Here is a 57,187-nt window from a genome sequence, read left to right as displayed (position 1 = left end):
GTGCCGAAGAATTGGCCGATCGCTTTGGGCCGAAGGTGCATGCCCACGCCATGGCGGACCTGAACGAGGTGATGCGGAAGGCGGACTTCTTCGTCAACACCACGTCGCTTGGCATGAGCGGGGAGCCCGCGCCGCAACTGCCGTTCGACACCCTGGCCCCAGGCGCCGTGGTCACCGACATCGTCTATGTGCCGCTCAAGACCTCCTTCCTCGAGCAGGCGGAGAGGGCAGGACTGCCGACGGTCGACGGGCTCGGCATGCTTCTGCACCAGGCCGTGCCCGGATTCGAAAGGTGGTTCGGAAAACGCCCAGTGGTCGACGATGCCCTGCGTGCGCTGATCATCGCCGACATGGAGGCGCATGCATGATCGTGCTTGGCCTCACCGGATCGATCGGAATGGGCAAGTCGACGACAGCGGGACTGTTTGCCGAGCAAGGCATTCCGGTCAACGATGCGGACCGGGTCGTCCACGAGCTCTATCGCGGCGAGGCCGTCGCGCCGATTAGAGCGGCATTTCCGGACGCCGTGCGTGATGGCATTGTCGATCGCGCGGTGCTTGCCGAGAATCTGGCGAAGAATCCGGCTAAGTTCAAAGAGCTGGAGGCAATCGTCCATCCTCTGGTCCGTGAGCGAGAGCGCCAGTTCCTCGAGGCGCAACGCGCCGCCGGCGCCGATATGGTGGTGCTCGACATTCCCCTGCTGTTCGAAACCGGCGGCCAGGACCGGGTCGACCGGATCGTCGTCGTCAGCTGCGATGCGGACATTCAGCGCCGGCGCGTGCTCGAAAGACCGGGGATGACGCCGGAGAAGTTCGAAATGATCTTGTCGCGGCAGCTTCCGGATGCTGAAAAGAGGGCGAGGGCCGACTACGTCATCGACACGGGCCATGGCGTCGAAGCGGCGAGGGACCGGGTCACTGACATCATCGCCGAACTAAGGGCCGAAACAGGGAGTGAGCGGGATGCGTGAAATCATCTTCGATACGGAAACCACCGGCCTCGAATTCAAGAACGACCGTGTCATCGAAATCGGCGGCATCGAACTCCTCAACCACTTTCCCACCGGCCGCAGCTTCCATGTCTACATCAATCCCGGCGACCGGCGCGTCCATCCGGATGCGCTCGCCGTCCACGGGATCACCGACGACTTCCTGAAGGACAAGCCGACCTTCGACCGGATCGTCGACGAGTTGCTGGAATTCTTCGACGGCGCACGCTGGGTGGCGCACAATGCCAGCTTCGACATGACCTTCATCAATGCGGAGTTCGAGCGGCTCGGCCGTCCGCCGGTGCCGGGCGAACTGGTGATCGATACGCTGGCGCTGGCTCGTCGCAAGCATCCGATGGGACCGAATTCGCTCGATGCGCTCTGCCGTCGTTACGGCATCGACAATTCTCACCGCACAAAGCACGGCGCGCTCCTCGACTCCGAACTGCTGGCCGAGGTCTATATCGAGATGCTCGGCGGCCGCCAGGCGGCTTTCGGCCTGATGCCCACCGATCAGGGGCGCAGCCGCGCCGGGGCCGGGGCGGAAAGCGAGGTGGTCGAGATCAGCTACGAGCGTCCGCGTCCGCTGCCGCCGCGGATTTCCGCGGCGGAGATCGACGCCCATGCCGGGCTGGTTGCCCGGCTGGGCCAGAAGGCGATCTGGGCCAAATACGACGCGCAATAAAAGAAAGGCCCGGATCGACCGGGCCTTCTGCATTTTCTCAGGGATCGGACGCGATCAGTTCGGTACGGCCTGGACCTTGGCGCGGGTCTGCTCTTCGGCGACGCGCTGGGCGAACATCTGGGCAAAGTCGATCGGATCGATCAGCAGCGGCGGGAAGCCGCCATTGCGGGTCGCGTCGGCGATGATCTGGCGGGCGAACGGGAAGAGCAGGCGCGGGCACTCGATGAAGAGAACCGGCAGCATGTGTTCCTGCGGGAAGCCGGTGACGCGGAAGACGCCGCCATACACGAGCTCGGCCGCGAACAGGATCTTGTCGCCTTCCTTGGCTTCGGCATTGAGCGCCAGCACGACGTCGAAATCGGTTTCCGACAGCGGATTGGCGTTGACGTTCACATTGATGTTGATCGCCGGGGCCTTGTCGCGCGACTGCAGCGAACGCGGCGCGCCCGGATTTTCAAAGGAAAGATCCTTGATGTACTGAGCAAGAATATTGAGGGAGGGGCTTGCAGTTCCCTGATCGTCGTTGGCCATAGGGCGTTCCTCGCGGCTGGAATTGGTGAGGCCATCTAACATTTCACCACCGGCCTTACAACCCTCGCACAGGAGCGTCGATGCGGGTGTCTCAGTCCTTTCGCCCGTCATCGACAGACCACGGAGATTGCCGTTTCTGATCGTGGTGGTAGTCGTCCTCGTCGAGATCGATCACGGTGGCGCGCGGCGCGGCGGGACCCTTCGAAGACGAACGATAGGAGAAGCGGCTCTCGCGCATGACCGTCACATGCGGCTTCATCAGCGACCAGGCAAAATCGCGGACGAACGGGACGAACAGCAGGATGCCGACGATGTCGGTGATGAACCCCGGAATGATCAGCAGGAAGGCGGCGATGACGATCATCGCGCCGTGCACGATCTCGCGCGCCGGATCGGTGCCGTTCTGGCTTTCCGTCTGCAGCCGGCGCAGCACGCCCGCGCCCTGCACGCGCAAGAGGACGAGGCCGGCCATGCTGGCCAGCACCGTCAGGCCGAGGGTTGCGAGAACGCCGACATATTTACCGACGACGACGAAGGCGGCGATCTCCGCGAGCGGCAAAAGCAGCAGAATCGCCAGCGGCATGCGCATGTAAGTACTCCGGTCAGAAGTCGCGCCTGCGGCGCAGACACGAGGAAAGGATGAATCGGCTTATCAAAGAAAGCCGAATGGCCATTTGAATGATCAGCATTCGCGGACTATATGGGTGACACGACCGAGAATTTAAATAAGGCCGACCGATTGCCATGGGATCCAACGATTTTGTCACTCTCTTCTTTCTTGTCGCGGCTGTCTTGATCTTCCTGCAGCTGCGCAGCGTGCTGGGTCGGCGGACGGGCAATGAGAAGCCGCCGTTCGATCCCTACAGCCCGCGGGATCTGGCGAAGGGTCCAGGCAGCGATGACGGCAAGGTCGTGACCCTGCCGAAGCGCGACGAGGCCGGCGGCGAGGAACGCTTCGCCGCGATCGACGCCTTTGCCAAGCCGGGAACGCCGCTGAACACCTCGCTGCGCGAACTCATCCAGCATGATCCGGGTTTCAATCCGAAGGAATTCCTCAACGGCGCGCGCATGGCCTACGAGATGATCGTCATGGCTTTTGCCGACGGCGACCGCAAGACGCTGAAGAGCCTGCTGTCGCGCGACGTGCTGGAAGGGTTCGAGACCGTGATCGCCGACCGCGAATCGCGCGGCGAAGTGGTGAAATCCACCTTCGTCGGCATCGAGAGGGCCGAGATTACCCAGGCCGTGGTGCGCGACAACGAGGAACAGATCACCGTTCGCATCATCTGCCAGCTGATCACCGCCACCTATGACAAGGCCGGTACGCTGATCGACGGCGACGCCGAGCAGGTCACGGAAGTCAACGATCTCTGGACCTTTGCCCGCGACGTTCGCTCGCGCGATCCGAACTGGAAACTGGTTGCGACCGAAGCCGACGCGTGAGGGTGGAGATCATGGGTTTTCGTCTCCGGCCGGCCGGCTTCGATGCTTTGCCCGGCTGGGACGAGGATGATCCAACCCCGCTCTTCCCGGCGCTCGCCCGATGCCGCGAGCACATCATCAGCGTAAAACCCTATCGCACCGGTGAAAGCGGTTTGTCCTCCGACGATCTGATGCCCTTGCTGGATGCCGCGGCGCTGGTGAAGCCGACGAGTGCCGCGGAGGCCCGCGCCTTCTTCGAGGCCGAGTGTCGGCCCTTCCTGATCGAACCGGATCAAGGCGCGCGTGGCTTCGTCACCGCCTTTTACGAACCGGAGGTCGAGGTCGCAGCCGAACGCGACGCGGTCTTTCGTTTTCCCTTCTATCGGCGGCCGGACGATCTGGTTGATCTCGATGACGCCAACCGACCGGCGGATCTCGATGGCAGCTACCTCTTCGGCCGCCGGACTGCGGACGGGATTGTCGCCTATCCCGACCGCCGGGCCATCGATCAGGGTTATCTCGAAGGGCGAGACCTTGAAATCGCCTGGGCGAAGTCGAAGGTCGACGTCTTCTTCACCCATGTTCAGGGTGCGGCCAGGCTGCGGTTTCCGGACGGCCGGTTGAACCGCATCACCTATGCGGCAAAGGCCGGCCATCCGTTCACGGCCATCGGCAAACTGCTGGTCGATCGCGGCGAAATCCCGATGGCGGAGATTTCCATGCAGGCGATCCGCGCCTGGCTGGCCGCCCATCCGAATGAGGCCGACGATCTGTTCTGGCAGAACCGGTCCTATATCTTCTTCCGCGAGGCGGAGGTCGAGGATACGAGCCTCGGGCCGATTGCCGCCGCGAAGGTGCCGCTGGTCGCGGGCCGTTCGCTGGCCGTCGACCGGCTGATCCATGGTTTCGGCTATCCCTTTTTCATTCACGCCGAGAGCCTGACCAGGCTGGACGAGGGAAAGCCCTTCGCGCGGCTGATGCTGGCGCTGGAGACCGGCTCGGCCATTGTCGGCCCGGCCCGGGGTGACATCTTCACCGGCTCCGGCGACGAGGCCGGCGAGTTGGCGGGTGCGGTTCGCAATGCGGCCGATTTCTATATACTCGTCCCGAAGCAGGCGGCATCGAGGTTCGGCTAGTGGCGGGTAGGGGCAAACTCAACGCGGAAGATCGCATCCTGTGGGGCAAGGTCGCACGCTCGACCCGACCCATGCCTGGTCGCCTCGAGGACCTGCTGGAGTTCGAGGACGAACTCGCAGAGCCGGTCATGTCGACCGGCGCGCAGCCGCCGGCCGTGAACCCAGCCGGGCAGGCCGCTGCACCCGAGCCGCAGAAAAAGCCGGGTGGCGTGCATCACCCGCTGGAGAAGCCGGTGAAGCGCAAGCTCTCGCGCGGCCACCTGGCGCTGGAAGCCCGCATCGATTTGCACGGTCTCATCCAGAGCGAGGCGCACGGCATCCTCCTCGACTTCCTGATCCGAGCGCATGAGCGCGGTTTGCGCCATGTGCTGGTGATCACCGGCAAGGGAAGTTCACTCGGCAGCGACGGTGCCCTCAAGCGGGCTGTTCCTCTGTGGTTCGCCAAGACCGAGTTTCGCTATCTCATCTCCTCCTATGAGACGGCGGCACGGCAACATGGCGGCGAGGGGGCGCTCTACGTCCGTCTGTCGCGCAGCGCGGAAGACCGCCGATGACCCCGTTCGGCGAGGCCTTGCGCCGTCTTCGGGAGAGGAAGGGCGTGTCGCAGAAGGAGATGGCGGCGGCGCTCGGCGTTTCGCCGGCCTATCTCTCGGCGCTGGAACACGGCCGACGGGGGAGGCCGAATTTCGATTTCCTGCAACGCGTGGCCGGCTACTTCAACATCATCTGGGACGAGGCCGAAGAGCTGTTCATGGTGGCCGATGCCTCCGATCCGCGCGTGGTGGTCGACACGGCCGGAATGCCGGCCGAATACACCGCGCTGGCGAATGATCTGGCCCGGAAGATTCGCGTCCTCACGCCGGATGTGGTAAGGGAATTGAGAAACCTGCTCAAGGGGGCGGGAAAACCTGCCTGACGGCCCGAGAAGGGCCGCATATCCACGGGATTTCCGGATCCCGCATTTGGAACTTGCCTCAAACCTCTTATAGTCCATTCGCCCGAACCCGCTGATTCGTGGATCAGGCCCGTTGAATATATGACTGGAAAGATTGCTGAATGACCGACACACCGATCGCCGAAAACGCCGCGTCAGCCGAATATGGTGCGGATTCGATCAAGGTGCTGAAGGGCCTGGACGCCGTCCGCAAGCGCCCCGGCATGTATATCGGTGATACCGACGATGGTTCCGGCCTGCATCACATGGTCTACGAAGTCGTCGACAACGCGATCGACGAAGCGCTGGCCGGCCATGCCGATATCGTCACGGTGACGCTGAATGCCGACGGCTCTGTCACGGTCACCGACAACGGCCGCGGCATTCCGACGGACATCCACACCGGCGAGGGCGTCTCGGCCGCCGAAGTCATCATGACCCAGCTGCATGCCGGCGGCAAGTTCGACCAGAATTCCTACAAGGTCTCGGGCGGTCTGCATGGCGTTGGCGTCTCGGTCGTCAATGCGCTTTCGGTCAAGCTCAAGCTGAAGATCCGCCGCGCCGGCAAGATCTGCGAAATGAGCTTCACCCACGGCGTGCCGGATGCGCCGCTGGCGGTAACCGGTGAATATGAGGGTCGCTCGGGCACGGAGGTCACCTTCCTGCCGAGCCCCGAGACCTTCACCAATATTGATTTCGACTACGGCACGCTGGAGCATCGCTTGCGCGAGCTCGCTTTCCTCAATTCCGGCGTCCGCATCCTTCTGACCGATAAGCGGCATTCCGACATCCGCCAGGAAGAGATGGTCTATGACGGCGGCCTCGAGGCTTTCGTCGTCTACCTCGACCGGGCGAAGAAACCGCTCGTGGAAAAGCCGGTGGCGATCCGCAGCGAGAAGGACGGCATTTCCGTCGAAGTCGCTATGTGGTGGAACGACAGCTACCACGAGAACATGCTGTGCTTCACCAACAACATTCCTCAGCGCGACGGCGGTACCCACCTGGCCGGCTTCCGTGCTGCGCTGACTCGCCAGATCACGTCGTATGCCGACAGCTCCGGCGTGATGAAGAAGGAAAAGGTCAGCCTGACCGGCGACGACTGCCGCGAAGGTCTGACCGCCGTGCTCTCGGTCAAGGTGCCGGATCCAAAATTCTCGTCGCAGACCAAGGACAAGCTGGTCTCCTCCGAAGTCCGCCCGGTGGTCGAAAGCCTGGTGAGCGAAGCGCTCAGCACCTGGCTGGAGGAGCATCCGGCGGAAGCGAAGATCCTCGTCGGCAAGGTGGTGGAAGCCGCTGCCGCACGCGAGGCCGCACGGCGCGCCCGCGAGTTGACGCGCCGCAAGGGCGTCCTCGACATCGCCTCGCTTCCCGGCAAGCTCGCCGACTGTTCCGAACGCGATCCGTCGAAATCCGAACTCTTTCTCGTCGAGGGTGACTCCGCAGGCGGCTCGGCCAAGCAGGGCCGCTCGCGCGAGAGCCAGGCCATCCTGCCGCTGCGCGGCAAGATCCTCAACGTCGAGCGAGCCCGCTTCGACCGCATGCTGTCGAGTCAGGAAATCGGCACGCTGATCACCGCGCTCGGCACCTCGATCGGTAAGGACGAGTTCAACGCCGACAAGCTGCGCTACCACAAGATCATCATCATGACGGACGCAGACGTCGACGGCGCGCATATTCGCACCCTGCTTTTGACCTTCTTCTTCCGCCAGATGCCGGAACTGATCGAGCGTGGGCACATCTACATTGCCCAGCCGCCGCTCTATAAGGTGGCGCGCGGCAAATCGGTCCAATACCTGAAGAACGAGCAGGCCCTGGAAGACTATCTGATCTCCATGGGTCTCGAGGACACGACGCTCACGCTCGGCAATGGCGAAGTTCGCGCCGGCCACGATCTGCGCGAAGTCATCCAGGACGCCTTGCGCCTGCGCACGCTGATCGAAAACCTGCATTCGCGCTACAACCGCAACGTCATCGAGCAGGCGGCGATCTCCGGCGCGCTCAATCCGGAACTGACCGACAACCGCGCACGGGCGGAAGCGACGGCCGCCGACGTGGCCAAGCGCCTCGACCTGATCGCCGAAGAGACGGAGCGCGGCTGGAGTGGCCACGTGACGGAAGAGGGTGGCCTGCGCTTCGAGCGTATGGTGCGCGGCGTCAAGGAGACGGCCAATCTCGATGTCGCCCTGATCGGCTCGGCCGATGCGCGCCATATCGACCAGCTCTACACGCGGCTTCACGACATATACGGCGCTCCGCCGATCCTCACGCGCAAGGAAGAAAAGAACGAGATCTCCGGTCCGCGCGCCTTGCTCTCGTCGATCTTCGCCGTCGGCCGCAAGGGTCTCACGATGCAGCGCTACAAAGGTCTCGGCGAGATGAACGCCGAGCAGCTCTGGGAAACGACGCTCGATCCGAACGTACGCTCGCTGCTGCAGGTGAGGGTCAACGACGCGACCGATGCCGACAGCCTGTTCGCACGGCTCATGGGTGACGAAGTCGAACCGCGCCGCGAGTTCATCCAGGAGAACGCCCTGAGCGTTGCCAACCTCGACATCTAAAAAATTCACGTGAATCCGGCTAAAGGGTGATTCACGTGAAACAATTGGTTAATGCGCGGCCGATCAGTCGCGCGGGAACGTGCCGGCGAAGGCGACTTCGGAGAGATCCTTGCGGCGGTTCGGCACTTCGCGTGCCTTGAGGTGATCCGGCAGGTCGGCCGGGTTGGCGCGCTTGCCGATGGCGACCGCGGCTTCGGCTCGGATCCGTCATCCCTGCGGCTCAAGCTGTCCGAAAACAGGAAGACCAGCGCCGATGCTGACCTGGCCCAAACCTGGTTCGATTCGTTCAGCAACCCGATGAAGCGGTCCCAGTCGGGCTCGGTGTTCAAGGTGTAGATGAAGCGCCAGGGCTGGTAGTTGCTGGCGGATGGCGCCCAATGCGCTGCCTCGAGAATGGTCAACAGCACCGTCTTGTCCATCGCCTCGCCGGTAAAGGCACGGGGCGACCAGCGATCGAGAAACATCGGATCGATGTCGAATTCGGACGTGCGGCTGTTGCTTGTAGTCATGGTGTTGAGAACTCCGGATGGAAGGCGAGGGACAGGCCTGCGATTCGCGACGGCGACAAGGGTTAGATATGAGCCGAGGCCGCGCTTGCAAGGCGCTATGTGAAGACTGGCGCCCGACAGGGTGAGGCAAGGCAGGGGTGTTAACCAGCTTCGCCGGTGGAACTTTAACGCCTCCGTGCAATTCTCAGTTCAAAACGTATCGTGATCCATCCCTAAGATTAGGGGGTCGGGTTTGAACAAAGATGTTACTAATTAACCAAACTCTGCTAGTTTTGAAGATCGACTGGCAAATCACGACACAGCAGAAACGAAAAGGCGGCGAAGTTTCATGTTCTACCAGCTCTATGAAATGAACCACGCGGTCATGGCTCCCTTCCGGGCCACGGCCGATGCTATGCGGATCGCCTACCGCAACCCGCTCAATCCCCTGTCCCACACGGTCGTCGGGCGGACGATGGCAGCGGGACTGGAAGTATTCGAACGGGTGACGCGTCGCTACGGCAAGCCGGAATTCGGCCTGGCCACCACGACGGTGAACGGCCAGACCGTCGCCGTGCGCGAAGAAGTCGTCTGGCAGAAGCCGTTCTGCAACCTGATCCATTTTCACCGCGACCTGCCTGCCGGTACGGCTCCTGGCCCGCGCATCCTGGTCGTCGCGCCGATGTCTGGCCACTATGCCACGCTGCTGCGCGGCACCGTCGAAGCGCTGATGCAAAACGCCGACGTCTACATCACCGACTGGCTCGATGCCCGCATGGTCCCGGTCACGGATGGCGGCTTTGATCTCGACGACTACATCGACTACGTCATCGAGATGGTTCGTCATCTCGGAACCGACACGCATCTGGTGGCCGTCTGCCAGCCCTCGGTCCCGGTGCTTGCGGCGGTGGCGGTGATGGAGGCCAAGGGCGATCCGCTCGCGCCGGCCTCAATGACGCTGATGGGAGGCCCGATCGATACCCGCATCAACCCGACCGCGGTCAACGAGCTCGCCCAGAACAAGCCGCTCGACTGGTTCAGGGACAATGTCATCATGAACGTGCCCTGGCCGCAGCCGGGCTTCATGCGCGCCGTCTATCCGGGCTTCCTGCAATTGTCGGGATTCATGTCGATGAACCTCGACCGGCACATGATCGCACACAAGGACTTCTACATGCACCTCGTCAAGAATGACGGGGATTCGGCCGAGAAGCACCGCGATTTCTACGACGAATACCTGGCCGTGATGGACCTGACCGCCGAATTCTACCTGCAGACGGTCGATACAGTTTTCATCAAGCACGCGCTGCCGAAGGGCGAGATGCTGCATCGTGGAAAGCTGGTCGATACCAAGGCGATCCGCAATGTCGGGCTGCTCACCGTCGAAGGCGAGAATGACGACATTTCCGGCGTCGGCCAGACCCGCGCGGCGCAGACGATCTGCCCGAACATTCCCGATGACAAGCGCATGCACTATCTGCAGCCGGATGTCGGACACTATGGCGTGTTCAACGGGTCGCGGTTCCGCAAGGAAATCGCCCCGCGCATCATCGCCTTTGCGACGCAGCAGAGCCGCGGCGTGAAGCAGAGCCCGGTCAAGCGGGTCATCAAGGGCGGCAAGTCCGCCTGACGACTCACGTTTTTCGTGAGGGTTTCAGTACATTAGCCGATTGCGAAAACGCTCTCCTTGAACCCAAGGGGGGCGTTTCCCACATCGATTTCATCGGATGGCATAGCGCCGCCGACGAAAGCGAGGGTAATCGATGATGAACCAGTCAGCATTGCTTCGGCCGGATTGGACGCCGGCGACCGTTGCCTTGATGGTGCTCGGCTTCGTGGTGTTCTGGCCGCTCGGCCTGGCCATGTTGGCCTATATTGTCTTTGGCGATCGGTTCCGCTCCTTCAAGCAGAGCGCCAACCAGACGGCCGACGGCCTGTTCAGCAAATGCCGCAGCGGCGGATTCCGCGGCGCGCATTTCACGACCGGCAATGTGGCCTTCGACGATTGGCGCAAGGCCGAACTCGACCGCCTGGAAGAGGAACGCCGCAAGCTCGATGAGATGCGCGCCGACTTCGACCGGTATGCACGTGAGCTGCGCCGCGCCAAGGATCAGGAAGAATTCGACCGCTTCATGCGCGATCGGGCCGCCGAACGTCGCAACGGCGACGTGACCTCCGGCGCCTCGGGCGTCTGATCCTTCCGGAAAGCGATGGCCGGCGCCCCAAGGTGCCGGCCTTTTTCATGCGCGCGATCGGCGAATCGGCTAAGACGAGACCCATGTTTTCCTTCCTGCAGAAGACGGCCCGGGCAAAGGCGCCGGCAAGTTCGAGCCGCGTTCTCGCGGTGAGCGGCCGCGAAATGCCGTTGGTGATCCGCAGCAACCCGCGGGCCACGCGCATCACGCTGCGCATCGAGCCGGGCGGCCGGGGTCTGAAGATGACCGTTCCGCCGGGTCTCAGGGAACGCGAGATCGCCGACTTTCTCGAACGCCACCGCGGTTGGCTCGAAGTAAAACTTGCGAAGTTTTCGTCCGACACGCGCCTGTCCGACGGCGGCGAAATCCTGCTGCGCGGCGTGCCCCACCGCATCATTCATTCCGGCCGGCTGCGCGGTCTGACCGAAGCCATCGATTCCGACATCGGCCCGGTTCTGAGCGTCAGCGGGATGGAGGAGCATCTCGGGCGCAGGATCGGCGATTTCTTCAAGAAGGAAGCGCGGCGCGACCTGGAGGTTCTGGTCGCCGGCCATGCCAAGGCCGTCGGGCGTCCGTACAAATCGCTGACGATGAAGGACACCCGTAGCCGCTGGGGTTCCTGTTCCTGGGATGGAGCGCTCAGTTTTTCCTGGCGCATCGTCATGGCACCGCCGCCGGTGATCGATTACCTGGCCGCCCATGAGGTCGCCCATCTGAGGGAGATGAACCACGGGCCGGCCTTCTGGTCGCTGTGCCGCGATCTCTGCCCGCACATGGAGACCGCCAAGACCTGGCTGAAGCGGCACGGCACGAAGCTCCACGCCATCGACTTCGATTGAAGTCGCCAGGCTGAACCGCCACCGTCGCAAATTGGCTCGACTCTTTTGCGTTTTCGTGCGACTTCCGCTGCCATGAGACCCGATATCAAGATCTGCGGATTGAAGACGCCGGAGGCGGTGGATCGTGCCGTCGAACGGGGCGCGACGCATGTCGGCTTCATTTTCTTCGGCAAGAGCCCGCGCAACATCGAGCCGGACCTCGCCGGCGTGCTGGCCGATCGGGCGAGGGGACGGGCCAAGATCGTCGCCGTCACCGTCGATGCCGACAATGACGATCTCGACGAGATCATCGCGCTCGTGCGGCCGGACATCCTGCAGTTCCATGGCGAGGAAAGCCCGCAGCGGGTGCTGACCATCAAGGCCGTCACCGGTCTTCCGGTGATGAAGGCATTTTCCATCCGCGAGCCCGATGACCTGAAGCGGATCGAGCCCTATATCGGTATTGCCGATCGGTTCCTGTTCGACGCCAAGCCGCCGGCGGGGTCTGATCTGCCGGGCGGCAACGGCGTGTCGTTCGACTGGCGCGTCCTGCGAACGCTTGACGCCGATGTCGATTACATGCTTTCCGGTGGGCTCAACAAGGACAACATTGCCGATGCGCTGCGGGAAACAGGCGCGCGCGGCATTGATGTGTCGTCCGGGGTGGAGAGTGCACCGGGCGTCAAGGATCTGGACAAGATGGACGAGTTTTTCGCGGCAGTCGAACGGGCTTCGGTTCGCGAGCCGGCTTCAGGGAGCGCACAGTGAACGAGACACCGAGACCCAATTCCTTCCGTGAAGGACCCGACGAGGACGGCCTGTTCGGCATCTTCGGCGGCCGCTTCGTCGCCGAAACCCTGATGCCGCTGATCCTCGACCTGCAGGCCGAGTGGGAAAAGGCGAAGACCGATGCGGAATTCCAGGCCGAGCTCGCACACCTCAACACGCATTATACCGGTCGTCCGAGCCCGCTCTATTTCGCCGAGCGGCTGACGGAAGAGCTGGGCGGCGCGAAGATCTACTTCAAGCGCGACGAGCTGAACCACACCGGCAGCCACAAGATCAACAACTGCCTTGGCCAGATCCTGCTCGCCAAGCGCATGGGCAAGACCCGCATCATCGCCGAGACCGGTGCCGGCCAGCACGGGGTCGCCTCGGCGACCGTTGCCGCGCGTTTCGGCATCCCCTGCGTCGTCTACATGGGCGCGACCGACGTGGAGCGCCAGGCGCCGAACGTCTTCCGCATGAAGCTTCTCGGCGCCGAAGTGCGGCCCGTCACCTCCGGCCACGGCACGCTGAAGGACGCGATGAACGAGGCGCTGCGCGACTGGGTCACCAATGTCGACGACACCTATTACATGATCGGCACCGCCGCCGGTCCGCACCCCTATCCGGAAATGGTCCGTGACTTCCAGTCCGTCATCGGCCGCGAAACCCGCGAACAGATGATGGCGGCCGAAGGCCGGCTGCCGGACATGCTGGTGGCTGCCGTCGGCGGCGGGTCCAACGCCATCGGCCTGTTCCATCCTTTCCTCGACGACGCCTCGGTCAAGATCGTCGGCGTCGAAGCCGGCGGCAAGGGCCTCGACGGCGAAGAACATTGCGCCTCGCTGACCGCCGGTTCGCCGGGCGTTCTGCATGGCAACCGCACCTATCTGCTGCAGGACGGCGACGGCCAGATCAAGGAAGGCCATTCGATCTCGGCCGGCCTCGACTATCCGGGCATCGGCCCGGAGCATTCCTGGCTGAAAGATCAGGGCCGCGTCGAATACGTACCGATCATGGACACCGAGGCGCTGGCGGCGTTCCAGATGCTGACCCGCACCGAAGGCATCATTCCCGCGCTCGAGCCGAGCCATGCGCTGGCCGAAGTCATCAAGCGCGCGCCGAAGATGGACAAGGACCAGATCATCGTGATGAATCTCTGTGGCCGCGGCGACAAGGATATCTTCACCGTCGGCAAGATTCTCGGTATGGGGCTCTGACATGACCGCTCGCATGGACAAGAAATTCGCCGCACTGAAGGCTGAGGGCCGGCCGGCGCTCGTCACCTATTTCATGGGCGGCGATCCGGACTACGAAACCTCGCTGGAAATCATGAAGGCGCTTCCCGGCGCCGGCGCCGACGTCATCGAGCTCGGCGCGCCGTTTTCCGATCCGATGGCCGACGGTCCCGCCATCCAGATGGCCGGCCAGCGCGCTCTGAAGGGCGGCCAGACGATGAAGAAGACGCTGCAGATGGCGCGCGAATTCCGCAAGGGCGACGACACGACGCCGATCGTCATCATGGGCTACTACAATCCGGTCTACGTCTACGGCGTCGAACGCTTCCTCGATGACGCGCTCGAAGCCGGCATCGATGGCCTGATCATCGTCGACCTGCCGGCCGAAATGGACGACGAACTCTGCATCCCGGCCCGCAAGCGCGACATCAACTTCATTCGCCTGACGACGCCGACGACCGATGACAAGCGCCTGCCCAAGGTGCTGACCAACACGTCCGGCTTCGTCTACTACGTGTCGATGACCGGCATCACCGGCTCGGCGTTGCCCGATCCGTCGAAGATCGCCGGCGCCGTCGGCCGGATCAAGAGCCAGACCGATCTGCCCGTCTGCGTCGGTTTCGGCGTCAAGACTGCCGAGCACGCCCGCCTGATCGGCGCCAATGCCGATGGCGTCGTCGTCGGCACCGCAATCGTCAATCAGGTCGCGACCTCGCTCGACAAGGATGGCAAAGCCTCCGCCGATACGGTGCAGTCGGTCGCCACCTTCGTGCGTGGCCTTTCGGCCGGCGTTCATGCCGCCCGCCTTGCCGCTGCCGAATAGTCTTCCCATATGGACTGGGACAGTCAGGAGTTAGCCAAGTGAACTGGATTACCAATTACGTGCGCCCGCGGATCAATTCCATGCTGGGCCGCCGCGAGGTTCCCGACAATCTCTGGATCAAGTGCCCCGAAACCGGCGAGATGGTCTTCCACAAGGACCTCGAAGAGAACAAGTGGGTGATCCCCGCCTCGGGCTACCACATGAAGATGCCGGCCAAGGCGCGCCTGGTCGACCTTTTCGACGGCGGCCAGTTCGAGGCCCTGCCGCAGCCCAAGGTGGCGCAGGACCCGCTGAAGTTCCGCGATTCGAAGAAATATGCCGACCGTCTGAAGGACAGCCGGGTGAAGACCGACCAGGAGGACACGATCCTCTCCGGCGTCGGCACCGTCGAGGGCGTCAAGCTCGTCGCCGTCGTGCACGAATTCAACTTCATGGGCGGTTCGCTTGGCATTGCCGCTGGCGAAGCGATCGTCAAGGCCTTCGAGCGCGCGATCGCCGAAAAGTGCCCGCTGGTCATGTTCCCGGCCTCAGGCGGCGCACGCATGCAGGAAGGCATCCTGTCGCTGATGCAACTGCCGCGCACCACGGTCGCGGTCGACATGCTGAAGGAAGCGGGCCTGCCCTACATCGTCGTCCTGACCAATCCGACCACCGGCGGGGTCACGGCCTCCTACGCCATGCTGGGCGACCTGCATATTGCCGAGCCGGGTGCGGAAATCTGTTTTGCCGGCAAACGCGTGATCGAGCAGACCATCCGCGAAAAGCTGCCGGAAGGCTTCCAGACATCGGAATACCTGCTGGAGCACGGCATGATCGACATGGTGGCGAAGCGCCACGACATCCCGTCATTGCTGGCGCGGGTGCTGAAGATCATGTTGAAGCGTCCGGTGGGCGTCGGCGACCTTGTGCCGGCCGCGAAGGCCGAACCCCGGAAGGTTTCGGCGTAAGCCGGAACCCTTCTGCCGATCGAGGCGAAGCAGCGGAATCTTGAACATGGCCGAGCCCGCCTTCAGCAAGGCAGAACAGGTAATCGACGAGCTCATGGGGTTGCACCCCAAGGGCTTCGACCTATCCCTCGAACGCATCCGGCGGCTGCTGGAGGTACTCGGGAACCCGCAGCACAGGCTGCCGCCCGTCATCCACGTGGCCGGCACGAACGGCAAGGGCTCGGTCACGGCCTTCTGTCGGGCGCTGCTCGAGGCGCAGGGCCTCTCGGTCCATGTCCACACCTCGCCGCACCTGGTGCGCTGGCACGAACGCTATCGCATCGGCGTCAAGGGTGGACCTGGCCAGTTCGTCGATGACGACGTCTTTGCCAGCGTGCTCAGGCGCATCGCCGACGCGAATGGCGGCCAGCAGATCACCGTCTTCGAGATTCTCACCGCCGCAACCTTCCTGCTCTTTTCCGAGCAGCCGGCCGATGTGGCGATCATCGAAGTCGGTCTTGGCGGCCGGTTCGACGCGACCAATGTGATCGAGGCCCCGGCCGTATCGGTCATCATGCCGATTTCGCTCGACCATCAGCCCTATCTCGGCGACCGGGTCGAACTGATCGCCGCCGAGAAGGCGGGCATCATGAAGAAGGGCTATCCGGTCGTCATCGGCCAGCAGGAATATGATTCCGCCCGCGAGGTTCTGGTGGCCACGGCCGAACGGCTGGGATGCCCGCACGCGGTGTTCGGCCAGGATTTCGGCGCGCATGAAGAATTCGGCAGGCTGGTCTACCAGGACGAATTCGGCCTGATGGATCTGCCCTTGCCGCGGCTTCCGGGACGCCACCAGTATGGCAATGCGGCAGCGGCAATCCGTGCCGTCAAGGCGGCCGGCTTCGAGGTTTCCAATGCCATTGCCGAGAAGGCGATGACCTCGGTCGAATGGCCGGGACGGCTGCAGCGGCTGACGGACGGCAGTCTGATCGCCCACGCGCCGGAGGGAGCGGAAATCTGGGTCGACGGCGGCCACAATCCCGGTGCCGGGGAGGTGATCGCCGAGGCGATGGCCGGTTTCGAGGAGCGCCAGTCGCGGCCGCTCTACCTGATTACCGGGATGATCAACACGAAGGATCCAGTTGGCTATTTCCGCGCCTTCGCGGACATCGCCCAGGACGTGTTCACCGTGCCGATCCGGGGCACGGATGCGGCGCTCGATCCGGTGGCGCTGGCTCATGCGGCCTTCGATGCCGGCCTGGTGGCTGCGCCGATGTCGACAGTAGCCGAGGCGCTTGAGGAGATCTGCGAGCGGATCGATCCCGACATGCCGGCGCCGCGCATCCTGATCGGCGGCTCGCTCTATCTCGTCGGCAATGTTCTCGCCGACAACGGCACACCCCCCAAATGAAGAAAGCCGGGATTTCTCCCGGCTTTTTCGATGCAGTGACAATACCGATCAGGCGGCGCTGGAAATCCAGCTGGTGAGCGCGGTCTTCGGTGCGGCGCCGACCTTGATGTCGGCCACTTCACCGCCCTTGAAAATGGCAAGGGTCGGGATGGAGCGCACGCCGAACTTGGCGGCGATTTCCGGGTTTTCGTCGATGTTGATCTTCACGACCTTCACCTTGCCGGCCATCTCGTTGGAAATTTCCTCAAGGCTCGGGGCGATCATCTTGCACGGGCCGCACCATTCGGCCCAGAAATCAACGACCACGGGCTCTGCCGAATCGAGAACTTCAGCCTGAAAATTGGAATTGTCGACTTTTACCGTAGCCATGGGCTGCTCCTTTGCCGGTAATTGGTTTTGACTAGATATGTGATGGTATCCGGCCCTGATTTCAATATGCGGTATCTCACGATGTCTTGAGCGCGGCAAGCGATTGCGCCAGCGTGTCCTCGTCGAGCGTGATGACCGTGCCGGTTTCGGTATAGACCAGGAGGCAATCGAAGGTGCTGTCGGGATAGAGCGGCCGCAGGATCCCGCGATAGATCGCCAGCTGGGCGCGGTGCGACAGGGGGGCGTCGGCGGCACTTCGGGGCGCGCTACGATTGGTCTTGTAGTCGACGAGCACGACGCGACCCTCGACCACCGCCATGCGGTCGATGCGGCCGGAAACGGCCCGTTCTTCGCCGTTCAGCAGGAAGCTGCCCATGACCGAGACCTCGGCCTGGCCATCGCTGGAGAACACCGGTCCGAGGGCAGGGTGGTTGAGCACTGCCGTGATCGTCGAGACAAGGGCTTCCCGTTCCGTGGACGGCCAGAACCGGGCTGCCCGGGCCGCATAGCGGCGGGCGGCGGCTTCGCGTTCTCCAGCGGGAATCTGCGGCAACATTTGCAGCATGCGGTGGATCAGCCGGCCCTTCTGAAGGGCAATGCCGGCCGCTTCGCGTTCGGCAAACAGGGGCGAGGTGACCAGCGCGTCGTCTGCTTCGTCGATGACTATCGTGCCGGCGCCGGAGGGGCTGAGCGGCCGAGGCAGGCCAGGGGTCACGGGAAGCGGGCGCAGAAGCGCATCGGGCAGGAGGTCGTCGAGTGCATCGACGGTCCGGACGTCCTCCGTCTCGAATTCCTTCTCGAGGCCCGGCAGCCGCCAGCTCAGGCCGTCCCAGTCGCCGTCCGGACCGGAGAACTGGACTTCCGAGCAGTAGTCCGTCTTGTCGCGCAGGGCATCGGCGATCATCTGGTGCCAGATCTCGCCGGGTTCGCGCACGCCGCGATAGCCGCAGATCACCAGCCGGTCCGCCGCGCGCGTCATCGCCACGTAGAGAAGGCGGCGATATTCCTCCTCCGCCATCTGTTTGCGGCGTTCGACGTCGGCGTCCGTCAGAGAATTTGACAGCGCCTTGTTGGGGACCCAGATCGGCAGGGGCGGCAGGCCGTTGCCGGCATCGATCAGCCGGAACTTGGCGAGATGGCTGTGGTTGAAGGGCTTGCCGCCGCCATCGACCAGGAAAACGATCGGCGCTTCCAGTCCCTTCGAGGCGTGCACTGTCATGATCCGGACTTCGTCGCGATCCTTGTCCTGCTCGCGCTTCACCTCCGGCGCCTCGGTCTCGAGGGTGGAGACGAAGGCCTGCAGTCCAGGAAGCCCGGCCGTCTCGAAGGCAAGCGCGAAGCTCAGGAACTCGTCGAGAATATCGCTGACCTCGCTGCCGAGGCGGGCCAGATAGGCGCGTCGCCCGCCATGCATGCCGAGTACGCGGGCATAGAAGTCATGCACCGGCAGGGATTGCGACAGGGTGAGAAACTCGCGCAGGCGCCCGGTGGTCTCGCTCCAGCGGATCGGCATCTCGTCCGCTGACCGCTGAAGATGGGACCAGAGACCGCAGTTTTCTGGCCGGTTGGCAGCCAGTTCGAAGAGGTCGTCCTCGCTGTGGTTGAACAGCGGGCTCTTCATCAAGGCCGCAAGCGACAGGTCGTCGGCCGGGAGCAGGATGAACCGGCCGAGCGCCAGCAGGTCCTGCACGGCGATGTGCGAGGTGAGCTTCAGCCGGTCGGCGCCGGCGACCGGAATATTGTTGCGCCGCTTGAGCGCGCGGGTCAGGGCATTGACGAAGCTGTCGCGCTTGCGGACCAGAACGAGGATGTCGCCGGCGCGGATCGCCCGGCGTTTGCCCTTCTCGACGATGGTCTGCTTGCCGATCATCTGCTCGATCGCAAAAGCAATGCGCCGCGCCAGGATCGCCGACGGGGCGCTTTCCGGCGTTGCGTCGAAGGGGGCCGTCCAGTCCTCCGTCTTGTCGATCTGCTCGGCCGCGATCATGTTCCACAGGTCAACCGCACCGGGATGGCCGATGCGGCTCGACATGTGGACAACACTGTCGCCGCCGGCGCTGAGGCCACGGGCGTTGGCGGCAACGGAAAAGACCTGGTCGACGGCCGAGAGCACCGCCATGGTCGAGCGGAAGGAAAGCGGCAGGCGCACCGCGCTGAAGGTCTGGCTTCCGGCTGCCACGGCCCGGGCCGTGACCGATGCCTCCTCGGAGAAACGCTCCGGGCGCGCGCCCTGGAAGGAATAGATCGACTGTTTCTCGTCGCCGACGGCAAAGAAGGTGCGCGTCAGGCTGCGCGCGCTCTCGCCGGAGAAGAAGTCCTCCCGCAGCGAACGGATGACCGACCACTGCACCGGGCTGGTGTCCTGGGCTTCGTCGACGAGGATGTGATCGATGCCCTGGTCGAGCTTGTAGTGCACCCAGGGTCCGACATCGCTGCGCAGCAGCAGTTCGGCGGTGCGCACGATCAGATCCTCGAAGTCGAGCTGGCTGCGCTTCTTCTTCAGCTCCTCGTAGTCCTCGTCGAGTCGTTCGGCGAGAATCAGTGCCGCCATGGTCGCCTGGAACATGCGCAAGATCCGCAGGCGGTCCTGAAAGGCGGTAAAATGCTCCCGGGCTTCGAGCATGGCATCGCGCAGGTGCGGTGCCGCCTTGGTCATGGCCGCGGCGATCAGCGAGGTATCCGCCTTCGGCTTGCCGCCCTTGGTGAAAAAGACCGCCTCGACGAGATCGATGCGCTTGCGCGGGTCGGGCTCGTGTGCCGCCATCTCCAGCAGGTCGGCGACCTCCTGGACCGTCTTGCCGCCCTTGTCGCGAGCCAGAAGAATGTATTCCGTGAGGACAGGTCCCGGCAGGGAGGGCAGGGGCCAGCTCTCCTGCAGCAGGCTGTCTTCGCTTTCACCGGGATCGATCGCGAGCCCCTTGCGCAGCAGCGCATCCGCCCCGCCGGCCTTCTCCGCCAGGCGGGTGAAGGCTCTCACCGCGTGGCGATTGGCCACGAGGTCTCCCAATAGGGTTTCGAGGCCGCTTTCGTCGGCGATGCTGAGAACCTGCGAGAAGGCCTCGGCCAGCACGGCGTCGTCCTCGGCGGAGGTTGCGGTCAGCAGCGTGCGCCGCGCTTCGGCAAGGACCGCATAGGCGGCCCGGTCGTCGAGCACGGTGAAGTGGCCGGCGACATTGGCTTCCAGGGGAAACTGATGCAGCAGCGCCTCACAGAAGGCGTGGATGGTCTGGATCTTGAGGCCGCCCGGCGTCTCTAGCGCCCGGGCGAACAGCCGGCGCGCCTCGGCGCGCTTGATGCGGTCCGGCCGGCGGCGCTCGATGGCATAGAGCCTTTCCGCCAGCACGTCGTCCGGCAGGGTGGCCCATTCGGCGAGCCGGGAGAAGACGCGGTTCGACATCTCCGACGCGGCGGCCTTAGTATAGGTGAGGCAGAGGATCGAGGACGGTCTCGCGCCGGCCAGCAACAGGCGGATGACCCGCTGGGTCAGGACATGGGTCTTGCCCGATCCGGCATTGGCCGACACCCAGGCCGACCGCTCCGGATCGGAGGCGACCGCCTGCTGCAGCGTCGTCCAGTCGAGCCATTCGGATGGATCGTCGCCTGCCGGGAGCAGGGTGTCGTCACTCGACATCGGCGGCCTCCTCGCTTTCGGCGGTCGACCATTCGGCCACGCGCGCGAGATGGTCGTATTCGCCGCCGTAATCGTTCTGCTGCGCCGGAATGAGCCGCGAGACATAGCCTCGTTCGCCGCTTCTCAGCGCCTCGATGAACTTCGCCAGCTCTTCGATCGATTGATCGGCGAGATCGGTCGCCGACTTCTTGTTGTCGCCGCGACCGGTGAATTCGTTGTTCACCTGGTCCACGAGAAGGCTGTCGGCGGGCTTCAGGCGGACATAGAGAAGGTTCTCGGGGCTGAGCCGACCGGCATCTCGGAAAGCCCCGGCACGCAGTGCGGCCGCCTCCAGGGCGAGCTGCGGGTCGAGCAGGCTGCGCGCCTGTGCGACGCTGGGGCTCAGTCCCGTCTTGTAATCGATGATGTCGGCATGGCTTGCCCCCTTGAGGTCGATGCGGTCGGCGACACCGGTCAATGTGATGCCGTTCTGCAGCTCGATGCGTCCGCGCGCCTCGGTCAGCGTCTTGCGGATCTCCGGCCTCCGTTCGCGTTCCCAGGCGACAAAGGCACGGCCGACGCTGGCGAACCGCTGCCGCCAGACGATGTCTATATGGACCGGCAGCCCTTCGGCGACGAAAAGCGTATCGACGATCCGTTGCATCGCGATGAGGGAGTGTGGGTCGGCCGGATCATGGCCCTCGCTGACGAAACGCTCGATGATCCTGTGATACAGCGTGCCGCGCTCGGCAGCACCGGGATCCTGGTTGAATCCGTCGACCGGGTCGAGTTTCAGGATGCGGCGGGCATAGAGCGCATAGGGATCGCGCCGGAAGGCCCCGACCTCGCTGAAGGAAAATTGCCTCGGTTGTAATGCCGCTGGCGGCCTGGGCGCGGGGCGCTGCGCCGGGGCCTGGGCTTCGCTGCGATCGAGCATTGCTGCATAGTGCCGGTAGGCATCGCCCCGCGTCTTGAGCCGGCTTTCGAATTCGCGGCCGCCGAGCGCCGCCAGCCGCTGCAGCCAGCGGGAGGCGACCGTCGGGGCGGACCCCTGGCGAAGCGCGCGCGAGTAGACGAGACGCCGGGTGCCGCTCGCCATCTGGAAATCATGGGCCAGCTGGCCGATCCGTCGCTCGGGCGGTTCCAGCCCGATCTCGGCCTTCATCATGCGCGAGAGGAAAGGGTTGTTGGTGGTCTGACCCGGCCAGGAGCCTTCGTTCAGCCCGCCGATGACCAGCATGTCGACGCTTTGCAGCCGCGCCTCGAGCGCGCCGAAGACGAAGACGCGGGGATGCCGCATGGCCTTCGGCTTGACCGCTTCGCTCGCCGTCAGCGCACCGAATATGTCGATCCATTGCGGCCCGTCGGCCTCGATCCGTCCGTCGGCCGACATGATCTCGCCGAGATGGCTGGCCAGCGTCTCGCCGGCTTCATCCGACCAGAGTGCCGACAGGTCGCCGCGCTCGTCGGCGCAAACTGCTTCGAGCACGCGTCCGGTCCGCCCGGCCCAGTCGCCGAGCGCCAGCTTGTCGGTCAGCACGCGTCCGTCGGCAATGCGCACCAGAACGGAAACCAGTGGTTCGACCGCCTGCGTTATGCGTGTAGCCAGATCGCGCGCGCCCTCGATTGATTCGGCCGACAGCGAGAGACGCCATTGCGGCGCATGGCGGTCGGTGGCCTGCTCGGCGAGCCTTTGTTCGAGAAGAGCGGGCAGGGTGCTGAGATCGACCGTCTGGATACCGCCGCGAAGGGCGATCATCTCCAGGGCGTCGGCTGCCTCGCGATAGGCGTCGTGCGCCAGGCCGAAGCGGGAGAGCGGATGTTTCAGGACGGACACCAGCGGCACCGGATCGCCGGGGCGCAAGGTCGCTTCGAGCAGAAGCTGGGTGAGGATTCCCTGCTGTGTGGCGCTAAACGGCGTGCCGGCCGAATCGTCGGCGATGATGCCGAACCGCGCGAGCTCGGCGGTCGCCCGCCGTGCCAGCGCCCGGTCCGGCGTGATCAGCGCCACCCGGCTTTCGCCGCCATCGGCGCCGGGCTGCTCGAGACCGAGGCGAAGCGCAATGGCGATCGCCGTCGCCTCCTCGCGCTCGTTGGCCGCCTCGATCAGCGCCACCTCGGCAAAGGCCCGCTCCAGGCGTTCGTCCCCAAAGCCGGTCCGCCATGCCTGCCAGGCATCCGTGGCGCCTGCCGGCGCCATGGCGCGCGACAGGACCTCGGCGCGCTCGGCAAGCGCGGTGTCTGCCGAGCCGAGCGGTTCCACCTCGGTCCGGTCGACCTGCAGGTGCTGCAGGAGGCGGAACAGGCCGTATTGCGGATGGCCCCGGCTCGCCGGTTCGGCGGGCCTGCCGGCCTCCGGTTCAAGGCCGACCTTCAGCCAGTCCTCGGGCGACATCACGGTGTCCAGCCCGGGAAGCACGACGACGCCCTCCGGCCGCGCGGCAATCGCGGCGATGAGGTCGGCCGCTGCCGGGATCGACCCGGTGGAACCGGCGACGATGACGGGATGGCCGCTTTCCTGCTTTGCGAGACGCTGTGCTTCGGCCTTCAGCACCGCGTCGCGATGGCGGGCGGGCGAGGAGCGCATCAGCTCGTCCAGCCGGGCCGGCCAGAAGGCCGTGGCGATCTTGAGGAATTCGACCGTCAGCTGCCACCAGGAAGCAAAGTCGCGGACGTCGAGCTTGACCAGATCCGCCCAGTCGCGGCCTTCCGTCTCGACGGCGTCGATCAGCTCGGCAAGGGCGCGGGCCAGCCACACGGCATCGGCGGGGCTCGCCGGCGCGACGAGCGGGGTATCGGCATGAATGCTGCGGACGATCGCCGGCAGCTGATTGCGCCAGGCGAGGATGAGGCGCGCCAGTTCCAGCAGCATGACTGTGCCGCTGACCGGGGGCGCAAGGTCGAGCAGGGCCGGGGCATCGGCCTCAAAGAAGCCGCCATCCTCCTCTGTTTCGCCCAACGGCCGGATGATCGGCAGAATGGCGGATCGGCCGCCCAGCAGGTCGACGAATTCGGAGCGCAGAACGCGCGCCGCGCGCCGTGTCGGCACGAGAATGGTTACTCGGGCGAGCGACAGCGGATCGCCGGGATCGTAGTGGTAGTCCGGTGCCAGCGTTCCGTCGAGCAGCCTCGCCGCCAGCACCTTCAGGAAGGGGAGCCCGGCCGGTATCGTCAGGACACGCGGTTGGTGCGCCCGTGCCATCGCTCAGGCTCCGTCGCCGATAGGGTTTCCAAAGCGCCGGATCGTCTCTTCAGCCTCGCCGATCGCCTCGGGCGTGCCGACCGTCAGCCACTGGCCGGTCATCACGATGCCGTAGAGCCGGCCGCTGGCGATGGCGCGGTCGAAATAGATGTTGAGGTTGAAGGCATCGGTGGGCGCGTCGTCGAACAGCGCGGGCATCAGCGCGATCGCGCCGGCATAGACCACCGGATTGGCATCGCCGTCCTCGTAGCGTTTCAGCCTTCCGTCGCTGCCGAGCGAAAAGTCCTTCTTGCCGTTATGGCCCGTCGTTCGATCCAAAGGTACGCAGAGCAGCGCCATGTCCATGAGCGCCGGGTCGAAGAAATCGGCCAGAAGCCACAGATTGGATTTGTCCGCGCTTTCGTCGCCGATCCAGAACAGGTCGGCATTCATCACGAAAGCGGGCGAACGGTCGAGCAGCTTCAGTCCCTTGACCAGTCCGCCGCCGGAATTCATCAGCGCCGCACGCTCGTCGGAAATCAGGATTTCCAGCCCGCGATAACCGGCGAGATGGGACTCCATCTGCTCGGCGAAATGGTGCACGTTGACCACGACCCTCGCGACGCCGGCGGCAAGCAGCGTATCGAGCACATAGTCGATCATCGGCCTGCCGGCGATCGCTACCAGCGGCTTCGGCATGCTGTTGGTGATCGGCCGCATCCGGGTGCCGAGCCCGGCTGCGAGTACCATCGCGTTGGTGATCTTCATCGTGCCTTAGGAAGTGATTCGGTCTCGCCGATTCCAACCCTAGCGCACCAGTCGCGCAAGGGGGCAAGCGTTTCGTGCTCGAAGGCGACCGACAGGTGCCAGAGCGTGCGCGGCATGTGCTTCATATAGCCAGGCTTGTGGTCACGCTTCATCAGCCGGACCCAGAGCCCGTTGAGCTTGCAGGCGCGCTGCGCCGACATGATCGCCCAGGCCTTGAGAAAACCCGCCTCGTCGAAGTCAGTCTCCTGGCGGCGCAGGCCGAGATAGTCCGCCATCAACTGGTCGACCAGGTCGCGTTCGACGGTCACGCGGGCATCCTGCACGATCGACACGAGGTCATAGGCCGAGGGGCCGATCATGGCATCCTGGAAATCGATGAGGCCCACCCGCTGGATGCCCTGTCGCTCGCTCCGCCAGATGATGTTCGGCGAGTGGAAGTCGCGGAGCACGAGCGTCTTTTCGGCCGTGGCAAGCTGGTCGATCAGGCTGTCCCAGATCGCCAGGTACTCGGCCCGTTCTGCCTCGGTCGCCACGGCGCCGTCCCGTTTCCACGGCAGGTGCCAGTCGATCAGCAGCTCTGCCTCCATCTTCATGGCAGTCCGGTCGTAGTCGGGAACGTGATGCACGCGACCGGCTTCAATCTCGATGTCCCGTGCGAATGGGGTGGCATGGAGTGCGGCAAGGCAGGCGACGCTGGCGCGATAGCGCTCGGGGATCGGCTTGCCGTCTTCGTCGAGAACGGTTTCCGGGCCGAAATCCTCGATCAGCAGCAGGCCGGCCTCACAATCCCGCTCAAAGATCTCCGGTGCGGCGAAGCCGCGTTGACGCAGCGCCTGGTCGATGGCGACGAACGGATAGACGTCCTCGGCGAGATGGGCGATCTGCGAATAGGGTTTGCCGTCGCGGATCGGCGGGCCGTCGGGTTGCCGCGGTGCATCCATCAGCACCCGCCGGGTGCCGCCATCGGCCGGATAGATATATTCGTAGGCGCGCGTCGATGCGTCGCCGGTCAGGTGGCGCCGACGGGCGCCGACATAGCCATGGGCGTCCAGGAAGTGGCGGATCGAAAACACGCGTTCGATGCGCGCCAACTTCGACGCCGGTGCCGTGATCGTCACCTGGCGCCCGCCGTCGGCGTCGAAGCCGAAGCTTATGTCGATGCGTTTTGCCGGCAGGATGGTGCCGGCCTTGTTGGGCCATTCGACGAGGCAGACGCCGGTGTCGAGCGCATCGGCAAAACCGATCTCCTCGAGCTCGCCCGGATCGGAAAGGCGATAGAGATCGAAATGCGCGACAGCGAGGCGCAGGTCATAGTTCTGCACGAGGGTGAAGGTCGGGCTCGGTACTTCGAGATAGTCGTCGTCCGCCATCGCCCGAAGCAGCGCGCGCGACAGCGTCGACTTTCCGGCGCCGAGATCGCCCCACAGGGCCACACAGTCGCCCGGCTTGACCACCAGCGCCAGTTCCTCGCCGAGGCGGATCGTGTCAGCCTCGGTGGCGAGGTGAAGCGAGAGGCTCGGTAGCGTGTCGGTCATTCGGCGGCGGCGATGGCTTGCGGTTGGGCTGCGGATGGAATGCGGCACGATACCGTGGTCCCGCGACCCGGCTCGCTGTCGATCGAAACCGTACCGTTGTGCAGGTTGACGAAGCTCTCGACGATGGAGAGGCCAAGGCCGGCGCCGCTGCGCTTGCCGGTCTTGCCGTTGGTCGAGAAGCGGTTGAACACGGTTGCCAGCATGTCCTTCGACATGCCGCAGCCGTTGTCGTGAACCGTAAAGACGAAATCGGCATGCTCGCGCCAGCACTTCAGCTCGATGGCCGAGCCTTCCGGTGCGAAGTTCACCGCATTGGTGAGGATCTTGATGAGGATCTGCTTCAGCCGCTGCTGGTCAGCGACGATGTGGCCGAGATGGGCCGATGCCGCGATCTCCAGCGAGACATTGCCCTCCTGCAGCCGGTCGGTCATCTGCATGGAGACGTCGTCGAGCAGGTCGTTGAGATCGATGTCGGCATAGTCGAGCCGCATGATGCCGGCATCGACGGTCGCCAGGTCGAGAATGTCGTTGACGATGGTCAGCAGGACCGAGGACGAGGTGGAGATGTGGTCGATATACTCCGACTGGCGTTCATTGAGCGGACCGATCGCCGGCGTCTTCAACAGGTCGGTGAAACCGATGATGTTGGTTAGCGGCGAGCGCAGTTCGTAGGACACGTGCTGGACGAAGTCGTTCTTCAGCTCGTCGGCCTTGCGCAGCGCCTCGTTCTTCTCCTTGAGCGCCCGCTCGGCGAGAACGCTGTCGGTCTTGTTGACGAAGGTCAGCATGGTCTGGGCGTTCGGCAAGGGCGTCACGGCATAGTCGAGCACCAGGCGGGAATAGAGTTCCAGCGTGCCCTGGCTCGACGGCCGTTCGTCCTCGAAGCTTGTGATCATCTTGGCGAAGGCCTTCCAGCCGTCGGCGCCGTCATAGGAGGGCGCACAGGCGGCTTCGATCGCCTTGATATGGGTGCCCTGCTTCGCATCCGCCTCGGTGATGCCCCAGAGTGCCCGGAAGGCCGGGTTCGACAGCTCGATGCGGCCGTCGGGACCGAATACCGCGACACCTTCGGATAGGTGGTCGATCGTCTCGCCACGCACCCTGAGCAGCGTATTGTAGCGGCTTTCCAGGTCGAACTGCGCTGTGACGTTCTCGAACACCCAGGTCGCACCGCCCTGCGGATGGGCCGAGGCGATGACGCGCAGCGTCTGGCCGTTGGGCAAGTGCCACAGATCGGTCTGCGTCTCGAGCGAGCGATAGACCGAAAGGGTGTTCTCCTTCCATGCCTTCCAGCTCAGCTGTTCCGGCAGCCTGCGCGCCGAGCGCAGCCGATCCAGCAGCTCGCCGTGGTCAGGGCGCGATTCGAGGAACAGCGGCTCCAGATCCCAGAGTTTCTGGAACGGCTGGTTGAAGAATTGCAGGCGGCGCTCGCGGTCGAAGATCGCCACGGGCGTTTCCAGGTGCTCCAGCGTCTCGGCATGGCTCTTCAGCGTCCGTGCCAATTCCTCGCGCAGCGCTTCTTCGCCGCTGACGTCGACGGCCATGCCGCAGGAACCGGACGGCTCGCGGATGTCGACGACGTCGAAGAAGGTCCGCTTGCCGCGCACCGCGGTGGAAACGACGTCGTGGAAGGGTGATTCCGGCGTCGCGCTCGCCTTGATCTTTTCGCGGCTGAGGCTGGTGAGGATTTCCCGGGCCTCGCGGACAGCCTGGTCCGGCGAACCGGCCTCGACGGCCTCGCTATAGGCGTGGTTGACCCAGACCAGCCGGCCTTCCGTGTCACGCCGCCAGACCGGCTGCTCGATGGCGTCGAGCAGCGACTCGAAGGTCGCGATGGAATTTCTAAGACGATTGCGTTCGATCTTCAGTTCGGCAAGCTCGGCGCGCAGATTGTTGAGAGCGACGAAGCGGGCGAAGGCACGGCCGCCGGAGAGGCGACCTTGCACTTCGATGACCTCGCCGCGATGCGTCTCGATGATGACATCGAAGCTTTCGGCCTTGTAGCGCAGGGCTTCGATCGCTCTTTCAAGGTCGCCGGCCGAGGCGGGTTTCAGCCAGCGCCCGAAGGCGAGGAATTCGCCGTCGGTCTGCGGTGCGCCGGTTTCGGCCGGCAGCTGGCCGAGAAACTCGGGCTTGCCGTTTTGTCCGTCCCAGATCACGATCCGGCGGTTCTTGTCGGCGATCAGCGCCTGGTAGCGGGATATGCGCTGGTTCGCGTCCGAAAGGGCCGAACGCATTTCGGCGCCCTCGGCCTCCAGCCGGCCGCGCTGGCGGATCAGCCAGCCGGCCGAAAGCATCGCTGCCGAGAGTATCCCGAGCACGAGGGCATAACCGACCATCTCGACCGAGGTGAAGAGCTTTTCGGCGGGCGGTACGCTCGTCTGCGATCGGGCAAGGCCGGGCGCGAAAAGACCGGTCAGGATCGTTCCGCCCATGCAGGCCTTCCAAAGATGGGACAGCAGATCGCGCCTGAAGCGCGAGCGCGGCCTATCGCCTGCGCTCATGCTTTCGTCGCCAGGCTCCATGGCTCGCCGCCGCGAAGCCCGGGCATCCATAGCCGCCGCCGTATCCCGTCTGAACGGGCCGCTTTTGTTTACCGACATCCTCGGTCTGTCTCCGTCCTATGTGCCGCATCGTCGACAAGACATCCCATTTCGCCGACGCCCCTGATGGGTGCGCCACGAATCAAGTTCTAAAACAATACTGCCTAAGGGAATGAGCGGGAAGGGTCGGCCCCAAAAAAGAAGCCGCAGCTTTTGTCAAGGCTGCGGCTACCAGATTTGGTGGATATCCAGAGGAATATTAATAGCGGTAGTGGTCAGCCTTGAACGGACCCTGCGGCGTGACGCCGATATAGGCGGCCTGTTCTTCCGACAGCTCGGTCAGCTTCACGCCGAGCTTTTCGAGATGCAGGCGGGCGACCTTCTCGTCGAGGTGCTTCGGCAGGACGTAAACCTCGTTCTTGTACTCGCCCGGCTTGGTATAAAGCTCGATCTGGGCCAGGACCTGGTTGGTGAACGAGGCCGACATGACGAAGGACGGATGTCCCGTGGCGTTGCCGAGATTGAGCAGACGGCCTTCCGAGAGCAGGATCATGCGGTTGCCCTTGGGGAACTCGATCATGTCGACCTGCGGCTTGACGTTGGTCCATTTTAGGTTGCGCAGAGCCGAAACCTGGATCTCGTTGTCGAAATGGCCGATATTGCCGACGATCGCCATGTCCTTCATCTCGCGCATGTGCTCGATGCGGATGACGTCCTTGTTGCCGGTGGTGGTGATGAAGATGTCGGCCGAGGACACGACATCCTCGAGCGTGACCACTTCGAAACCGTCCATGGCGGCCTGCAGGGCGCAGATCGGGTCGACTTCCGTCACCTTGACGCGGGCGCCGGCGCCACGCAGCGAAGCGGACGAGCCTTTGCCGACGTCGCCATAGCCGCAGACGACGGCGACCTTGCCGGCCATCATCACGTCGGTGCCGCGGCGGATGCCGTCGACCAGCGATTCCTTGCAGCCGTACTTGTTGTCGAACTTCGACTTGGTGACCGAGTCGTTGACGTTGATCGCCGGGAAGGGGAGAAGGCCCTTCTTGCTCAGTTCATAGAGGCGATGAACGCCGGTGGTGGTTTCTTCGGTCACGCCCTTGATCGCGTCGCGCTGCTTGGTGAACCAGCCCGGCGATGCCTCGAGGCGCTTCTTGATCTGGGCAACCAGAATCGTCTCTTCGTCCGACTGCGGGTTGGACAGAACGTCCTCGCCGGCTTCGGCACGCGCGCCGAGCAGGATGTACATGGTGGCGTCGCCGCCGTCGTCGAGGATCATGTTCGACAGTCCGCCGTCGCGCCACTGGAAGATCTGGTCGGTGTAGTGCCAGTAGTCTTCGAGGCTTTCGCCCTTGACGGCATAGACCGGAATGCCGGCGGCGGCGATCGCGGCGGCGGCATGGTCCTGGGTCGAGAAGATGTTGCACGATGCCCAGCGCACTTCCGCACCGAGCGCGACCAGCGTCTCGATCAGGACGGCGGTCTGGATGGTCATGTGAAGCGAACCGGTGATGCGGGCGCCCTTGAGCGGCTTGCTCTGGCCGAATTCCGCGCGGCAGGACATCAGGCCCGGCATTTCGGTTTCGGCGATTTCGATTTCCTTGCGGCCGAAATCGGCAAGGCTAATGTCTGCGACGATATAGTCGTTGTGTGCGGTCATGAAACTCTCCCGGCTAGGATGACGGCGCAGGCCCGGTTCCGCTTCGGGTGCCAGGCAAACACCATTCGTGACCCCTCTGCAAAAGACGGGTTTCTGATCCGCATTTAGCAGGGATTGTCGCCTATGGCAAGGAGACATAAAGAGGTCTTTATGTCTTTATATGACTGGGTGGCGGTTAGATTTCCTCGCCGAATTTGTCGGCGACGAGCGCTTCCAGCGCGTCGAGAACCGCGTCGGCCTGGCTGCCGGTGGCGCTGACCTGGATCGAGCAGCCGGGGCTGGCGGCCAGCATCATCAATCCCATGATCGACGTGCCGCCGACGGTCGTGCCGTCCTTGGTCACGTGGACGATCGCGTCGAAGCCGCTCACCGTCTGGACGAACTTCGCGGATGCGCGCGCGTGCAGGCCGCGCTTGTTGATGATCAGGAGGTCCCGGGAATTCGGCATGAAGGAGCTCTCGATCACTTGCCGCTGAGGACGCGGCTGGCGACATTGATGTATTTGCGACCGGCTTCGGAAGCATCCACCAGCGCCTTCTCCATATCGTTTTCGCCGCGCACGCCCGCCAGCTTGATCAGCATCGGCAGGTTGACGCCGGCGATCACTTCGATCCGGCCGGTGTTCATCACGGATATGGCGAGGTTGGACGGAGTGCCGCCGAACATGTCGGTGAGAATGATCACGCCATGACCGTCATCGGAACGCATCACTGCATCCAGAATGTCCTGGCGCCGTTGGTCCATGTCGTCATCCGGACCGATGCAAACGGTTTCGATGAATTTCTGTGGGCCGACGACATGCTCTACAGCATGCTGAAACTCCTCAGCCAGCTTGCCATGGGTGACAAGCACAAGTCCGATCATTCTTCTAATACCCCTTGCCTGCGCAGACAGATGGCGGAGATAACGCAACGCAGGTACTTCGTCCATCGGTGGGACGCCATCTTGGCGATGAAAATCCGAAGTTCAAGCGCAAACTGTAGCGCCTTTGGCGAACGAGGCACAGTTCAGGACGAGATCAGGGCGTTTATGAACGAAAAAGGCCAGCGTACGTCGGCCGGCACATAGATGGCCGGAAGCCGGACATCGTCGAGCAATGTAACCTGCATGCCCTGTTCCGGCAGTCGCTCGACCGCGGCACGATCTATGGGCAGGACGGCATAGTGAAGAACGGCCCGGGGAATGCTCTCGACCCACGCTATGCCGCCGTGGCGCAGTTCGATCAGCCCCTTGATCGTCTCCGGCCGGGCACCCACCACCTGGGTGCCGAAGCGTGAAATGAAAACCTGATCGTCTGCCACCAGTGCCGCAAACTGTCCGTGAAGTCGGGCTTCGCTGAGGCAATCGAAGGCGAGCGCCGACTTTCCCGACCCGGACGGGCCGAGGAAGATGAGGCCGGTCGTACCGACGACGATAGCTGTGCCGTGGATATTGACGCCGCAGGCGCTCACGACGCCGCCTCGACCGGCAGGGCGAGGATGAAGCGCGCCCCCAGAATGCGACCGCTGGCGGGATCGATCATGTTTTCGGCCTTCAGCGTGCCGCCATGCGCTTCGGCGATCTGCCGGCTGATGGAAAGGCCAAGGCCCGAATTCTGGCCGAAGCTCTCGCCCTCGGGCCTGTCGGTGTAGAAGCGTTCGAAGATCCGGTCGATGTCCTCGGCCTGGATGCCGGGCCCGTTGTCCTCGATCTGGATGAGGCAGCGACCGCGCGTGCGCGACAGCTTGACGGTGATCTTGCCGCCGACCTCCGGCACGAAGGAGCGGGCGTTCTCGATCAGGTTGGTGATGATCTGGCCGAGCCGCAGATCGTGGCCGGGCACGATGAAGCGCGCCTTGGTGCCCGGCTTCTGGTCGATGATGTAGTCGAGCTCGACCGGCTTCTTGGTGCTGCGGATCTGCCGCGACACATCGACCAGGCTGGAGAGCAGAACTTCCAGATCGACAGGCTTGGCGTCGCTGCGCGCCAGTTCCGCATCGAGGCGCGAGGCGTCGGAAATATCGCTGATCAACCGGTCGAGCCGGCGCACGTCGTGCTGGATCACGTCCATCAGCCGCTGCCGTGACTGGTCGTTCTTGGCGAGCGGCAGAGTCTCGACGGCGCTGCGCAGCGAGGTGAGGGGGTTCTTCAGCTCGTGGCTGACATCGGCGGCGAAGCTCTCGATCGCGTCGATGCGGTCGTAGAGCGCGTTCGTCATCTCACGCAGGGCCACCGAGAGATTGCCGATCTCGTCCTGGCGGGCGGAGAAATCCGGAATCTCCTCGCGCTCCTTGGCGCCGCGCCGGACGCGGATGGCGGCCGCGGCGAGCCGCCGCAGCGGATTGGCGATGGTCGACGACAGGAGCAGTGACACGACGATGTTGACGAGCGCCGCGACGCCGAAGACGCGCAGGATGGCCAGCCGCTCGGCATGCACGATCTTGTCGATGTCGCCGGCCTGGGTGGACAAAAGCAGGACGCCGAGCACGGCACGGAATCGCTGCACCGGCACGGCGACCGAGACGATCAGCTCGCTACGGTCGGTGACGCGCACCACGGCGCCGCGGACCCCGGTCAGCGCATTCATGACTTCCGGGTAGATCGACCCGTCGCCGCCGGGCGCTTCCTTATAAACCGGCAGGTTGGAGGGCTGCAGGGCCATGTTGAAGATGCGGGCGATCCAGTCGGTGATGTTCGACGACTCGTCCTCGACCGGCGGAAGGTCGAAGCGCAGGACCTGGCCGCGCGAGTAGAGATGGCGCGAATCGAGCAGCAGGTTGGCATCGGCGTCGAACAGGCGGGCACGCGTGCGCGTCGGCGAGATCAGCCGGCGCAGCACGGGCGCCACCCGTTCCGGATTGATCGGGAATTCGAGGTCCTCGTCGTTCGGAACCGGCGTGATGCTCTGGCCGGCCTGCAGTTCGAGGAGCTTCTGCGGATCGATGGTGATCGAATTGGTGTCGACCGAGGCCGAAGCGGAAATCGCGCCGGCGATGATTTCGCCCTGCGTCAGCAGGCTTTCGACGCGCGCGTCGATCAGCCCCTCGCGGAACTGATTGAGATACATGATTCCGCCGACGAGCACGATGAGGGCGGCGAGGTTGAAGAAGACGATGCGCCGGGTGAGACTGGAGAACAGCGCATGGCCGAAGATCCGGCGCACGAGCGTGAAGGGATGAACCGGGAAACGGCGCTGTTCGGTCAGGCTGTCCAGTTCGTCGTTGGTCCCTTCGGAAACGCGTTTGACCAATCTCTACCCTTTTGCCCGGCCGGCCTGTCTTCGATGGCTCCGGCGCTTACGCTGCTTCGCGGAAGCGGTAGCCCACTCCGTAAAGCGTTTCAATCATGTCGAAGTCGGTATCGACCATCTTGAACTTCTTGCGCAGGCGCTTGATGTGGCTGTCGATGGTGCGGTCGTCGACATAGACCTGCTCGTCATAGGCCGCATCCATCAGCGCGTCGCGGCTTTTCACCACGCCCGGACGCTGCGCCAGCGACTGCAGGATGAGGAATTCGGTGACGGTCAGCGTCACCGGATCGCCCTTCCAGGTGCAGGTGTGGCGTTCCTGGTCCATGACCAGCTGGCCGCGCTCCAGCGTGCGGGCCTGCTGTTCTGCGCCGGTCTTCGCCGTGCCGCCGGCCGCAAGGTTTTCCCGGCTGGCCGCGCGGCGCAGGATGGCCTTCACCCGCTCGACCAGCAGGCGCTGCGAGAACGGCTTGGTGATGAAGTCGTCGGCGCCCATCTTCAGCCCGAACAGCTCGTCGATCTCCTCGTCCTTCGAGGTCAGGAAGATCACCGGCAGGTCGGACTTCTGTCTGAGCCGCCGCAAGAGCTCCATGCCGTCCATGCGGGGCATCTTGATGTCGAAGATGGCAAGATGCGGCGGACGTGCCAGCAAACCGTCGAGCGCCGAAGCGCCGTCGGTATAGGTCTCGACCTTGTATCCCTCGGCCTCGAGCGCGATCGATACGGAGGTGAGAATATTGCGGTCGTCGTCAACGAGCGCGATCGTCTGCATATTATTGGTCTCCGTCATCATGAAGCGCGGCTCCTGGTATTGTCCCAGCCCAGGGTGTGGCAACGTTGGCTGCGCTTATTGGGGATAAAGGTGGAACAAATTGTGGCAAAGATAAAGGGGCACGGCCGAAGCTGCCCGGCAAAAGGGGTGCAATTGGTCTGCACGGCAACCAAAAGACGCCGATGCAAACCGATTTAAAAAACGATATTCGGATTTAAATCGATTAAATATTTGAAATTATTGATTGATTTTGGTTTTGCTTATTGCGTTTTGAAAACTCGGACACTAGGTTCCCGAAAATTCAACGTCACCGTTTCTAATATAGAGGATGCGCGCTCATGGAGGAGCTTGGTGTAAATAATCCCCTCGTAGGGGTAGCAGCGATCGGTTTGGGTGATGCGGCTCGCATCTACTACAATTTCCGTGAGCGCGACCTTTACGAAGAGGCGATTCGCCGGAACGAAGCCGTGCTGACCGCCGACGGGGCGCTCTGCGCGGTGACCGGGCAGCATACCGGCCGCTCGGCGAAGGACAAGTTCATCGTCCGCGACAGCCATACCGACGGCCACATTTGGTGGGACAACAACAAGCCCATGTCGCCGGAACATTTCGGTATCCTGCACAAGGATATGCTGGCCCATGCCGCCGGCAAGGAACTCTTCGTCCAGGACCTCATCGGCGGCGCCGACCAGGATAACGAACTGCCGACCCGCGTCGTGACCGAGCTTGCCTGGCACTCGCTGTTCATCCGCAATCTTCTGATTCGTCCCGAGCGTTCGACGCTCACCGAATTCCAGCCGAAGCTGACCATCATCACGCTTCCGAGCTTCCGCGCCGACCCGGCCCGCCACGGTTGCCGCTCCGAGACGGTCATCGCCTGCGATTTCACCAACGGCATCGTTCTGATCGGCGGCACCTCCTATGCCGGCGAAATGAAGAAATCGGTCTTCACCGCGCTCAACTACATGCTGCCGCCGAAGGGCGTCATGCCGATGCACTGCTCGGCCAATGTCGGCCCGGCCGGCGACGCAGCCGTCTTCTTCGGCCTCTCGGGCACCGGCAAGACGACGCTCTCCGCCGACCCGAGCCGCACGCTGATCGGCGACGACGAGCACGGCTGGGGCGAGCACGGCATCTTCAACTTCGAAGGCGGCTGCTACGCCAAGACCATCCGTCTGTCGGCCGAAGCCGAGCCGGAAATCTACGCGACCACAAAGCGTTTCGGCACCGTTCTGGAGAACGTCGTGCTGGATGATGCCGGCGTGCCGGACTTCAACGATGCCTCGCGCACCGAGAACACCCGCTGCGCCTATCCGCTGCACTTCATTCCGAATGCATCGGACACCGGCCGCGCCGGCCATCCGAAGACGATCATCATGCTGACCGCCGATGCCTTCGGCGTGCTGCCGCCGATCGCCCGCCTGACCCCGGAACAGGCCATGTACCACTTCCTGTCCGGCTACACCGCGAAGGTCGCCGGCACGGAAAAGGGCGTGACCGAGCCGGAAGCCACCTTCTCGACCTGCTTCGGCGCCCCGTTCATGCCGCGTCATCCGGCCGAGTATGGCAATCTGCTGCGCGACCTGATTGCCAAGCACAATGTCGACTGCTGGCTGGTCAACACCGGCTGGACCAGCGGTGCATACGGCATCGGTCATCGCATGCCGATCAAGGCCACCCGCGCCCTGCTCGCCAGTGCATTGAGCGGCGAACTGAAGAAGGTGGAAACCCGCGTCGATCCGAACTTCGGCTTCGCCGTGCCGGTTGCCGTCGAGGGCGTCGATTCGAAGATCCTCGATCCCCGTTCGACCTGGTCCGATGCATCGGAATACGATGCCCAGGCCAAGAAGCTGGTGGCGATGTTCATCACCAACTTCGCCAAGTTCGAGGATCACGTCGACCACACGGTCCGTGCCGCCGCTCCGAGCGCCAATATCGCTGCGGAATGATGGCATCAGGCCAGAACTGAAGAAACCCGGCGGAGCGATCCGCCGGGTTTCTTGTTTTCCTCCGCGTTCGAATGTGAAATAGAGCAGACGGAGACCGAACATGGCCAGCGACGCACTCGTCATCAACAATCGCATCACGATCGCCGGCTGGGAGCTGACGGAGCAATTCGTGCTGGCCGGCGGGCCGGGCGGACAGAACGTCAACAAGGTCTCGACGGCCGTCCAGCTGTTCTTCAACATCGCCGGGTCTCCCGCCTTGAGCGACCGGGTCAAGGAGAACGCCCTGAAGCTTGCCGGACGGCGCGCTTCGAAGGAAGGCGTGCTGATGATCGAGGCGAACCGCTTCCGCAGCCAGGAACGCAACCGCGAAGACGCCCGCGAGCGTCTCAAGGAACTGATCCTCGCCGCCGCCGCGCCGCCCCCGCCGCCGCGCAAGAAGACCAAGCCGACAAAAGGGTCTGTCGAGCGCCGGCTGAAGGAAAAGTCGGGCCGCTCCGAGGTCAAGAAGATGCGCGGCAGGCCTGGCGGAGACTAGGCGCGCCACACTGCGACCTAATACAGCATGGCATATTTTAGATATCTGCTTGTGTTTTGCTGCGTCGTGGGTTCAGCTGAGGCCGGACTTTACGAGAAGGGGAGATCCCATGGGTTTGTTTAGCTTTATCAAGAGTGCAGGCAAGAAGCTCGGCATCGGCGGCGATGACGAGGCGCCGGACGCGGATGCGGTAAAGAAGGAACTCGCCTCGCACGATCTCGGCACCGAAAAGGTCGAGGTTGCCGTCGTCGACGACAAGGTCGTGCTGAAGGGGACCGTCAAGGACCAGTCGGCCTTCGAGAAGGCGGTCATTGCCGTCGGCAATACGCTGGGGATTTCCAAGGTCGAAGCCGACGACCTGAAGATTGCCGAGACTCCGCAAGCCGCGCCGGTCGCGCCCAAGGAGCCGGTCTTCTACACGGTGAAGAAGGGCGACAATCTGTGGAAGATCGCCGAAGCGCAATATGGCAAGGGCAAGGGCGCCAAGCACACGGTGATCTTCGAGGCCAACAAGCCGATGCTCACCCATCCCGACAAGATCTATCCCGGCCAGGTGCTGCGCATTCCCGATCTCGCCGACTGAATTTCCAACGAAGGCGGCGGCCATTGTGGCTGCCGTTCGTCCATGCCTGAAAAAGCCAAGCGCACGCTGCCCGAAGGGCTTCGCTACCATCCGGATTTCATCGATCGGGCGAGCCAGGAGCAGCTCGTCGCGTCGATCCGTGAGATCGTCGCGGAGGCGCCCCTCTTCGTCCCCGCCATGCTCGGCACAGGCAAGGAAATGTCGGTCCGCATGACCAATTGCGGGCCGCTCGGATGGGTGACGGACAAGGAGCGCGGCTACCGCTATCAGCCGACCCATCCTGTCACGGGCAGGCCATGGCCCGCCATTCCCGTCCTGCTGCTCGATATCTGGAACCGGGTTTCCGGCTCGGACAAGCCGCCGGAGGCGTGCCTGGTCAACTTCTACGACGACAATGCCCGCATGGGCCTGCACCAGGATCGCGACGAAAAGGATCTCGAGGCTCCGGTCGTGTCGGTCTCTCTCGGCAATGCCTGCCTCTTCCGCATCGGCGGAACGAACCGCAAGGATCCGACCATGTCGATGAAGCTCACGAGCGGCGACGTCTTCGTCATCGGCGGGGCGGGGCGCCTGTGCTTCCACGGGGTGGACCGCATCTATCCGTCGACCTCGACACTGCTGAAGAACGGCGGTCGTATCAACCTGACGCTGAGGCGGGTCAATCCCTGATTTCGAAGCTGAATCCGGCAAACATAGCGGCTTATTGAATAAACTGCCGGCTATGCATCGCCTACAGTTTTCTCAGCGCGACCTGCTCCACCAGATGGTTGTCGCCCTTGCGCAGGATGAGGTCGGCCCGCGGCCGGGTCGGCAGGATATTTTCCCTGAGGTTCTTCAGGTTGATGTTCTTCCACAGACCTTCGGCGATCTCCAGCGCCTCTTCTTCGCTGATGGTGGCATAGCGATGGAAGTAGGAGTTGGGGTCGCGGAACGCTGTCTGCCGCAGCTTCATGAAGCGGTCGACATACCAGCGGTGGATGAGCTTCTCGTCGGCGTCGATATAGATCGAGAAGTCGAAGAAGTCCGAAACGATCGGCACGATCTTGCCGTCGGCCGGCAGGTCGCGCGACTGCAGCACGTTGATGCCCTCGAAGATCAGGATGTCCGGCCGGTCGATGATCTTGTACTCGTTGGGCAGCACGTCATAGGTCAGGTGCGAATAGCCGGGCGCCTTGACGTTGGGCAGTCCGGCCTTGATCGCCGAGAGGAAACGCAGCAGCGCCCCGATGTCGTAGCTTTCCGGAAAGCCTTTGCGGTTGAGGATCTTGTGGCGAACCAGATGGGCGTTCGGATAGAGGAAGCCGTCCGTGGTGACGAGATCGACCTTCGGGCTCGATGGCCAGCGCGCCAAGAGCTCCTTCAGGACGCGGGCGGTCGTGGACTTGCCGACCGCGACCGATCCCGCGATGCCGATGACGAACGGAGTCTTGGAAATGTTCGAGGTGTTGAGGAAGCGATTGCGCTGCTGGAACAGCAGTTGCGAGGATTCGACATGGGCCGAGAGCAGGCGCGACAGCGACAGGTAGATCCGGCGCACTTCGGAAAGGTCGATCGGGTCGTCGATCGAGCGCAGGCGCTGGACCTCGTCCGCGGTCAGGGTGAGGGGCGTATCGGCCCGGAAATGCGACCATTCTTCCGAATCGAAGAAAAGATAGGGGGAGTATCCATCCGCCTGGAAATGGTCGAGTGCTTGTGGCGTTTCGGATTCCCGTGTCGCTGTCGTCATGGATCCTGCCGGCTGGCTTTTTCGCTGAGGCCTGTCTGGGCCGTACGCCGTTGAAGCTCTTCGAGCACGGCTTTAAGCGGGATGTCGGCGATTTTCAATACGACCATCAGGTGATAGAGAAGGTCGGCGCTCTCGTAGACGAGGTTTTCGCGATCGTCCTTGATCGCCGCGATCACCGTTTCGACCGCCTCTTCGCCGAGCTTCTTGGCGGCCTTCGACTGGCCGCCGGCGACGAGCTTCGCCGTCCAGGATTCGTCTGGCCGGGCCTGGGCCCGGTCGGCGACGATCCTTTCGAGGTCGGTGAGGGAGAAGTCACTCATTGCAGATCCCTTTCGCGGGCGCTCAGTCGAGCCGCATGGCGATGCCGTGGCTGGCCATATACTGCTTGGCCTCGGCGATCGAATAGGTGCCGAAGTGGAAGATCGAGGCGGCGAGCACGGCCGTGGCATGTCCGTCCTTGATACCGGCGACCAGATCGTCGAGCGTGCCGACCCCGCCAGAGGCGATCACCGGTACCCGCACGGCATCGGCAATGGTTCGCGTCAGTTCGAGATCGTATCCGATCTTGGTTCCGTCCCGGTCCATTGATGTGACCAGCAGTTCGCCGGCGCCGCGTTCGACCATCTTCCTGGCGAACTCGACCGCATCGATGCCGGTGGGGGTGCGGCCGCCATGGGTGTAGATCTCCCAGGCGCTCACATTGTCGCCGCCCGCTTCCTGCTTGCGCCTCTGCTTGGCGTCGATCGACACGACGATGCACTGATCGCCGAACTTGTCGGCGGCCTCTGCAATGAAATCCGGATTGTTCACCGCCGCCGAATTGATCGCCACCTTATCGGCCCCGCAGAGCAGCAGCTTGCGGATGTCGGCGATCGTGCGCACGCCGCCGCCGACGGTGAGCGGCATGAAACACTGGTCCGCCGTCTGGGCGACGACCTCGAAGATCGTGTCGCGATTGTCGGACGATGCGGTGATGTCGAGGAAGCAGAGTTCGTCGGCACCGGCGGCGTCATAGGCCTTGGCCGCCTCGACGGGATCGCCCGCGTCGATCAGGTCGACGAAGTTGACGCCCTTGACGACGCGGCCGTCCTTGACGTCCAGGCAGGGAATGACACGGGCTTTCAGCGTCATGGTCTATCCTCGTTCAGGCGCGGGCGGCGCGGATGAGCGCCAAGGCTTCGGCCGGGTCGATGCGGCCGTCATAGAGTGCGCGGCCGGTGATGGCGCCCTCGAGCTTGGCCGCATCCGGCTGCAGCATGCGACGGATGTCGTCCATCGAGGCCAGCCCGCCCGACGCGATCACCGGGATGGACACGGCATCGGCCAGCGACAGCGTCGATTCCCAGTTGATGCCGGTCAGGATGCCGTCGCGATCAATATCGGTATAGATGATCGCCGATACACCCGCCCCTTCGAATTTTTTCGCAAGCTCGACCACGCCGAGTTCCGAGGCCTCCGCCCAGCCCTCGACCGCGACCTTGCCGCCCTTGGCGTCGATGCCGACGGCGATCTTGCCGGGGAAGCGCCTGCAGGCCTCGATCACCAGCGCCGGGTCGCGCACGGCGATCGTGCCGAGGATGACGCGCGAAAGCCCGCGATCAAGCCAGTTTTCGATATGCTCGAGGCTGCGGATACCGCCGCCGAGCTGCACCGGATTCTTTGTCGCCTTCAGGATCGCGTCGACCGCTGCCCCGTTGACGCTCGTTCCGGCAAAGGCGCCGTTCAGGTCCACCACGTGCAGCCATTCGAAACCCTGGTCCTCGAAGGCCTTCGCCTGGGCGCCGGGATCGGTGTTGTAGACGGTGGCCTGCTCCATGTCGCCCAGCTTGAGCCGCACGCACTGGCCGTCCTTGAGGTCGATGGCGGGAAAAAGGATCATGCGGAATGTCCGATACTGAAGGAAACTTACGGTTGCCAGGAAAGGAAGTTGGCGATCAGCCTGAGGCCGAGCGTCTGGCTCTTTTCCGGATGGAACTGGGCGCCAACCATATTGGCGCGACCGACGAAGGCCGTCATCGGCCCCCCATAGTCGGTGGTGGCAATCACGTCATCCGGATTTTCCGCGGCGAGGTGGTAGGAGTGGACGAAATAGGCATGCAGGCCGTCCGGCCCCGTCTTGATCCCGTCGAACAAGGGATGCGGGTGGTGCAGGTCGAGCGTGTTCCAGCCGATCTGCGGGATCTTCAGGGTCGGATCGTTCGGCGTCATCTCGACCACATCGCCCTTGATCCAGCCGAAGCCGGGGGTGATCGTCTTTTCCAGCCCGCGGCTCGACATCAGTTGCATGCCGACGCAGATGCCGAAGAAGGGCCGGGCCTTCTTCTCGACGACGTCGACGATCGCCTCGTGCATGCCCGGGACGGCGTCGAGCCCCCGGCGGCAGTCGGCATAGGCGCCCACACCCGGCAGCACGATGCGGTCGGCGCTTGCCACGCGGTCCGCCTTGTCGGTCAATTCGATGACCGCGTCGATGCCGCTCTCTCGCGCCGCCCGTTCGAAGGCCTTCGTTGCCGAACGGAGATTTCCGGATCCATAGTCGATGATCGCCACGCGCATCGTCGAACGTCCTTTTTCTAAGTGCGACGCCGTGGGGCCGGGGCCCCGACGCGCCGCAAAACGATGATCAAGCTGCTTTCCGCGTTTCCGGTCGGGCGGGTCTCAGACGAGGGTGCCCTTGGTCGAGGGAACGCGGCTGGCCTGGCGCGGATCGATTTCGACGGCTGTCCGCAATGCCCGGGCCACGGCCTTGAAGCAGGTCTCGGCGATATGGTGGTTGTTGGCGCCGTAATGATTGAGGACATGCAGCGTGATGCCGGCATTCTGGGCCAGCGCCTGGAAAAACTCGCGCACCAGTTCGGTGTCGAAGGTGCCGATCTTTGGCGCGCTGAAGGCGACGTTCCACACGAGGAACGGTCGGCCCGAGACATCGATCGCCGCCTTGGTCATCGTCTCGTCCATGGCAAGGTCGAGCGAGGCGTAGCGGGTGATGCCGCGCCGGTCGCCGAGCGCCTTGGAGATGGCCTGGCCGATGGCAATGCCGGTGTCCTCGACGGTATGGTGGTCGTCGATGTGAAGGTCGCCCTTGACCTCGATCTCCATGTCGATGAGCGAATGGCGCGAAAGCTGGTCGAGCATGTGATCGAAGAAGCCGACGCCCGTGGAAATCTTCGCCGCGCCGGCGCCGTCGAGATTGACGGAAACCGAAACGGAGGTTTCGTTGGTCTTGCGGGAAATGCTTCCCGTGCGACGGATCATTGTTTCGCCCATCAGGGTTCGCTCCATGCCTTGGTCAGGGGTTCCTTATCAGGAGGTCGGTTAAATATCCAGCAAAAGCAGGCCGTGCTTTTCCGCGATGCGTCACAAGATTGCATTCGCGCGAGGCCAACTTACATAGGGATCAACCGAACGATTTCGTGTTTCCAATCGAACGCCCGGCAGACGGGCCAACAGGTGCGTGAATGACAACGATTATTACTGTACGAAAGGGCGGAAAGGTCATCATGGCGGGCGACGGCCAGGTGAGCCTCGGCCAGACCGTGATGAAGGGCAATGCCCGCAAGGTCCGCCGGATCGGCAAGGGCGACGTGATCTCCGGTTTCGCCGGTGCGACCGCCGATGCGTTCACGCTGCTGGAGCGCCTGGAAAAGAAGCTCGAGCAATATCCCGGCCAGCTGATGCGCGCCGCAGTCGAGCTCGCCAAGGACTGGCGAACCGACAAGTACCTGCGCAACCTCGAGGCCATGATGCTGGTCGCCGACAAGACCATTACCCTTGCCATCACCGGCAATGGCGACGTGCTCGAACCCGAGCATGGCGCGATGGCGATCGGCTCCGGCGGCAATTATGCCTTCGCGGCCGCCCGCGCCCTGATGGACAGCGACAAGTCGGCGGAAGAGATAGCCCGCCACGCCATGGCGATCGCCGCCGAGATCTGCGTCTATACCAACGACAATATCGTGGTCGAGTCGCTCGACAGCGACAACTGATCCTCTTTCCTCCGACCATTGGAACAAGCGATATGACGACTTTTTCTCCCCGCGAGATCGTATCCGAACTCGACCGCTTCATCATCGGACAGCATGAGGCGAAACGTGCCGTGGCAATCGCGCTGCGCAACCGGTGGCGCCGTCAGCAGCTCGACGAGGACCTGCGCGACGAGGTGATGCCGAAGAACATCCTGATGATCGGCCCGACCGGCGTCGGCAAGACGGAGATTTCGCGGCGCCTTGCCAAGCTTGCGGGCGCCCCTTTCATCAAGGTCGAGGCGACGAAGTTTACCGAAGTCGGCTATGTCGGCCGCGACGTGGAACAGATCATCCGCGATCTTGTCGAGGTCGGCATCGGCCTGGTGCGTGAAAAGAAGCGCGCCGAGGTCCAGGCCAAGGCCCATGCCGGCGCCGAGGAACGCGTCCTCGATGCTCTGGTTGGATCGACGGCTTCCCCGGCCACCCGCGACAGCTTCCGCAAGAAGCTTAGGGCCGGCGAAATGGACGACAAGGAGATCGACATCGAGATCGCCGATAGCGGCAGCGGCATGTCCGGCTTCGAGGTTCCCGGCATGCCGGGCGCCAATGTCGGTATTCTCAACCTGTCGGAAATGTTCGGCAAGGCGATGGGCAACCGCACCAAGAAGGTGCGCACCACGGTCAAGGCCTCCTATGCCGACTTGATTCGCGACGAGTCCGACAAGCTGATCGACAATGAAGTGATCCAGCGCGAGGCGGTGCGCTCGGCCGAGAACGACGGCATCGTCTTCCTCGACGAGATCGACAAGATCGCCGCGCGGGAAGGCGGCATGGGTGCGGGCGTTTCGCGCGAAGGCGTGCAGCGCGACCTGCTGCCGCTGGTCGAAGGCACCACGGTGTCGACCAAGTACGGGCCGGTGAAGACGGACCATATTCTTTTCATCGCGTCCGGTGCCTTCCACTTGTCGAAGCCTTCGGACCTGCTGCCCGAGTTGCAGGGCCGCCTGCCGATCCGCGTCGAGCTGAAGCCGCTCACCAAGGAGGACTTCCGTCGCATCCTGACCGAGACCGAGGCGAGCCTCATCCGCCAGTACAAGGCGCTGATGGCGACCGAGGAACTCGATCTCGACTTCACCGAAGACGCGATCGATGCGCTGGCCGATGTCGCGGTCAAGCTCAACACCTCGGTCGAGAACATTGGCGCGCGCCGTCTGCAGACCGTGATGGAACGCGTGCTGGACGACATCTCGTTCAACGCGCCCGACCGGGGCGGTTCGAAGGTGCTGATCGATTCGGCCTATGTTGCCGAGCATGTCGGCGAGATCGCCGCCGATGCGGATCTGTCGCGTTATATCCTGTAGCGCCGGCAGAATATGCGGGTCCCGCCGAAGGAATGCCGCAAATGTGACGCAGGGCAAGGTCGACAAACACGGCCTTGCTTCTGTATGGGTGGCGCCGGAAAGCAATCTGCATATTGACAACTTGGGGTGAAGCTATCGTGGGTCGACTTACTCGGGCATTCTTTCTGGCGCTGCTCGTTCTTGCGCCGGCAGGTGTGAACGCGGGATCGCTCCGTGTCGTGCCCGAGGGCAACCGCCATGCCGAGCAACCGCCGATCCCGGGCGCTTCGGTGCGGCGCACCCAGGCCGGCAAGACCACGTTCGACCTGAAATACGAGAAGGTGCGTGACCTTCTCGCGTCCGACGACCGGCTGCGCTCGAAGATCAGGAAGACGGCGGCTGCCTACGGCATCGATCCTATCCACATGGTGGGCGCGATCGTCGGCGAGCATACCTTCAACGTCGATGCCTATGACAGCCTGCAGAGCTACTACGTCAAGGCGGCATCCTATGCCGGCAACAGCTTCCGTTTCGCCTATGACGGCGAGGGGATTTCCGACTTCGTCGCCCGCCCGGAATTTTCCGCCTGCGCCGCGATGAAGGACTCCTACAAACTATGGTCGTGCCGCGAGGACGTCTGGGAAACCAAGTTCCGCGGCCGCAGCGTCGGCGGCAAATCCTATCCCAACAACCGCTTCAGCGCCGTGTTCTTCCAGCCCTTCTATGCAGGCCAGACCTTCGGGCTTGGGCAGATCAATCCGCTGACGGCGCTGATGCTGTCGGACCTGGTATCGCAGAAATCGGGCGTCGCCAGGCTGGACGAGAACGATGCGGCCGGCGTTTACAAGGCGATCATGGAGCCCGACATTTCGCTGGCCTTCATGGCGGGCGTGCTGCGCAAGGCGATCGACGACTACCGCACGGTCGCCGGCATGGACATTTCGAAGAATCCCGGCGTGACGGCCACGCTGTTCAATGTCGGCAACTCGCTGCAGCGGGCCCGGGCGCTGGCGGCCCGCAATGCCGGCGCCGGATCGCCGGTCTGGCCGGAAGAGAACTATTACGGGTGGTTGGTCAATGACCGCCTGAGTGAACTCAAGGCGCTGTTCTAGCCCGCTTCGGGCTGAGCGCGCCACCGCGGAGCGGAACCATGGCAGTTGTCGACAGCCCCGACCTTTTCGAGCCGCCCGCGCCGGTCCCGCGTCCCTATCCGCCGTCGAAGCTCGAGATCATTCGTACGGTCCTGCGCAACCCGCTCGAGCTCTGGGGCGTGCCTTCCTATACCCTGCCCTGGATCGAGACCCGGTTCTTCGGCCGCACCACCGTAATCGTCAACGATCCGGATTTGATCCGCCACGTGCTGGTCGACAATGCCGGCAACTACGTGATGGACAAGGTCCGGCAACTGGTCCTGCGCCCCATCCTGCGCGACGGCTTGCTGACCGCCGAGGGTGGGGTGTGGAAGCGCTCGCGAAGGGCGATGGCGCCCGTCTTCACGCCGCGCCATGCGCGCGGCTTTGCCCGCCAGATGCTGGAGAAGAGCGAGGAATTCGCCGCGCGCTACGCCACGACGGACGCGCGAGGGACGGTGCGCGACATCGCCGCCGACATGACGGGGCTCACCTATCTCATTCTCTCCGAGACACTGTTTTCCGGCGAGATTGCCACCGCCGGCGATGACGTCGCCGGCGATGTCGATGCGCTGTTGCACCATATGGGACGGATCGATCCGCTCGACATGCTGGCGGCTCCGGGGTGGATTCCCCGGCTCGCCCGGCTGCGGGGCCGTGGCGTGTTGCGGAAGTTCCGTGCGCTGGTCCGCTCGACCATGGAAAAGCGCAAGGCGGCGATAGCGCGGGACCCGCAATCGGCGCCGCGCGATTTCCTCACCCTGCTGCTCGAGGTCGAAGGACCGCAGGGTCTGACGACCGAGGAGGTCGAGGACAATATCCTGACCTTCATCGGCGCCGGCCATGAGACCACGGCCCGGGCGCTCGCCTGGACCTTCTTCTGCGTCGCCAATTGTCCCGACATCCGGGATCGCATGGAGGTCGAAATCGATGCCGTGCTCGACAGCGGTGCGGATCCGGTCGACTGGCTGGAGCGCATGCCGCTGGTACGTGCCGCCTTCGAGGAGGCGCTGAGGCTCTATCCGCCGGCCCCGTCGATCAACCGCCAGGCCGTTGCGGACGACCACTTCCAGGCACCCGACGGCACGGCGATCGACATCCGCAAGGGTGCGACGATCCTCATCATGCCCTGGACGCTGCACCGGCACGAACTCTACTGGGAAAACCCGCGGGCCTTCGACCCGAGCCGCTTCCTGCCGGAAAACCGCGAAAAGATCGGCCGCTTTCAATATCTGCCTTTCGGCGCCGGGGCACGGGTCTGCATCGGGGCAACCTTCGCCCTGCAGGAAGCCGTGATCGCGCTCGCCGTCCTGATGCGGCGCTATCGCTTCGACATGACGGCCGAAACCAGGCCGTGGCCGGTGCAGAAGCTGACGGTGCAGCCGGCCGGCGGCCTGCCGATGCGGGTCACCGCGCGGGCTGCGGTTTCGCGGCCATGATTTGCCGTTTGTCAGCTATTGCCGCCCGGTTTCTCCATGCGATAACAGCGTGATCCGTGTTGGTGAAATTCTGAAAGACCGAGGCAGTTGGCGTGACACTCCATTACCTGTTGGGCATCGATACCGGCGGCACCTATACCGACGCGGTGCTCTACAGCGAGACGCAAGGCATCCTCGCCAAGGCCAAGGCGTTGACCACGCGCCATGATCTTGCAATCGGTATCGCGGAAGCGCTGGACAAGGTCATCGAGGCCTCCGGCGTCTCGGTCGAGGCAATCGGTCTGGTGTCTCTGTCGACGACGCTGGCGACAAATGCGCTCGTCGAAGGGCAGGGGGGACGCGCCGGCCTCGTCATGATCGGCTTCGGTCCCGACGACCTCAAGCGTGACGGTCTGTCCGATGCGCTGGGCTCCGATCCCGTCATCTATCTCGCCGGCGGTCACGATGTGCACGGCACCGAGACGCCGCTCGATCTCGCTCCGCTGGAGAAAGCCCTGCCGGAGCTGAGCCGGACGGTGTCCTCCTTTGCCATTGCCGGCTATTTCGCCGTGCGCAATCCCTCGCACGAAGACCGGGTGCGGGATTTCATCCGCGCTCATTGTCCTCTGCCGGTAACCTGCAGCCACGAGTTGTCGTCCAAGCTCGGCGGTCCGCGCCGGGCGCTCACCACGCTGCTCAATGCCCGCCTGGTGTCGATGATCGACCGGCTTGTCGGCGCCTGCGAGGACTTTCTCACAAGGCGCGGCATCGACGCGCCGCTGATGGTCGTGCGCGGCGACGGTGCCCTGATATCCGCGGCGGAGGCCCGGCTGCGGCCGATCGAGACGATCCTGTCGGGCCCTGCGGCAAGCCTGGTCGGCGCCCGTCATCTGACCGGGCTTGCCGATGCCGTCGTCTCCGACATCGGCGGTACGACCACCGATGTGGCCATCCTCGAGGGCGGTCGCCCCCGCCTCGACGCCGACGGTGCCGTGGTCGGCGGATACCGCACCATGGTCGAGGCGGTGGCCATGCGCACCTATGGCCTCGGCGGCGATTCGGAGGTGAGAATCGACGACCGCAGCATGAACGCGCGGATCGATCTCGGACCGCGGCGGCTGGTGCCGCTCAGTCTGGCGGCCACGCTGTATGGCCGCCCGGTCATCGACATTCTCGAACGGCAGCTGCGCGCGGCCCATATGGGCCGCCATGACGGGCGCCTCACGGTCCGCACCGGCGTACCGGATCACCTGGCCGCCGGCCTGGCAGCGCAAGAAGCGGCGCTGTTCGCGCGCATCGGATCGGGGCCCGTGGCGCTTGATCAATTGATGACGGCAACCTCGCAGCTGGCGACGCTCGATCGGCTGGTGGCGCGCGGGCTCGTGCATATCTGCGGCATCACGCCGTCGGACGCCATGCATGTGCTCGGCCGGCAGGACCAGTGGGATCGGGAGGCAGCGGATCTGGGACTGAGGCTCGCCATCCGCCGCAAGAATGGGGCCGGCCAACCGATCGCCGCCTCGCCGGAAGATCTTGCCCAACGGATCGTCGACCGGCTGACGCGTCAGTCGGCGGAGGTCATTCTCTCGGCCGTCCTTCCCGAGGCCGGGCTCACCGATGTCGATCCCGCCCGCTCGCTGCTGATCGACCATGCGCTGCGGCGTCAGGCTGGCATCGTGCGCTTCGCCCTGTCGCTTGACCGTCCGCTGGTCGGGCTCGGCGCCTCGGCTCCGGTCTACTATCCGGCAATCGGTGACATGCTGTCCGTGGCCTGCGAAGTCCCGGCCGACGCGGATGTCGCCAATGCGGTCGGTGCCGTGGTGGGGCGGGTCCGTGCCACCGTCACCGTCTTCGTCACCGCACCCGAGGACGGCATCTTCATGCTGTCGGGTGCGGGAGATGGCCGCCGCTTCACGGACGAGGAAAAGGCGTTCGAGGCTGCGCGCGACAGGGCAGGCGAAGCGGCCTTGGAGCATGCCCGGCAGAATGGCGCTGCCGATGCGGTCCTGGCCCTCGTCGAGGAAATCGATGCGCCTGAGATCGACGGCAGCCGCAAGCTCGTCGAAGCGCGTTTCATCGCCACGGCGAGCGGCAGGCCGCGCCTGGCGCACGGATAATAATTTCCGATATGGCACAAATCTTTGTAATTTGTGCTCGATTGACAATGAATCAGAACAGATCAAAGTCCGCCCATCAAGGTTACAGCCAGACTTGCGAGGAGACAGCGTCATGAGCCGGATCGAAAGCCACGGCCTTTCCATCGACACGGAACTGCATCGGTTCCTGATCGAAGAGGCATTGCCGGGAACCGGGGTCGACCCGGAGACCTATCTCAAGGGCTTCTCGGCCATCGTGCACGACCTCGCGCCGAAGAACCGGGCGCTGCTGGCCAAGCGCGACGAGATGCAGGCGAAGATCGACGCCTGGCACAAAGAGAACGGCGCGCCGATCGACATGGACGCCTACGAGGCTTTCCTGCGCGACATCGGTTATCTCCTGCCGGAAGGCGGCGAGGTCAAGGTCACGACCTCCAATGTCGATGCCGAGATCACCCGGATCGCCGGACCGCAGCTCGTCGTTCCGGTCATGAACGCGCGCTATGCACTGAACGCCGCCAATGCCCGCTGGGGTTCGCTCTACGATGCGCTCTATGGCACGGATGCGATCGCCGAAACCGACGGCGCCGAAAAGGGCAAGGGCTACAATCCCGTCCGCGGCGCGAAAGTCATCGCCTGGGGCCGGCAACTGCTGGATGATTCGGCACCCCTTGCCGCCGGAAGCTGGAGCAATGTCGCCAGCCTGTCGATCCAGGACGGCGCGCTGTTCGTCACGCTGTCCGATGGCGGCGTAACGGGCCTTTCCGACCCGGCGCAGCTTGCCGGCTATCGCGGCGCTGCCGACAAGCCGGACGCGGTCCTGCTGGTCAAGAACAACCTGCACACCGAGATCGTCATCGATGCGAACGGCATGATCGGCAAGAGTGATCCGGCGCATATCAACGACATCTGGCTCGAATCGGCGATCACGACGATCATGGACTGCGAGGATTCGGTCGCCGCCGTCGACGCCGAGGACAAGGTCGTTGTCTATGGCAACTGGCTCGGCCTGATGAAGGGCGATCTGACGGAGGAGGTCTCGAAGGGCGGCAAGAGTTTCACCCGCGCGCTCAACGCCGACCGAACATACACGAAGCCGGATGGTTCGACCCTCACGCTGCATGGCCGCTCGCTGATGCTGGTGCGCAATGTCGGCCACCTGATGACCAATCCGGCGATCCTCGACCGGGACGGCAAGGAAGTGCCGGAAGGCATCATGGACGCCGCGGTCACCGCGCTGATCGCCCTCCACGACATCGGTCCGAACGGCCGTCGGGCCAATTCGCGCAGCGGCTCGATGTATGTCGTCAAGCCGAAGATGCACGGTCCGGAAGAGGTTGCCTTCGCCTGCGAGATCTTCTCGCGCGTCGAGGCCCTGATCGGCATGGCGCCGAACGCCATCAAGATGGGCATCATGGACGAGGAGCGCCGCACGACGGTCAACCTCAAGGAATGCATCCGCGCGGCAAAGGATCGCGTCGTGTTCATCAACACCGGCTTCCTCGACCGCACCGGCGACGAGATCCACACCTCGATGGAAGCCGGCCCGATGATCCGCAAGGGCGACATGAAGCAGGCGGCCTGGATCTCGGCCTATGAAAACTGGAATGTCGACATCGGCCTCGAATGCGGCCTGTCCGGCCACGCGCAGATCGGCAAGGGCATGTGGGCCATGCCCGACCTGATGGCGGCCATGCTGGAGCAGAAGATCGCCCATCCGAAGGCCGGCGCCAACACCGCCTGGGTTCCGTCGCCGACCGCCGCCACCCTGCACGCCACGCACTACCACCGTGTCAATGTCGCGGAGGTCCAGGCGGGCCTGAAGAGCCGCCCGCGCGCCAAGCTGCGTGACATTCTCTCGGTGCCGGTGGCAGTCCGGCCCAACTGGACGCCGGAAGAAATCCAGCGCGAACTCGACAACAATGCCCAGGGCATTCTCGGCTACGTGGTGCGCTGGATCGACCAGGGCGTCGGCTGCTCCAAGGTTCCCGACATCAACAATGTCGGCCTGATGGAAGACCGCGCCACGCTGCGCATTTCGGCCCAACACATGGCCAACTGGCTGCACCACGGCATCGTCACCGAGGCGCAGATCCTTGAGACGATGAAGCGCATGGCTGTCGTCGTCGACGGCCAGAACGCGGGCGATCCCGCCTATCGGCCGATGGCCGGCAATTTCGACGGCTCGATCGCGTTCAAGGCGGCGCTCGACCTGGTGCTGAAGGGCCGCGAGCAGCCGAATGGCTATACCGAGCCGGTCCTGCATCGCCGCCGCCTCGAACTGAAGGCAAGCCTCGCAGGTTGAGCCGAGCGAAGCGCAAACGAAAAAGCCGCCGGATTGCTCCGGCGGCTTTTTGCATGGGAACGCTTCGAAGCGCTTACTGCTGGACGACGACGCGTGCGCCCTTGCCGGGACGGACACGGCTGTAGAGGTCGATGATGTCCTGGTTCATCAGGCGGATGCAGCCGGACGAGGCGGCGGTGCCGATCGAGGCCCATTCCGGTGTACCGTGCAGGCGGAACAGCGTATCCTGACCCTTCTCGTTGAACAGATAGAGGGCGCGTGCGCCGAGCGGATTGCGAAGACCCGGGCCCATGCCGTTTTCGACATACTGGGCGACGTCCGGCTTGCGGGCGGCCATTTCCTTCGGCGGATGCCAGGTCGGCCATTCCTGCTTCCAGGCGATATAGGCCTCGCCCTGCCAGGCAAAGCCCTGCTTGCCGACGCCGATGCCGTAGCGGACCGCCTTGCCGTTCGGCAGGACATAGTAAAGGAAGCGCTCGCGCGTGTTGACGACGATCGTGCCGGCCTTTTCCTTGGTCGGGTAGGCGACGATCTGGCGGTGGAACTTCTTGTTCACCTTGTTGATCGGGATGGCCGGCAGGGCATAGCCTGCGTCGGTGACGCTGCCATAGGAGTCGGTGAAGATCTTGGCCGTCGTGGCTTCGGCCTGCTGGGTCTCGGTCGTGGTCGTGCAACCTGTCAGGGCGATCGTCGCGACGAGGCCGAACACAGTCAGTGCATTGCGGAGGCGCATGGGAAACTCGTTCATTTGGGCTAGGAGATGGTGATCTCGACCATCTTTGATTATGGTTTATTTTTGATTAAAAGCGCCTTTGCAAGTAGCGGATCGCCGCCCGATGGCTTCGGCGCTGCAAAATGACTCCACATGGCTTTTTTGCAACATGCGGATGAGCTTCCCTGGACAGGAACATGACGATTCTTTCTATCGCCGTAAACAATCCGTTAATCGATGGACGCCAGTCCGAGCGGGCTATGCTTGTGCGGCGCGGCGTTCAGGTCTTGCTGCACGACATGCGGCTTGCCGTTCTGCCCGAACTGCAGCTTGCCAACGGCCGGCGCGCCGACCTGGTCGGACTGTCGGAAAAGGGCGAGATCTGGATCATTGAGATCAAGTCTTCGATCGAGGATTTCCGCGTCGACCGGAAATGGCCCGAATACCGCGCCTATTGCGACCGGCTGTTCTTCGCCACCCATCCGGACGTGCCGCTCGACATCTTCCCGGAGGATTGCGGCCTGCTGCTTTCGGACGGATACGGCGCCCACCTGCTGCGCGAGGCGCCGGAACACAAGTTGCCGCCGGCGACCCGCAAGGCCGTCACCCTCGACTTCTCCCGTTCCGCGGCGCAGCGCCTGATGATGGCCGAATGGGCCGCGCACGCACCGGTCCGTGACTGAGTGTTATTTCGGCGCGCGCTTGGCAAGGATGCGCTGCAGCGTCCTGCGGTGCATGTTGAGCCGGCGTGCCGTCTCCGACACATTGCGGTCGCAGCTTTCGAACACCCGCTGGATATGCTCCCAGCGCACCCGGTCGGCCGACATCGGATTTTCCGGTACTTCGGCCTTTTCACCCGGACGCTGGGTCAGCGCCAGGAAGATCTCGTCGGCGTCGGCGGGCTTCGCCAGATAGTCGAGCGCGCCGAGCTTCACCGCCGTGACCGCCGTGGCGATATTGCCGTAGCCGGTCAGCACGACGATATGGGTGTCCGTGCGGTGCTGGCGGATGGCTTCGATGACGTCGAGACCGTTGCCGTCGCCGAGTCTGAGATCGACCACCGCATAGCCCGGCGGCGTGGCCTTGGCCTTGGCGACGCCTTCGGCGACGGAAGCCGCAGTCTCGACGACGAAGCCGCGCGATTCCATCGCCCGGGCCAACCGGCGCAGGAAAGGCACATCGTCGTCGACGATCAGCAAGGTCGGGTTCGGACCCAGGGCGTTGGCGCCGGTTGCGGGCGAAGGGTCGGAGGTTGCGTTTTCGGTCATGGCTAGGCAATCCTGCGGGGCAATCTTGAGCGTCCGTGTGTGGTTATGGCCAGTAATGGCCATGCGGTAAAGTCATTTCGCCACAATTACGCCTCCATGCGGTGACGCGGCCAGACGATTTCCACCCGGGCGCCCGGCGTTTCCGGCGGACGGTTTTCGAAGCGCAGCCGCGCGCCGGACCGTTCGAGCAGGGTCTTGGCGATGAAGAGCCCCAGCCCCAGCCCGCCTGCCTTGTCGTCGCGATGGCGATTCGTCACATAGGGTTCGCCGATGCGCTGCAACACGTCCGGCGAATAGCCGATGCCGTCGTCCTCGATGGTGATCGCCACCTTGGACGCGTCGTGCTCGACGGTGACGGTGACCTTTTCCCGGGCAAAATCGACGGCATTCTCGATGAGATTGCCAAGGCCGTAGAGGATGGCGGCATTGCGTATGCCGACCGGTTCCTTGGCGCGGTCCGACTTCTCGACCAGTTCCAGCTTGATGCCGAATTCGCGGTGTGGCGCCAGCACGTCCTCGATCAGCGAGGAGAGCGGCAGGCGGCGCATGTGCTCCTCGCTCTCGGAGGGCAGCGTCGCGATGCGTTTGAGGATGTCGCGGCAACGTTCGCTCTGGCTGCGCAGGAGCTGGATGTCCTCGCCGAAGCGTTCGTCCTTGCCGAGTTCGCGCTCCATTTCCTTGGCCACCAGACTGATGGTGGCAAGCGGCGTGCCGAGTTCGTGCGCGGCCGCGGCGGCAAGCCCGTCCAGCTGCGAAAGGTGCTTTTCCCGCTGCAGGACCAGTTCGGTTGCCGAGAGCGCGTCGGCCAGCAACGTGGCCTCCTGGGATACGCGATAGGCGTAGAAGGCGGCAAAGGCCATCATCGAGGTGATGGCGAACCACACGCCGAGCTGCATCACCGGCTGGAGCGTCGGCGCATCGCCCGCATACCAGGGTAGTGGATAGGGCGAGAACGGCAGCGCCGAGATCAGCATCATGGCGAGCGCGAAAAGCGCCAGCGCATGCCGGAGCGGCTGCGAGGCAAAGGAAATGATGACCGGAACGCAGATCAGCGGCGCAAAGGGATTGGCAAGTCCTCCGGTGATGAACAGCAGGGCGCCGAGCTGCAGCAGGTCGAGGCCGAGGACGGCGAAGGCGGCGATCGGCTCCAGCCGGTAGGTCGGCGGGAAGCGCACGGACAGCAGGAAGTTGACCGCCGCCAGGGCGCCGATCAATGCGGCGCAGGTGACGAGCGGCAGCGGGAACTTGAGCCCGAAGGCCACGACGAGCACGGTAGCACCTTGCCCCGCGACCGCGAGCCAGCGCAGCCAGACCAGGGTCTGCAGGCGCAGTCGCCGGCTCGATGGCCCGAACTGGATTGCGGTATCCGGTGTGCTCATCCTCTCACCTCCTCGGTGCTGTCGTATCAGGTGCCGCGCGGCTTGGCGCGCGTCGTTGGCAAGGCGTCTGCCGGATCCTCCGGCCACGGATGTTTCGGATAGCGCCCGCGCATGTCGGCCCGCACGTCCTTCCACGAACCCGCCCAGAAACCCGGCAGGTCGCGGGTCGTCTGGATGGGCCGATGCGCCGGAGAGGTCAATTCCAGGACGAGCGGCAATTTGCCGCCGCCGATCGCCGGATGCGTCTTGAGGCCGAACAGTTCCTGCACGCGGATGGACAGTACGGGCTCGGTTCCATCATAGCGGATCGGATGGTTCTGTCCCGTCGGTGCGGTGAAATGGGTCGGGGCCAGCCGGTCGAGTTCGCGCTGCAGGCCGTGGGGAATGAGCGATGTGAGACCGTCGTACAGCGTGCCGGGCGAGAGATCGTCGATGCCGCGCGCCTGCGATTGGTAGGGCGTGAACCAGTTGTCGAGCGAATCGAGCAGGGCGGCATCCGACAGGTCCGGCCAGGGCTCGCCGATCGTCCGGTGCAGGAAACCGACCCGTTGACGCAGTTGGTCGGCCGCCTTGGAAAAGGGCAGGGCGCCGATCCCGACCTGCCGCACGCCCTCGGCCAGGGCCTCCGCGGCGGCGGGGCCTGTCGGCCGGGCAAGCGGAGTTTCCTCCAGCACGATCGCGCCGAGCCGGGTGACCCGCCGTGCCCGCACCTGCCGGCTGGCTGCGTCGAAGAAGCACTCCTCGCCGCGCTGGATCGCATCCGGAAGGAGGGCTTCGATTTCCGCCCTGCCGATTTCGGCCGCCGCCAGAACCCGGCCCTGCGCGGCGCGCCCGGTGAGGTCGGCGATCACCAGCATGTCGGCCCCGGCGAGCCGTTCCGTCTCGGGGATCTCGGCCCCCCGGCCATTGGCCATCACGAAGCGGCCGCGTCCGCCGCGCCTCAGCGCAATGCGGTCGGGATAGGCATGCAGCAGCAGCTGTCCGGCGGTGAGCGAAATCGGCGCTCCCTTCGACTGTCCGGCATTCGAGGCCAGCCTCTCGGCCAGTTTGCGGGCCGAGACGACGCGGTCGCCGCTCTCCTGGCGGAACCGGCGCAGGCGTTCGTCGATATCGATGCCGGTGCCGCCAAGACCCTGCTCTGTCAGGAGTACCGCAAGCTCCGCCGCCTGCCGGGCCGCGCCGGTCCTGGCTGCCGCCAGCACCATGGCGGCGAGCCGGACCGGCAGGCCGAGCGAACGGATCTGGCGGCCCGTTGCGGTGATCGCGCCCGAGGCGTCCAGCGCGCCGAGGAGGCGCAGCAGCGCGCGGGCCTCGTTCCACGCCGCTGTGGGCGGGGGGTCGATAAAGGCGAGCCGGGCGGGATCGAGCACGCCCCAATGCGCCATGTCGAGCACGAGGTTCGACAGGTCGGCCGACAGGATCTCCGGTGGCGTGAAGGCGGGAAGGGCTGCCGTCTGGCCAGAATGCCAGAGGCGAAGGGCGATGCCCGGTTCGGTGCGTCCGGCGCGCCCGGCCCGCTGGTCGGCCGAGGCGCGGGATACCCTGACCGTTTCCAGCCGGGTAATGCCGGTCGACGGTTCGTAGACGGGCAGGCGCTGCAGGCCGCTGTCGATCACCACCCGCACCCCGTCTATGGTGATCGAGGTTTCGGCGATCGAGGTGGCGAGCACGATCTTGCGGCTGCCGGCGGGTGCGGGGCGGATCGCCGCATCCTGCTCCTTCTGGCTCAGATTGCCGTAGAGGGGCACGACCAGGGTGTTTTCGTCGAACCGGCCCTCCAGCCGCTCGGCCACCCGCCGGATTTCCGCCTGACCGGGCAGAAAGGCGAGGATCGATCCGCTCTCCGACTGGTGGGTCTGCACGATGGCCGAGGCCACGGCATCCTCGACCCGTTCGCCGCCCGGCCGGTCGCGATAGCGGATCTCGACGGGAAAGCTGCGGCCCTCGCTGGAGATCACCGGCGCATCGCCGAACAGCGCGGCGATGCGCTCCACGTCGAGCGTCGCCGACATCACCAGAAGGCGCAGATCGGGCCTGAGGGCCGCCTGGGCATCGAGCGCCAGCGCCAGCCCGAAGTCGGCGTCCAGCGAGCGCTCGTGAAACTCGTCGAACAGTACGGCGGCGATGCCCTCGAGCTCGGGGTCCTCCAGGATCATCCGGGCAAAGACGCCCTCGGTCACCACCTCGATGCGGGTCTTC

At 64.1% G+C, this 57,187-nt stretch carries 51 protein-coding genes and 2 pseudogenes (2 of these 53 running past the window's edge); 27 read left to right on the top strand and 26 right to left on the bottom strand.

The window, feature by feature from the left end; genetic code table 11:
• The 3 genes in view from AC07Y0_RS20110 to dnaQ are tightly spaced (each overlapping or abutting the next) and all read left to right on the top strand, a layout consistent with a single transcriptional unit that may run on beyond the window.
• A protein-coding gene (locus AC07Y0_RS20110; RefSeq protein WP_498679436.1) for a shikimate dehydrogenase crosses the window boundary here: on the top strand, positions 1-368 show its end. 493 nt of this gene lie to the left of the window's left edge; only the last 368 of its 861 coding nucleotides appear in the window; its start codon lies off the left edge, out of view; the stop codon is at positions 366-368.
• Complete coding sequence (coaE, locus tag AC07Y0_RS20105) at positions 365-970, top strand: dephospho-CoA kinase (protein ID WP_498679435.1); 606 nt, start codon at positions 365-367, stop codon at positions 968-970. The genes AC07Y0_RS20110 and coaE overlap by 4 nt, the downstream gene beginning before the upstream one ends.
• Positions 963-1,673: a DNA polymerase III subunit epsilon gene (dnaQ, locus tag AC07Y0_RS20100; RefSeq protein ID WP_498679434.1), complete on the top strand. Its 711-nt coding sequence runs from the start codon at positions 963-965 to the stop codon at positions 1,671-1,673. Before coaE ends, dnaQ begins: the two co-directional genes overlap by 8 nt.
• 54 nt (positions 1,674-1,727) lie before the next feature.
• On the opposite strand, the gene secB is transcribed toward dnaQ, so the two are convergent.
• Positions 1,728-2,204, bottom strand: coding sequence for a protein-export chaperone SecB (gene secB / locus AC07Y0_RS20095; RefSeq protein WP_498679433.1), 477 nt, complete (start codon positions 2,202-2,204; stop codon positions 1,728-1,730).
• A gap of 91 nt (positions 2,205-2,295) precedes the next feature.
• Positions 2,296-2,793 carry an FxsA family protein gene (locus AC07Y0_RS20090; RefSeq protein WP_498679432.1) on the bottom strand — a complete coding sequence of 166 codons (498 nt, stop codon included), beginning with the start codon at positions 2,791-2,793 and terminating at the stop codon, positions 2,296-2,298.
• Between the two features lie 155 nt (positions 2,794-2,948).
• Between AC07Y0_RS20090 and AC07Y0_RS20085 the strand changes: the two genes are divergently transcribed.
• From AC07Y0_RS20085 to gyrB, 5 genes are all read left to right on the top strand, one after another.
• Positions 2,949-3,647 carry a Tim44/TimA family putative adaptor protein gene (locus tag AC07Y0_RS20085; RefSeq protein WP_498679431.1) on the top strand — a complete coding sequence of 233 codons (699 nt, stop codon included), beginning with the start codon at positions 2,949-2,951 and terminating at the stop codon, positions 3,645-3,647.
• An 11-nt stretch (positions 3,648-3,658) separates the two neighbouring features.
• Complete coding sequence (gene mltA, locus AC07Y0_RS20080) at positions 3,659-4,762, top strand: murein transglycosylase A (protein WP_498679430.1); 1,104 nt, start codon at positions 3,659-3,661, stop codon at positions 4,760-4,762.
• On the top strand, positions 4,762-5,316 hold the full coding sequence (locus AC07Y0_RS20075) for a Smr/MutS family protein (protein WP_498679429.1): 555 nt from the start codon (positions 4,762-4,764) through the stop codon (positions 5,314-5,316). Before mltA ends, AC07Y0_RS20075 begins: the two co-directional genes overlap by 1 nt.
• Entirely contained in the window at positions 5,313-5,678 is a 366-nt protein-coding gene (locus tag AC07Y0_RS20070; RefSeq protein WP_498679428.1) for a helix-turn-helix domain-containing protein, read from the top strand. The genes AC07Y0_RS20075 and AC07Y0_RS20070 overlap by 4 nt, the downstream gene beginning before the upstream one ends.
• A gap of 140 nt (positions 5,679-5,818) precedes the next feature.
• Positions 5,819-8,254, top strand: coding sequence for a DNA topoisomerase (ATP-hydrolyzing) subunit B (gene gyrB, locus AC07Y0_RS20065; protein ID WP_498679427.1), 2,436 nt, complete (start codon positions 5,819-5,821; stop codon positions 8,252-8,254).
• A gap of 63 nt (positions 8,255-8,317) precedes the next feature.
• On the opposite strand, the pseudogene AC07Y0_RS20060 reads toward gyrB, so the two are convergent.
• A pseudogene (locus AC07Y0_RS20060) lies at positions 8,318-8,763 on the bottom strand (nitroreductase family protein).
• Positions 8,764-9,091: 328 nt separating this feature from the next.
• On the opposite strand from AC07Y0_RS20060, the gene AC07Y0_RS20055 reads away from it, so the two are divergent.
• The 8 genes from AC07Y0_RS20055 (at position 9,092) to AC07Y0_RS20020 (ending at position 16,918) form a co-directional block, all read left to right on the top strand.
• On the top strand, positions 9,092-10,372 hold the full coding sequence (locus tag AC07Y0_RS20055) for a polyhydroxyalkanoate depolymerase (RefSeq protein ID WP_498679426.1): 1,281 nt from the start codon (positions 9,092-9,094) through the stop codon (positions 10,370-10,372).
• Positions 10,373-10,508: 136 nt separating this feature from the next.
• Positions 10,509-10,937: a DUF2852 domain-containing protein gene (locus tag AC07Y0_RS20050; RefSeq protein WP_498680289.1), complete on the top strand. Its 429-nt coding sequence runs from the start codon at positions 10,509-10,511 to the stop codon at positions 10,935-10,937.
• A gap of 83 nt (positions 10,938-11,020) precedes the next feature.
• On the top strand, positions 11,021-11,776 hold the full coding sequence (locus AC07Y0_RS20045) for a M48 family metallopeptidase (protein WP_498679425.1): 756 nt from the start codon (positions 11,021-11,023) through the stop codon (positions 11,774-11,776).
• Positions 11,777-11,848: 72 nt separating this feature from the next.
• On the top strand, positions 11,849-12,523 hold the full coding sequence (locus AC07Y0_RS20040; protein WP_498679424.1) for a phosphoribosylanthranilate isomerase: 675 nt from the start codon (positions 11,849-11,851) through the stop codon (positions 12,521-12,523).
• A complete protein-coding gene (trpB, locus tag AC07Y0_RS20035) occupies positions 12,520-13,740 on the top strand; it encodes a tryptophan synthase subunit beta (protein ID WP_498679423.1) in 1,221 nt (406 codons plus the stop codon). Before AC07Y0_RS20040 ends, trpB begins: the two co-directional genes overlap by 4 nt.
• Position 13,741: 1 nt before the next feature.
• Positions 13,742-14,581 carry a tryptophan synthase subunit alpha gene (gene trpA / locus AC07Y0_RS20030; protein WP_454748171.1) on the top strand — a complete coding sequence of 280 codons (840 nt, stop codon included), beginning with the start codon at positions 13,742-13,744 and terminating at the stop codon, positions 14,579-14,581.
• 38 nt (positions 14,582-14,619) lie between these two features.
• Positions 14,620-15,528, top strand: a complete 909-nt coding sequence (gene accD / locus AC07Y0_RS20025) for an acetyl-CoA carboxylase, carboxyltransferase subunit beta (RefSeq protein ID WP_498679422.1) — start codon at positions 14,620-14,622, stop codon at positions 15,526-15,528.
• A gap of 46 nt (positions 15,529-15,574) precedes the next feature.
• On the top strand, positions 15,575-16,918 hold the full coding sequence (locus tag AC07Y0_RS20020; protein ID WP_498679421.1) for a bifunctional folylpolyglutamate synthase/dihydrofolate synthase: 1,344 nt from the start codon (positions 15,575-15,577) through the stop codon (positions 16,916-16,918).
• Between the two features lie 48 nt (positions 16,919-16,966).
• On the opposite strand, the gene trxA is transcribed toward AC07Y0_RS20020, so the two are convergent.
• The 12 genes from trxA to AC07Y0_RS19960 all read right to left on the bottom strand — a co-directional run bounded on the left by trxA (position 16,967) and on the right by AC07Y0_RS19960 (position 34,582).
• Positions 16,967-17,287, bottom strand: coding sequence for a thioredoxin (gene trxA / locus AC07Y0_RS20015; protein WP_498679420.1), 321 nt, complete (start codon positions 17,285-17,287; stop codon positions 16,967-16,969).
• Positions 17,288-17,363: 76 nt separating this feature from the next.
• Positions 17,364-20,918 (bottom strand): double-strand break repair helicase AddA, encoded by a 3,555-nt coding sequence (gene addA, locus AC07Y0_RS20010; RefSeq protein ID WP_498679419.1) that lies wholly within the window; start codon positions 20,916-20,918, stop codon positions 17,364-17,366.
• Positions 20,908-24,099 (bottom strand): double-strand break repair protein AddB, encoded by a 3,192-nt coding sequence (addB, locus tag AC07Y0_RS20005; protein WP_498679418.1) that lies wholly within the window; start codon positions 24,097-24,099, stop codon positions 20,908-20,910. Before addB ends, addA begins: the two co-directional genes overlap by 11 nt.
• A gap of 3 nt (positions 24,100-24,102) precedes the next feature.
• Positions 24,103-24,846 carry a nucleotidyltransferase family protein gene (locus AC07Y0_RS20000; protein WP_498679417.1) on the bottom strand — a complete coding sequence of 248 codons (744 nt, stop codon included), beginning with the start codon at positions 24,844-24,846 and terminating at the stop codon, positions 24,103-24,105.
• Complete coding sequence (gene tsaE, locus AC07Y0_RS19995) at positions 24,843-26,381, bottom strand: tRNA (adenosine(37)-N6)-threonylcarbamoyltransferase complex ATPase subunit type 1 TsaE (RefSeq protein ID WP_498679416.1); 1,539 nt, start codon at positions 26,379-26,381, stop codon at positions 24,843-24,845. Before tsaE ends, AC07Y0_RS20000 begins: the two co-directional genes overlap by 4 nt.
• Entirely contained in the window at positions 26,378-28,936 is a 2,559-nt protein-coding gene (locus tag AC07Y0_RS19990) for a sensor histidine kinase (protein ID WP_498679415.1), read from the bottom strand. The genes tsaE and AC07Y0_RS19990 overlap by 4 nt, the downstream gene beginning before the upstream one ends.
• Before the next feature lie 247 nt (positions 28,937-29,183).
• Positions 29,184-30,584, bottom strand: a complete 1,401-nt coding sequence (ahcY, locus tag AC07Y0_RS19985) for an adenosylhomocysteinase (protein ID WP_498679414.1) — start codon at positions 30,582-30,584, stop codon at positions 29,184-29,186.
• 175 nt (positions 30,585-30,759) lie between these two features.
• Positions 30,760-31,032, bottom strand: a complete 273-nt coding sequence (locus tag AC07Y0_RS19980) for an HPr family phosphocarrier protein (RefSeq protein WP_498679413.1) — start codon at positions 31,030-31,032, stop codon at positions 30,760-30,762.
• Positions 31,033-31,046: 14 nt separating this feature from the next.
• On the bottom strand, positions 31,047-31,448 hold the full coding sequence (locus AC07Y0_RS19975) for a PTS sugar transporter subunit IIA (protein ID WP_028737898.1): 402 nt from the start codon (positions 31,446-31,448) through the stop codon (positions 31,047-31,049).
• A gap of 143 nt (positions 31,449-31,591) precedes the next feature.
• Positions 31,592-32,035, bottom strand: a complete 444-nt coding sequence (locus AC07Y0_RS19970) for an HPr kinase/phosphorylase (RefSeq protein ID WP_498679412.1) — start codon at positions 32,033-32,035, stop codon at positions 31,592-31,594.
• Positions 32,032-33,777, bottom strand: a complete 1,746-nt coding sequence (locus tag AC07Y0_RS19965; protein WP_498680288.1) for a sensor histidine kinase — start codon at positions 33,775-33,777, stop codon at positions 32,032-32,034. Before AC07Y0_RS19965 ends, AC07Y0_RS19970 begins: the two co-directional genes overlap by 4 nt.
• A gap of 82 nt (positions 33,778-33,859) precedes the next feature.
• Positions 33,860-34,582 carry a response regulator transcription factor gene (locus AC07Y0_RS19960; RefSeq protein ID WP_210163648.1) on the bottom strand — a complete coding sequence of 241 codons (723 nt, stop codon included), beginning with the start codon at positions 34,580-34,582 and terminating at the stop codon, positions 33,860-33,862.
• Between the two features lie 338 nt (positions 34,583-34,920).
• On the opposite strand from AC07Y0_RS19960, the gene AC07Y0_RS19955 reads away from it, so the two are divergent.
• The 4 genes from AC07Y0_RS19955 (at position 34,921) to AC07Y0_RS19940 (ending at position 38,318) form a co-directional block, all read left to right on the top strand.
• On the top strand, positions 34,921-36,531 hold the full coding sequence (locus AC07Y0_RS19955; RefSeq protein WP_498679411.1) for a phosphoenolpyruvate carboxykinase: 1,611 nt from the start codon (positions 34,921-34,923) through the stop codon (positions 36,529-36,531).
• A 100-nt stretch (positions 36,532-36,631) separates the two neighbouring features.
• Complete coding sequence (gene arfB, locus AC07Y0_RS19950; protein ID WP_028737903.1) at positions 36,632-37,066, top strand: alternative ribosome rescue aminoacyl-tRNA hydrolase ArfB; 435 nt, start codon at positions 36,632-36,634, stop codon at positions 37,064-37,066.
• Positions 37,067-37,175: 109 nt separating this feature from the next.
• The gene (gene lysM / locus AC07Y0_RS19945) at positions 37,176-37,649 is read left to right on the top strand and encodes a peptidoglycan-binding protein LysM (protein ID WP_454748185.1); all 474 of its coding nucleotides are present in this window, start codon (positions 37,176-37,178) and stop codon (positions 37,647-37,649) included.
• 42 nt (positions 37,650-37,691) lie between these two features.
• On the top strand, positions 37,692-38,318 hold the full coding sequence (locus AC07Y0_RS19940; RefSeq protein WP_498679410.1) for an alpha-ketoglutarate-dependent dioxygenase AlkB family protein: 627 nt from the start codon (positions 37,692-37,694) through the stop codon (positions 38,316-38,318).
• A gap of 61 nt (positions 38,319-38,379) precedes the next feature.
• Here AC07Y0_RS19940 and coaA read toward each other — a convergent pair whose 3' ends face one another.
• The 6 genes from coaA to hisB all read right to left on the bottom strand — a co-directional run bounded on the left by coaA (position 38,380) and on the right by hisB (position 42,642).
• Positions 38,380-39,375, bottom strand: coding sequence for a type I pantothenate kinase (gene coaA, locus AC07Y0_RS19935; RefSeq protein ID WP_498679409.1), 996 nt, complete (start codon positions 39,373-39,375; stop codon positions 38,380-38,382).
• Entirely contained in the window at positions 39,372-39,695 is a 324-nt protein-coding gene (locus tag AC07Y0_RS19930; RefSeq protein ID WP_028737907.1) for a phosphoribosyl-ATP diphosphatase, read from the bottom strand. Before AC07Y0_RS19930 ends, coaA begins: the two co-directional genes overlap by 4 nt.
• A gap of 22 nt (positions 39,696-39,717) precedes the next feature.
• Positions 39,718-40,506 (bottom strand): imidazole glycerol phosphate synthase subunit HisF, encoded by a 789-nt coding sequence (gene hisF, locus AC07Y0_RS19925; protein WP_498679408.1) that lies wholly within the window; start codon positions 40,504-40,506, stop codon positions 39,718-39,720.
• Between the two features lie 13 nt (positions 40,507-40,519).
• Positions 40,520-41,254, bottom strand: coding sequence for a 1-(5-phosphoribosyl)-5-[(5-phosphoribosylamino)methylideneamino]imidazole-4-carboxamide isomerase (hisA, locus tag AC07Y0_RS19920; RefSeq protein WP_498679407.1), 735 nt, complete (start codon positions 41,252-41,254; stop codon positions 40,520-40,522).
• Positions 41,255-41,280: 26 nt separating this feature from the next.
• Positions 41,281-41,931, bottom strand: a complete 651-nt coding sequence (gene hisH / locus AC07Y0_RS19915) for an imidazole glycerol phosphate synthase subunit HisH (RefSeq protein ID WP_498679406.1) — start codon at positions 41,929-41,931, stop codon at positions 41,281-41,283.
• 102 nt (positions 41,932-42,033) lie between these two features.
• Positions 42,034-42,642: an imidazoleglycerol-phosphate dehydratase HisB gene (gene hisB / locus AC07Y0_RS19910; RefSeq protein ID WP_498679405.1), complete on the bottom strand. Its 609-nt coding sequence runs from the start codon at positions 42,640-42,642 to the stop codon at positions 42,034-42,036.
• Between the two features lie 191 nt (positions 42,643-42,833).
• On the opposite strand from hisB, the gene hslV reads away from it, so the two are divergent.
• The 6 genes from hslV to AC07Y0_RS19880 all read left to right on the top strand — a co-directional run bounded on the left by hslV (position 42,834) and on the right by AC07Y0_RS19880 (position 51,629).
• Positions 42,834-43,361 (top strand): ATP-dependent protease subunit HslV, encoded by a 528-nt coding sequence (gene hslV, locus AC07Y0_RS19905; protein WP_498679404.1) that lies wholly within the window; start codon positions 42,834-42,836, stop codon positions 43,359-43,361.
• A gap of 32 nt (positions 43,362-43,393) precedes the next feature.
• On the top strand, positions 43,394-44,701 hold the full coding sequence (gene hslU / locus AC07Y0_RS19900) for an ATP-dependent protease ATPase subunit HslU (RefSeq protein WP_498679403.1): 1,308 nt from the start codon (positions 43,394-43,396) through the stop codon (positions 44,699-44,701).
• 164 nt (positions 44,702-44,865) lie between these two features.
• Complete coding sequence (locus AC07Y0_RS19895) at positions 44,866-45,792, top strand: DUF1402 family protein (protein ID WP_498680287.1); 927 nt, start codon at positions 44,866-44,868, stop codon at positions 45,790-45,792.
• A 38-nt stretch (positions 45,793-45,830) separates the two neighbouring features.
• A complete protein-coding gene (locus tag AC07Y0_RS19890) occupies positions 45,831-47,249 on the top strand; it encodes a cytochrome P450 (RefSeq protein ID WP_498679402.1) in 1,419 nt (472 codons plus the stop codon).
• A gap of 92 nt (positions 47,250-47,341) precedes the next feature.
• A complete protein-coding gene (locus AC07Y0_RS19885; protein WP_498679401.1) occupies positions 47,342-49,345 on the top strand; it encodes a hydantoinase/oxoprolinase N-terminal domain-containing protein in 2,004 nt (667 codons plus the stop codon).
• Between the two features lie 112 nt (positions 49,346-49,457).
• Positions 49,458-51,629, top strand: a complete 2,172-nt coding sequence (locus AC07Y0_RS19880; RefSeq protein ID WP_498679400.1) for a malate synthase G — start codon at positions 49,458-49,460, stop codon at positions 51,627-51,629.
• Positions 51,630-51,702: 73 nt separating this feature from the next.
• On the opposite strand, the gene AC07Y0_RS19875 is transcribed toward AC07Y0_RS19880, so the two are convergent.
• The gene (locus AC07Y0_RS19875) at positions 51,703-52,362 is read right to left on the bottom strand and encodes a L,D-transpeptidase (protein WP_498679399.1); all 660 of its coding nucleotides are present in this window, start codon (positions 52,360-52,362) and stop codon (positions 51,703-51,705) included.
• A 176-nt stretch (positions 52,363-52,538) separates the two neighbouring features.
• Between AC07Y0_RS19875 and AC07Y0_RS19870 the strand changes: the two genes are divergently transcribed.
• A complete protein-coding gene (locus tag AC07Y0_RS19870; protein WP_498679398.1) occupies positions 52,539-53,024 on the top strand; it encodes an MmcB family DNA repair protein in 486 nt (161 codons plus the stop codon).
• A gap of 3 nt (positions 53,025-53,027) precedes the next feature.
• Here AC07Y0_RS19870 and AC07Y0_RS19865 read toward each other — a convergent pair whose 3' ends face one another.
• From AC07Y0_RS19865 to hrpB, 4 genes and pseudogenes are all read right to left on the bottom strand, one after another.
• Positions 53,028-53,609, bottom strand: a complete 582-nt coding sequence (locus AC07Y0_RS19865; RefSeq protein WP_498679397.1) for an ActR/PrrA/RegA family redox response regulator transcription factor — start codon at positions 53,607-53,609, stop codon at positions 53,028-53,030.
• A 43-nt stretch (positions 53,610-53,652) separates the two neighbouring features.
• A pseudogene (locus AC07Y0_RS19860) lies at positions 53,653-53,724 on the bottom strand (hypothetical protein); the annotation flags it as partial.
• Complete coding sequence (locus tag AC07Y0_RS19855; RefSeq protein ID WP_498679396.1) at positions 53,696-54,988, bottom strand: ActS/PrrB/RegB family redox-sensitive histidine kinase; 1,293 nt, start codon at positions 54,986-54,988, stop codon at positions 53,696-53,698. The pseudogene AC07Y0_RS19860 and the gene AC07Y0_RS19855, both read right to left, overlap by 29 nt.
• Before the next feature lie 26 nt (positions 54,989-55,014).
• On the bottom strand, positions 55,015-57,187 hold the 3' portion of the coding sequence (gene hrpB / locus AC07Y0_RS19850; protein WP_498679395.1) for an ATP-dependent helicase HrpB. 290 nt of this gene lie beyond the right edge of the window; 2,173 of the gene's 2,463 nt are visible here — the last part of the coding sequence; its start codon lies off the right edge, out of view; the stop codon is at positions 55,015-55,017.

This window comes from Allorhizobium sp. GW101-3B10, from assembly GCF_059424725.1.
Note: the sequence above shows the minus strand (reverse complement) of the source record. Positions and strands in the feature narration are given on the sequence as shown.

Excerpts from the sequence above, each read along its gene's own strand:
- coaE (WP_498679435.1), top strand. The coding sequence starts at position 365 with ATGATCGTGCTTGGCCTCACCGGATCGATCGGAATGGGCAAGTCGACG.
- dnaQ (WP_498679434.1), top strand. The coding sequence starts at position 963 with ATGCGTGAAATCATCTTCGATACGGAAACCACCGGCCTCGAATTCAAG.
- secB (WP_498679433.1), bottom strand. The coding sequence starts at position 2,204 with ATGGCCAACGACGATCAGGGAACTGCAAGCCCCTCCCTCAATATTCTT.
- AC07Y0_RS20090 (WP_498679432.1), bottom strand. The coding sequence starts at position 2,793 with ATGCGCATGCCGCTGGCGATTCTGCTGCTTTTGCCGCTCGCGGAGATC.
- AC07Y0_RS20085 (WP_498679431.1), top strand. The coding sequence starts at position 2,949 with ATGGGATCCAACGATTTTGTCACTCTCTTCTTTCTTGTCGCGGCTGTC.
- mltA (WP_498679430.1), top strand. The coding sequence starts at position 3,659 with ATGGGTTTTCGTCTCCGGCCGGCCGGCTTCGATGCTTTGCCCGGCTGG.
- AC07Y0_RS20070 (WP_498679428.1), top strand. The coding sequence starts at position 5,313 with ATGACCCCGTTCGGCGAGGCCTTGCGCCGTCTTCGGGAGAGGAAGGGC.
- gyrB (WP_498679427.1), top strand. The coding sequence starts at position 5,819 with ATGACCGACACACCGATCGCCGAAAACGCCGCGTCAGCCGAATATGGT.
- AC07Y0_RS20055 (WP_498679426.1), top strand. The coding sequence starts at position 9,092 with ATGTTCTACCAGCTCTATGAAATGAACCACGCGGTCATGGCTCCCTTC.
- AC07Y0_RS20050 (WP_498680289.1), top strand. The coding sequence starts at position 10,509 with ATGAACCAGTCAGCATTGCTTCGGCCGGATTGGACGCCGGCGACCGTT.
- AC07Y0_RS20045 (WP_498679425.1), top strand. The coding sequence starts at position 11,021 with ATGTTTTCCTTCCTGCAGAAGACGGCCCGGGCAAAGGCGCCGGCAAGT.
- AC07Y0_RS20040 (WP_498679424.1), top strand. The coding sequence starts at position 11,849 with ATGAGACCCGATATCAAGATCTGCGGATTGAAGACGCCGGAGGCGGTG.
- trpA (WP_454748171.1), top strand. The coding sequence starts at position 13,742 with ATGACCGCTCGCATGGACAAGAAATTCGCCGCACTGAAGGCTGAGGGC.
- AC07Y0_RS20020 (WP_498679421.1), top strand. The coding sequence starts at position 15,575 with ATGGCCGAGCCCGCCTTCAGCAAGGCAGAACAGGTAATCGACGAGCTC.
- trxA (WP_498679420.1), bottom strand. The coding sequence starts at position 17,287 with ATGGCTACGGTAAAAGTCGACAATTCCAATTTTCAGGCTGAAGTTCTC.
- addA (WP_498679419.1), bottom strand. The coding sequence starts at position 20,918 with ATGTCGAGTGACGACACCCTGCTCCCGGCAGGCGACGATCCATCCGAA.
- addB (WP_498679418.1), bottom strand. The coding sequence starts at position 24,099 with ATGGCACGGGCGCACCAACCGCGTGTCCTGACGATACCGGCCGGGCTC.
- AC07Y0_RS20000 (WP_498679417.1), bottom strand. The coding sequence starts at position 24,846 with ATGAAGATCACCAACGCGATGGTACTCGCAGCCGGGCTCGGCACCCGG.
- tsaE (WP_498679416.1), bottom strand. The coding sequence starts at position 26,381 with ATGACCGACACGCTACCGAGCCTCTCGCTTCACCTCGCCACCGAGGCT.
- AC07Y0_RS19990 (WP_498679415.1), bottom strand. The coding sequence starts at position 28,936 with ATGGATGCCCGGGCTTCGCGGCGGCGAGCCATGGAGCCTGGCGACGAA.
- ahcY (WP_498679414.1), bottom strand. The coding sequence starts at position 30,584 with ATGACCGCACACAACGACTATATCGTCGCAGACATTAGCCTTGCCGAT.
- AC07Y0_RS19980 (WP_498679413.1), bottom strand. The coding sequence starts at position 31,032 with ATGCCGAATTCCCGGGACCTCCTGATCATCAACAAGCGCGGCCTGCAC.
- AC07Y0_RS19975 (WP_028737898.1), bottom strand. The coding sequence starts at position 31,448 with ATGATCGGACTTGTGCTTGTCACCCATGGCAAGCTGGCTGAGGAGTTT.
- AC07Y0_RS19960 (WP_210163648.1), bottom strand. The coding sequence starts at position 34,582 with ATGCAGACGATCGCGCTCGTTGACGACGACCGCAATATTCTCACCTCC.
- AC07Y0_RS19955 (WP_498679411.1), top strand. The coding sequence starts at position 34,921 with ATGGAGGAGCTTGGTGTAAATAATCCCCTCGTAGGGGTAGCAGCGATC.
- arfB (WP_028737903.1), top strand. The coding sequence starts at position 36,632 with ATGGCCAGCGACGCACTCGTCATCAACAATCGCATCACGATCGCCGGC.
- lysM (WP_454748185.1), top strand. The coding sequence starts at position 37,176 with ATGGGTTTGTTTAGCTTTATCAAGAGTGCAGGCAAGAAGCTCGGCATC.
- AC07Y0_RS19940 (WP_498679410.1), top strand. The coding sequence starts at position 37,692 with ATGCCTGAAAAAGCCAAGCGCACGCTGCCCGAAGGGCTTCGCTACCAT.
- coaA (WP_498679409.1), bottom strand. The coding sequence starts at position 39,375 with ATGACGACAGCGACACGGGAATCCGAAACGCCACAAGCACTCGACCAT.
- AC07Y0_RS19930 (WP_028737907.1), bottom strand. The coding sequence starts at position 39,695 with ATGAGTGACTTCTCCCTCACCGACCTCGAAAGGATCGTCGCCGACCGG.
- hisF (WP_498679408.1), bottom strand. The coding sequence starts at position 40,506 with ATGACGCTGAAAGCCCGTGTCATTCCCTGCCTGGACGTCAAGGACGGC.
- hisA (WP_498679407.1), bottom strand. The coding sequence starts at position 41,254 with ATGATCCTTTTTCCCGCCATCGACCTCAAGGACGGCCAGTGCGTGCGG.
- hisH (WP_498679406.1), bottom strand. The coding sequence starts at position 41,931 with ATGCGCGTGGCGATCATCGACTATGGATCCGGAAATCTCCGTTCGGCA.
- hisB (WP_498679405.1), bottom strand. The coding sequence starts at position 42,642 with ATGGGCGAAACAATGATCCGTCGCACGGGAAGCATTTCCCGCAAGACC.
- hslV (WP_498679404.1), top strand. The coding sequence starts at position 42,834 with ATGACAACGATTATTACTGTACGAAAGGGCGGAAAGGTCATCATGGCG.
- hslU (WP_498679403.1), top strand. The coding sequence starts at position 43,394 with ATGACGACTTTTTCTCCCCGCGAGATCGTATCCGAACTCGACCGCTTC.
- AC07Y0_RS19890 (WP_498679402.1), top strand. The coding sequence starts at position 45,831 with ATGGCAGTTGTCGACAGCCCCGACCTTTTCGAGCCGCCCGCGCCGGTC.
- AC07Y0_RS19880 (WP_498679400.1), top strand. The coding sequence starts at position 49,458 with ATGAGCCGGATCGAAAGCCACGGCCTTTCCATCGACACGGAACTGCAT.
- AC07Y0_RS19875 (WP_498679399.1), bottom strand. The coding sequence starts at position 52,362 with ATGCGCCTCCGCAATGCACTGACTGTGTTCGGCCTCGTCGCGACGATC.
- AC07Y0_RS19870 (WP_498679398.1), top strand. The coding sequence starts at position 52,539 with ATGACGATTCTTTCTATCGCCGTAAACAATCCGTTAATCGATGGACGC.
- AC07Y0_RS19865 (WP_498679397.1), bottom strand. The coding sequence starts at position 53,609 with ATGACCGAAAACGCAACCTCCGACCCTTCGCCCGCAACCGGCGCCAAC.
- AC07Y0_RS19855 (WP_498679396.1), bottom strand. The coding sequence starts at position 54,988 with ATGAGCACACCGGATACCGCAATCCAGTTCGGGCCATCGAGCCGGCGA.